62 protein-coding genes (1 of these 62 only partly in view) are annotated in these 55,208 nt (G+C 55.4%); 40 read left to right on the top strand and 22 right to left on the bottom strand.

Annotated elements, in window-relative coordinates:
- The 3 genes from AC3WOK_RS18760 to AC3WOK_RS18750 form a co-directional block, all read left to right on the top strand.
- Positions 1-434 carry the end of a hypothetical protein gene (locus AC3WOK_RS18760; protein ID WP_492354947.1) on the top strand. Its footprint begins 508 nt before the window's first position, so only the last 434 of its 942 coding nucleotides appear in the window; its start codon lies beyond the left edge, outside the window; its stop codon occupies positions 432-434.
- An 83-nt stretch (positions 435-517) separates the two neighbouring features.
- Positions 518-1,735: a CDP-glycerol glycerophosphotransferase family protein gene (locus AC3WOK_RS18755; protein WP_065366297.1), complete on the top strand. Its 1,218-nt coding sequence runs from the start codon at positions 518-520 to the stop codon at positions 1,733-1,735.
- Entirely contained in the window at positions 1,732-2,136 is a 405-nt protein-coding gene (locus AC3WOK_RS18750) for an FAD synthase family protein (protein WP_059310342.1), read from the top strand. The genes AC3WOK_RS18755 and AC3WOK_RS18750 overlap by 4 nt, the downstream gene beginning before the upstream one ends.
- A gap of 63 nt (positions 2,137-2,199) precedes the next feature.
- On the opposite strand, the gene AC3WOK_RS18745 is transcribed toward AC3WOK_RS18750, so the two are convergent.
- The 4 genes from AC3WOK_RS18745 to flgA all read right to left on the bottom strand — a co-directional run bounded on the left by AC3WOK_RS18745 (position 2,200) and on the right by flgA (position 4,923).
- Positions 2,200-3,258 (bottom strand): CDP-glycerol glycerophosphotransferase family protein, encoded by a 1,059-nt coding sequence (locus tag AC3WOK_RS18745; protein WP_492354946.1) that lies wholly within the window; start codon positions 3,256-3,258, stop codon positions 2,200-2,202.
- A gap of 10 nt (positions 3,259-3,268) precedes the next feature.
- Positions 3,269-3,730, bottom strand: a complete 462-nt coding sequence (locus tag AC3WOK_RS18740) for a flagellar protein FlgN (RefSeq protein ID WP_492354945.1) — start codon at positions 3,728-3,730, stop codon at positions 3,269-3,271.
- Between the two features lie 2 nt (positions 3,731-3,732).
- Positions 3,733-4,005 (bottom strand): flagellar biosynthesis anti-sigma factor FlgM, encoded by a 273-nt coding sequence (gene flgM / locus AC3WOK_RS18735; protein WP_047347537.1) that lies wholly within the window; start codon positions 4,003-4,005, stop codon positions 3,733-3,735.
- Positions 4,006-4,137: 132 nt separating this feature from the next.
- Entirely contained in the window at positions 4,138-4,923 is a 786-nt protein-coding gene (gene flgA, locus AC3WOK_RS18730) for a flagellar basal body P-ring formation chaperone FlgA (protein WP_059310345.1), read from the bottom strand.
- A 76-nt stretch (positions 4,924-4,999) separates the two neighbouring features.
- On the opposite strand from flgA, the gene flgB reads away from it, so the two are divergent.
- From flgB to AC3WOK_RS18670, 12 genes are read left to right on the top strand one after another with little or no spacing between them, the layout of a single operon-like run.
- Positions 5,000-5,350, top strand: coding sequence for a flagellar basal body rod protein FlgB (gene flgB, locus AC3WOK_RS18725; protein WP_059310346.1), 351 nt, complete (start codon positions 5,000-5,002; stop codon positions 5,348-5,350).
- A 23-nt stretch (positions 5,351-5,373) separates the two neighbouring features.
- On the top strand, positions 5,374-5,799 hold the full coding sequence (gene flgC, locus AC3WOK_RS18720; protein WP_059310347.1) for a flagellar basal body rod protein FlgC: 426 nt from the start codon (positions 5,374-5,376) through the stop codon (positions 5,797-5,799).
- Positions 5,800-5,801: 2 nt separating this feature from the next.
- On the top strand, positions 5,802-6,482 hold the full coding sequence (gene flgD / locus AC3WOK_RS18715; RefSeq protein WP_314747952.1) for a flagellar hook assembly protein FlgD: 681 nt from the start codon (positions 5,802-5,804) through the stop codon (positions 6,480-6,482).
- A gap of 34 nt (positions 6,483-6,516) precedes the next feature.
- A complete protein-coding gene (flgE, locus tag AC3WOK_RS18710; RefSeq protein WP_059310348.1) occupies positions 6,517-7,719 on the top strand; it encodes a flagellar hook protein FlgE in 1,203 nt (400 codons plus the stop codon).
- A gap of 3 nt (positions 7,720-7,722) precedes the next feature.
- Positions 7,723-8,454, top strand: coding sequence for a flagellar basal body rod protein FlgF (locus tag AC3WOK_RS18705; RefSeq protein ID WP_492354944.1), 732 nt, complete (start codon positions 7,723-7,725; stop codon positions 8,452-8,454).
- A 21-nt stretch (positions 8,455-8,475) separates the two neighbouring features.
- Complete coding sequence (gene flgG / locus AC3WOK_RS18700; RefSeq protein ID WP_492354943.1) at positions 8,476-9,261, top strand: flagellar basal-body rod protein FlgG; 786 nt, start codon at positions 8,476-8,478, stop codon at positions 9,259-9,261.
- Positions 9,262-9,285: 24 nt separating this feature from the next.
- Positions 9,286-9,951 (top strand): flagellar basal body L-ring protein FlgH, encoded by a 666-nt coding sequence (gene flgH, locus AC3WOK_RS18695; RefSeq protein ID WP_047348164.1) that lies wholly within the window; start codon positions 9,286-9,288, stop codon positions 9,949-9,951.
- 11 nt (positions 9,952-9,962) lie between these two features.
- A complete protein-coding gene (locus AC3WOK_RS18690) occupies positions 9,963-11,054 on the top strand; it encodes a flagellar basal body P-ring protein FlgI (RefSeq protein ID WP_063957930.1) in 1,092 nt (363 codons plus the stop codon).
- Positions 11,054-11,443, top strand: coding sequence for a rod-binding protein (locus AC3WOK_RS18685; RefSeq protein WP_059310352.1), 390 nt, complete (start codon positions 11,054-11,056; stop codon positions 11,441-11,443). Before AC3WOK_RS18690 ends, AC3WOK_RS18685 begins: the two co-directional genes overlap by 1 nt.
- A 3-nt stretch (positions 11,444-11,446) precedes the next feature.
- On the top strand, positions 11,447-12,814 hold the full coding sequence (gene flgK, locus AC3WOK_RS18680) for a flagellar hook-associated protein FlgK (RefSeq protein WP_059310353.1): 1,368 nt from the start codon (positions 11,447-11,449) through the stop codon (positions 12,812-12,814).
- 22 nt (positions 12,815-12,836) lie between these two features.
- Complete coding sequence (flgL, locus tag AC3WOK_RS18675; protein WP_072250561.1) at positions 12,837-13,751, top strand: flagellar hook-associated protein FlgL; 915 nt, start codon at positions 12,837-12,839, stop codon at positions 13,749-13,751.
- Between the two features lie 6 nt (positions 13,752-13,757).
- Entirely contained in the window at positions 13,758-14,768 is a 1,011-nt protein-coding gene (locus tag AC3WOK_RS18670) for a hypothetical protein (protein WP_063957929.1), read from the top strand.
- A gap of 18 nt (positions 14,769-14,786) precedes the next feature.
- On the opposite strand, the gene AC3WOK_RS18665 is transcribed toward AC3WOK_RS18670, so the two are convergent.
- Complete coding sequence (locus AC3WOK_RS18665) at positions 14,787-15,254, bottom strand: hypothetical protein (RefSeq protein ID WP_074170370.1); 468 nt, start codon at positions 15,252-15,254, stop codon at positions 14,787-14,789.
- The gene (locus AC3WOK_RS18660) at positions 15,226-16,167 is read right to left on the bottom strand and encodes a winged helix-turn-helix domain-containing protein (protein WP_059310356.1); all 942 of its coding nucleotides are present in this window, start codon (positions 16,165-16,167) and stop codon (positions 15,226-15,228) included. The genes AC3WOK_RS18665 and AC3WOK_RS18660 overlap by 29 nt, the downstream gene beginning before the upstream one ends.
- Positions 16,168-16,912: 745 nt before the next feature.
- Here AC3WOK_RS18660 and AC3WOK_RS18655 point away from each other — a divergent pair.
- The 12 genes from AC3WOK_RS18655 to AC3WOK_RS18600 all read left to right on the top strand — a co-directional run bounded on the left by AC3WOK_RS18655 (position 16,913) and on the right by AC3WOK_RS18600 (position 26,658).
- Positions 16,913-17,797 carry a flagellin N-terminal helical domain-containing protein gene (locus AC3WOK_RS18655; protein WP_059310357.1) on the top strand — a complete coding sequence of 295 codons (885 nt, stop codon included), beginning with the start codon at positions 16,913-16,915 and terminating at the stop codon, positions 17,795-17,797.
- 204 nt (positions 17,798-18,001) lie between these two features.
- Positions 18,002-19,336 (top strand): flagellar filament capping protein FliD, encoded by a 1,335-nt coding sequence (gene fliD / locus AC3WOK_RS18650; RefSeq protein ID WP_492354942.1) that lies wholly within the window; start codon positions 18,002-18,004, stop codon positions 19,334-19,336.
- A 21-nt stretch (positions 19,337-19,357) separates the two neighbouring features.
- Positions 19,358-19,750 (top strand): flagellar export chaperone FliS, encoded by a 393-nt coding sequence (gene fliS, locus AC3WOK_RS18645; RefSeq protein ID WP_047347551.1) that lies wholly within the window; start codon positions 19,358-19,360, stop codon positions 19,748-19,750.
- A gap of 2 nt (positions 19,751-19,752) precedes the next feature.
- Positions 19,753-20,052, top strand: a complete 300-nt coding sequence (gene fliT / locus AC3WOK_RS18640) for a flagellar protein FliT (RefSeq protein ID WP_242658883.1) — start codon at positions 19,753-19,755, stop codon at positions 20,050-20,052.
- Positions 20,052-21,119 carry a flagellar hook-length control protein FliK gene (locus AC3WOK_RS18635; RefSeq protein ID WP_447854900.1) on the top strand — a complete coding sequence of 356 codons (1,068 nt, stop codon included), beginning with the start codon at positions 20,052-20,054 and terminating at the stop codon, positions 21,117-21,119. Before fliT ends, AC3WOK_RS18635 begins: the two co-directional genes overlap by 1 nt.
- 10 nt (positions 21,120-21,129) lie before the next feature.
- Positions 21,130-21,600: a flagellar basal body-associated FliL family protein gene (locus tag AC3WOK_RS18630; RefSeq protein WP_059310361.1), complete on the top strand. Its 471-nt coding sequence runs from the start codon at positions 21,130-21,132 to the stop codon at positions 21,598-21,600.
- Between the two features lie 13 nt (positions 21,601-21,613).
- Entirely contained in the window at positions 21,614-22,315 is a 702-nt protein-coding gene (locus AC3WOK_RS18625; protein ID WP_059310362.1) for a FliA/WhiG family RNA polymerase sigma factor, read from the top strand.
- 7 nt (positions 22,316-22,322) lie between these two features.
- Positions 22,323-23,186, top strand: coding sequence for a flagellar motor stator protein MotA (gene motA, locus AC3WOK_RS18620; protein ID WP_059310363.1), 864 nt, complete (start codon positions 22,323-22,325; stop codon positions 23,184-23,186).
- Positions 23,186-24,115, top strand: coding sequence for a putative lateral flagellar export/assembly protein LafU (gene lafU / locus AC3WOK_RS18615; protein WP_063957926.1), 930 nt, complete (start codon positions 23,186-23,188; stop codon positions 24,113-24,115). The genes motA and lafU overlap by 1 nt, the downstream gene beginning before the upstream one ends.
- Positions 24,116-24,217: 102 nt before the next feature.
- Entirely contained in the window at positions 24,218-24,922 is a 705-nt protein-coding gene (locus AC3WOK_RS18610; RefSeq protein WP_063957998.1) for a C40 family peptidase, read from the top strand.
- Between the two features lie 43 nt (positions 24,923-24,965).
- Positions 24,966-26,015: a plasmid segregation protein ParM gene (locus AC3WOK_RS18605; RefSeq protein ID WP_264439707.1), complete on the top strand. Its 1,050-nt coding sequence runs from the start codon at positions 24,966-24,968 to the stop codon at positions 26,013-26,015.
- Positions 26,008-26,658 (top strand): hypothetical protein, encoded by a 651-nt coding sequence (locus AC3WOK_RS18600; RefSeq protein WP_492354941.1) that lies wholly within the window; start codon positions 26,008-26,010, stop codon positions 26,656-26,658. Before AC3WOK_RS18605 ends, AC3WOK_RS18600 begins: the two co-directional genes overlap by 8 nt.
- Positions 26,659-26,738: 80 nt before the next feature.
- Here the strand turns inward: AC3WOK_RS18600 and AC3WOK_RS18595 are convergent, their stop codons facing one another.
- Entirely contained in the window at positions 26,739-27,602 is an 864-nt protein-coding gene (locus AC3WOK_RS18595) for a YicC/YloC family endoribonuclease (protein WP_059310367.1), read from the bottom strand.
- Positions 27,603-27,727: 125 nt separating this feature from the next.
- Between AC3WOK_RS18595 and rph the strand changes: the two genes are divergently transcribed.
- The gene (gene rph / locus AC3WOK_RS18590) at positions 27,728-28,444 is read left to right on the top strand and encodes a ribonuclease PH (RefSeq protein WP_059310368.1); all 717 of its coding nucleotides are present in this window, start codon (positions 27,728-27,730) and stop codon (positions 28,442-28,444) included.
- Between the two features lie 67 nt (positions 28,445-28,511).
- Positions 28,512-29,153, top strand: a complete 642-nt coding sequence (pyrE, locus tag AC3WOK_RS18585; protein WP_010426430.1) for an orotate phosphoribosyltransferase — start codon at positions 28,512-28,514, stop codon at positions 29,151-29,153.
- Positions 29,154-29,235: 82 nt separating this feature from the next.
- Here pyrE and slmA read toward each other — a convergent pair whose 3' ends face one another.
- The 3 genes from slmA to coaBC all read right to left on the bottom strand — a co-directional run bounded on the left by slmA (position 29,236) and on the right by coaBC (position 31,600).
- Positions 29,236-29,832, bottom strand: a complete 597-nt coding sequence (gene slmA, locus AC3WOK_RS18580; RefSeq protein WP_063957923.1) for a nucleoid occlusion factor SlmA — start codon at positions 29,830-29,832, stop codon at positions 29,236-29,238.
- A 120-nt stretch (positions 29,833-29,952) separates the two neighbouring features.
- Positions 29,953-30,411 carry a dUTP diphosphatase gene (gene dut, locus AC3WOK_RS18575; protein ID WP_047347561.1) on the bottom strand — a complete coding sequence of 153 codons (459 nt, stop codon included), beginning with the start codon at positions 30,409-30,411 and terminating at the stop codon, positions 29,953-29,955.
- Positions 30,389-31,600, bottom strand: coding sequence for a bifunctional phosphopantothenoylcysteine decarboxylase/phosphopantothenate--cysteine ligase CoaBC (gene coaBC / locus AC3WOK_RS18570; RefSeq protein ID WP_123138578.1), 1,212 nt, complete (start codon positions 31,598-31,600; stop codon positions 30,389-30,391). The genes dut and coaBC overlap by 23 nt, the downstream gene beginning before the upstream one ends.
- Positions 31,601-31,770: 170 nt before the next feature.
- Between coaBC and radC the strand changes: the two genes are divergently transcribed.
- The 4 genes from radC to mutM all read left to right on the top strand — a co-directional run bounded on the left by radC (position 31,771) and on the right by mutM (position 33,966).
- Entirely contained in the window at positions 31,771-32,439 is a 669-nt protein-coding gene (radC, locus tag AC3WOK_RS18565) for a RadC family protein (RefSeq protein ID WP_059310370.1), read from the top strand.
- Between the two features lie 218 nt (positions 32,440-32,657).
- Complete coding sequence (gene rpmB, locus AC3WOK_RS18560; RefSeq protein WP_002436699.1) at positions 32,658-32,894, top strand: 50S ribosomal protein L28; 237 nt, start codon at positions 32,658-32,660, stop codon at positions 32,892-32,894.
- A gap of 22 nt (positions 32,895-32,916) precedes the next feature.
- Complete coding sequence (gene rpmG, locus AC3WOK_RS18555) at positions 32,917-33,084, top strand: 50S ribosomal protein L33 (protein ID WP_003024094.1); 168 nt, start codon at positions 32,917-32,919, stop codon at positions 33,082-33,084.
- A 72-nt stretch (positions 33,085-33,156) separates the two neighbouring features.
- Complete coding sequence (gene mutM, locus AC3WOK_RS18550; RefSeq protein WP_023309890.1) at positions 33,157-33,966, top strand: bifunctional DNA-formamidopyrimidine glycosylase/DNA-(apurinic or apyrimidinic site) lyase; 810 nt, start codon at positions 33,157-33,159, stop codon at positions 33,964-33,966.
- A gap of 2 nt (positions 33,967-33,968) precedes the next feature.
- Here mutM and coaD read toward each other — a convergent pair whose 3' ends face one another.
- From coaD to AC3WOK_RS18530, 4 genes are all read right to left on the bottom strand, one after another.
- A complete protein-coding gene (coaD, locus tag AC3WOK_RS18545; RefSeq protein ID WP_047347565.1) occupies positions 33,969-34,448 on the bottom strand; it encodes a pantetheine-phosphate adenylyltransferase in 480 nt (159 codons plus the stop codon).
- 3 nt (positions 34,449-34,451) lie between these two features.
- Positions 34,452-35,222 carry a glycosyltransferase family 2 protein gene (locus AC3WOK_RS18540; protein WP_059310372.1) on the bottom strand — a complete coding sequence of 257 codons (771 nt, stop codon included), beginning with the start codon at positions 35,220-35,222 and terminating at the stop codon, positions 34,452-34,454.
- Positions 35,222-36,496 (bottom strand): lipid IV(A) 3-deoxy-D-manno-octulosonic acid transferase, encoded by a 1,275-nt coding sequence (gene waaA / locus AC3WOK_RS18535; RefSeq protein ID WP_047347567.1) that lies wholly within the window; start codon positions 36,494-36,496, stop codon positions 35,222-35,224. The genes AC3WOK_RS18540 and waaA overlap by 1 nt, the downstream gene beginning before the upstream one ends.
- Positions 36,497-36,562: 66 nt before the next feature.
- Positions 36,563-37,546 carry a glycosyltransferase gene (locus AC3WOK_RS18530; RefSeq protein WP_492354940.1) on the bottom strand — a complete coding sequence of 328 codons (984 nt, stop codon included), beginning with the start codon at positions 37,544-37,546 and terminating at the stop codon, positions 36,563-36,565.
- 157 nt (positions 37,547-37,703) lie between these two features.
- Between AC3WOK_RS18530 and AC3WOK_RS18525 the strand changes: the two genes are divergently transcribed.
- Positions 37,704-38,807, top strand: a complete 1,104-nt coding sequence (locus AC3WOK_RS18525; RefSeq protein WP_492354939.1) for a glycosyltransferase family 4 protein — start codon at positions 37,704-37,706, stop codon at positions 38,805-38,807.
- On the opposite strand, the gene AC3WOK_RS18520 is transcribed toward AC3WOK_RS18525, so the two are convergent.
- Genes AC3WOK_RS18520 through rfaD form a run of 5 tightly spaced genes read right to left on the bottom strand, consistent with a single transcriptional unit; the run spans position 38,786 to position 43,965 of the window.
- Positions 38,786-39,895, bottom strand: coding sequence for a glycosyltransferase family 4 protein (locus AC3WOK_RS18520; RefSeq protein ID WP_492354938.1), 1,110 nt, complete (start codon positions 39,893-39,895; stop codon positions 38,786-38,788). The two genes, AC3WOK_RS18525 and AC3WOK_RS18520, sit on opposite strands and share 22 nt — an antisense overlap.
- Complete coding sequence (gene rfaQ / locus AC3WOK_RS18515; protein ID WP_059312388.1) at positions 39,892-41,001, bottom strand: putative lipopolysaccharide heptosyltransferase III; 1,110 nt, start codon at positions 40,999-41,001, stop codon at positions 39,892-39,894. The genes AC3WOK_RS18520 and rfaQ overlap by 4 nt, the downstream gene beginning before the upstream one ends.
- Positions 40,994-41,980: a lipopolysaccharide heptosyltransferase RfaC gene (rfaC, locus tag AC3WOK_RS18510; protein WP_063431739.1), complete on the bottom strand. Its 987-nt coding sequence runs from the start codon at positions 41,978-41,980 to the stop codon at positions 40,994-40,996. Before rfaC ends, rfaQ begins: the two co-directional genes overlap by 8 nt.
- A gap of 3 nt (positions 41,981-41,983) precedes the next feature.
- The gene (rfaF, locus tag AC3WOK_RS18505) at positions 41,984-43,030 is read right to left on the bottom strand and encodes an ADP-heptose--LPS heptosyltransferase RfaF (protein WP_492354937.1); all 1,047 of its coding nucleotides are present in this window, start codon (positions 43,028-43,030) and stop codon (positions 41,984-41,986) included.
- A gap of 2 nt (positions 43,031-43,032) precedes the next feature.
- The gene (gene rfaD / locus AC3WOK_RS18500; protein ID WP_008502707.1) at positions 43,033-43,965 is read right to left on the bottom strand and encodes an ADP-glyceromanno-heptose 6-epimerase; all 933 of its coding nucleotides are present in this window, start codon (positions 43,963-43,965) and stop codon (positions 43,033-43,035) included.
- A 215-nt stretch (positions 43,966-44,180) separates the two neighbouring features.
- Between rfaD and kbl the strand changes: the two genes are divergently transcribed.
- The 6 genes from kbl to AC3WOK_RS18470 all read left to right on the top strand — a co-directional run bounded on the left by kbl (position 44,181) and on the right by AC3WOK_RS18470 (position 51,340).
- The gene (kbl, locus tag AC3WOK_RS18495; RefSeq protein ID WP_492354936.1) at positions 44,181-45,377 is read left to right on the top strand and encodes a glycine C-acetyltransferase; all 1,197 of its coding nucleotides are present in this window, start codon (positions 44,181-44,183) and stop codon (positions 45,375-45,377) included.
- A 9-nt stretch (positions 45,378-45,386) separates the two neighbouring features.
- Entirely contained in the window at positions 45,387-46,412 is a 1,026-nt protein-coding gene (tdh, locus tag AC3WOK_RS18490; RefSeq protein ID WP_447854914.1) for an L-threonine 3-dehydrogenase, read from the top strand.
- Between the two features lie 177 nt (positions 46,413-46,589).
- Positions 46,590-48,170, top strand: coding sequence for a phosphoethanolamine transferase family protein (locus tag AC3WOK_RS18485; protein ID WP_492354935.1), 1,581 nt, complete (start codon positions 46,590-46,592; stop codon positions 48,168-48,170).
- Positions 48,171-48,230: 60 nt separating this feature from the next.
- Positions 48,231-49,493: an O-antigen ligase family protein gene (locus AC3WOK_RS18480; protein WP_492354934.1), complete on the top strand. Its 1,263-nt coding sequence runs from the start codon at positions 48,231-48,233 to the stop codon at positions 49,491-49,493.
- A gap of 71 nt (positions 49,494-49,564) precedes the next feature.
- The gene (locus AC3WOK_RS18475; RefSeq protein WP_492354933.1) at positions 49,565-50,413 is read left to right on the top strand and encodes a glycosyltransferase; all 849 of its coding nucleotides are present in this window, start codon (positions 49,565-49,567) and stop codon (positions 50,411-50,413) included.
- A 15-nt stretch (positions 50,414-50,428) separates the two neighbouring features.
- A complete protein-coding gene (locus tag AC3WOK_RS18470) occupies positions 50,429-51,340 on the top strand; it encodes a capsular polysaccharide synthesis protein (RefSeq protein WP_235836453.1) in 912 nt (303 codons plus the stop codon).
- Between the two features lie 37 nt (positions 51,341-51,377).
- Here AC3WOK_RS18470 and AC3WOK_RS18465 read toward each other — a convergent pair whose 3' ends face one another.
- Genes AC3WOK_RS18465 through gpmM form a run of 3 tightly spaced genes read right to left on the bottom strand, consistent with a single transcriptional unit; the run spans position 51,378 to position 55,151 of the window.
- The gene (locus tag AC3WOK_RS18465; protein WP_047347579.1) at positions 51,378-52,310 is read right to left on the bottom strand and encodes a divergent polysaccharide deacetylase family protein; all 933 of its coding nucleotides are present in this window, start codon (positions 52,308-52,310) and stop codon (positions 51,378-51,380) included.
- Positions 52,311-52,313: 3 nt separating this feature from the next.
- Positions 52,314-53,573, bottom strand: a complete 1,260-nt coding sequence (gene envC, locus AC3WOK_RS18460; protein ID WP_242658897.1) for a murein hydrolase activator EnvC — start codon at positions 53,571-53,573, stop codon at positions 52,314-52,316.
- A 33-nt stretch (positions 53,574-53,606) separates the two neighbouring features.
- Entirely contained in the window at positions 53,607-55,151 is a 1,545-nt protein-coding gene (gene gpmM, locus AC3WOK_RS18455; RefSeq protein ID WP_492354932.1) for a 2,3-bisphosphoglycerate-independent phosphoglycerate mutase, read from the bottom strand.
- Positions 55,152-55,208: the final 57 nt, after the last annotated feature.

Below are 55,208 nucleotides of genomic sequence, written 5' to 3'. Positions count from 1 at the left end.
GCACGATGCGCCTCAACCTGAACCTGCCAATGGTGGAGAAGATGGGGATGGCGCTTAAGCTGAGCGAGCTGTCGATCATGCAGCCTGCGCGCCTCGCGGAGCGTCTGCAGAAGCTGGAAGCCGAGTGGGCGAGTATCGCGCTGTTGCATGAGCATCCCTATATCCTGCGCAATATGTTGATTTATACGTTGTATAACGATGTTTTCCCTGGCGTGAACTGCGCCAACTGCGGCGAAGCGCTGCTGGGGCTGGCGCGGCAGTTCTTCCACATCAAAATGCTGTGCGCCATGCGCAGCGAGCAGGGCGCGTTAACCCAGGACGACGTGGCGCTGCTGATTAGCGCGCTTCGCGGCTGGCAGCAGGAGAATCCTTTTGCCGCCGACGAAGATAATACGGCGGATTACAGCCTGCTGTGCGGGCTGTCGCTGTTGTAACCTCACTGCGCTGGCGGCGTAAATCGTAACGAACGTCCATAACGTAATCCGAAAAAATGAATAATTTTGCAGAGCCTGAATAAATGAATATGGAATTGCCTTCTCGCTTACATCGACTCTCGGAAAAAGTGCCTAAAGAAAGAATAGTGCTTTTTTTTGGGCGTGAAGAGTTTAGTGACAATACTAAATATCTTTATTTAAAGGCTCTGGAACAGAAGGGAAACTTTCGTTGTATATGGTGTAGCTGTCAGGAAACATTAATTGCAGAGCTGCAGAAAAAAGGGTTGCCTTGCCAGTTGATTTCGCAGGATACGCTATCGGAAACGATTCGGTTATTCCTCTCTGCCGCGGTTGCCGTGTTTTCGGTTAACCCTTCGCAAAGCCTGAATGGCAGCGAAGAGCTATTTTCCTGCCTTCAGGGGGCCAGACAAATTCAGCTATGGCACGGCGTATCGGTGAAACACCTTCTTTTAGAATTGGTGCAGCATCTGGACGTCGGTGACTATGATTTCAGAAGGCCCCTGGATTTTGCAACCCGCGCCGATTGTGTCGTGAGTACATCCCCGCACCTGGACGCTTTTTTCCGCCGCGCCTTTGGCTGTAAGCGAATCATTCGAGCGGGGTATCCACGTAATGAGGTATTGGTTCGTCCTGCAACGGAAAATGAGTATATAGGCGCTGATATACCGGGCAGTATTCTTAGCGAATTATTGAATCCGCAGCGTAAGAAAGTGTTTTTCGCACCCACATGGCAGCGTAGTGAGAACACCCTGATCACCAATAGCATGGCATTCATCACGCAATTAGCAAAAGCCTGTAAGGTAAATAATGCATCGCTTTTTATTAAGAGCCATCCGCTCTATATAAACGATCAGGAATGTAAGGCGCTTAGTCAGAACTGCTTCTACATTAATCCAGGTCTCGATCTTTACCCGGTGATGCGTCACTTCGATGTGCTTGTTACAGATTATTCATCAATCATGTTTGACTTTCTTCTGACAGGAAAACCGGTGATGCGCTTAGACTTTAACGGTCAGACGCATCGCTCGTTTGAACCTGATTTTACGCTGATTCCTGAAGTTGATTTCGCCTGGTTGTTTACGGATGAAAACGTAGAAGACGTTCTCAATAACGCACTATATCGTGATGATAAACAGGCTCTGAGAAAGAAAATGGCGGATTTACTGTTTCCGGGAGATAATGCAGACGCGTGTTCCGGCCTAATTAATCTTCTTAACAGTGAGGTGGATTCAGTCATGGCAAATAACGCTTATTATAGCGTTGAGGAATATGATGGATGAAAAATATAATCACGTTTGGCACTTTTGACGTTTTTCACGTTGGCCATCTGAATATTCTCAGGCGAGCAAAGGCGCTGGGCGATCGTCTGATCGTTGGCGTTTCTTCAGATGCGTTAAATGTTAAAAAGAAAGGCCGCTTTCCAATTTATAGTGAAGGTGACAGGTTATCTATTATTCAGGGCATCAGATATGTTGACGATGTTTTCCTGGAGGAGTCACTGGAGCTAAAGGCTGAATACATTAAGGAACATTCTGCCGGCGTGCTGGTCATGGGCGACGACTGGGAGGGGAGATTTGATTATCTTTCCGACATCGTTAAGGTTGTGTATCTGGCACGAACGCCTTCCGTGTCGACAACGTCGGTCATTGAAATCATCCAGGACACCAGAGCCGCCTGTTGAAGGTAACCGACATCGATCAATATTGGCTCGACGTCGGCTTGTAATAAAAGGGGGCGTACCGCGCTAGCTATATATCGAATCGATAATCACCTGCGCGGCTCTCTGACCCGCCATCCCGTCATTAAAGGCGTCACAGTACTCTGTTTTAATATGCTGAAGTTGGCCGGCGTGCTCCTGCCAGGGGTAGTCATCGGCAAGGTAGCGACGAAGATCGACCATATCGCGAGCGACGGGCATAAACGCTCGTACCTGCTGTTCGGGGCTATCAACGGAGCTGAATGATTTTCCCTCCGCGAGCAGCGTCTCCATGCCTGGCCAGTCCAGCAGAATTATCTTTGTATCAGCATTGATAGCATCAAAGATAAAACCGCTATTATCGGTGATAACGTAATCGGCTTTTTCGAGCAGGGAAAAGGTCACATTGCTGTCGGTGACAATGTTCTTGATGTGTCGTCTGACGGTTTTAAGGGCGATTGCTTCAGATTTTTTATACAACGTACCATGATGTAATTTTGTAATTATATTATATTCATGGCTTAACCGGCTTAGCTTTTCGGCCCAGGGGATAATTGAGCTTAGCTCACCGTAAGTCGGTGCATAGAGAATAGTCTTCTTCTCAGGCTGAATGCTGATATTTTCCGGTAACGTGTTGGCGTAATTATTATTGTGCCAGTCATCAAACCTCGGATTACCAACAATATACGTTTTATCGTCCAGCGACAGTGATTTTTTTGTATAGTGGCTATAACATAATATAGCACTGTATTTTTCATTCCAGGGTGCATGGTTCCACTGGTTTTTCGCTAACCCATACAGCGTTCGTACATGAACATTCGCGATACCCTCCAGATATTGCAGATAGTAGGGAGTGACCATACAGCTGTAGGTTTTTGAGTGATTTAAGGCTGCCGACAATAGCGTACAGTCGAGTCCGGCAATCTTTATCTTCTCCAGCGATGTCAGCATTTCGCTAACAAATTCCGGCTCGATTACGTCATTAATGACAAGTTCACAGCGGATGTTTTGCTTCAGCAATGCGGCAATAATATTACGGTAAACTTCAAAGTGAAACGACGTTTCCATGAAGAAACCAATGCAAATATCTTTGCTAATAATAGGCATTTTTATCATGTTATTTAGCGGGGGCGGTCGGCGATAGTACATCCTGATACAACCAATTCTCCGGCGCGCTGCGGTTCAGCAAATTCCCCAGGATCTCCTGTTGCATACTCATCAGCGCACCGTTGTAGTCGTTGGCGCGCTGGCAGGCGGTGGCCTGCTGCTGGAGTCCATACCAGAGGGCCGACACGGTTGACCGGTGGGCGGCCGGCAGACGGGCGATCAGCAGCTTCATGCCTTCGGCATTCGGGCTGATACCCAGTTCGTTCAGCAGCGTGTGGCGCTGCCGGCTATTTTTTGAGAGTTGCTGGTACAGCGCCATCACCTGCGCGTTGAGCGTGTCCAGCGCCGCAGCGTCGTGGGCGACAATATGGCGGCGCTGTGTTTCAAGCAGGGCGGTCAGGGCATGGTAGTGCTTACGATCTTCAGCCATATCCTGAATCAGGGTTTTAACGCGCTGGGCGGCGTTAGTCATAATTACCTCTGGAAATACTTCTGCATTGCATCGGCCAGCGAATCAATATTGATGCTGATTTTGCCGCTGCTGATGGCGTCTTTCATTTCGGCGACACGCGCCATGTCCACGTCAGGCAGCGCGTTTAGCTGTTTTTGTGCGTCACCCAGTACCGGATCGATAGCGGCGCTGCGCGTCACGCGGGACCCTTCCTGCGCCACGGTGCGCGTCTGTTCTGCACTGCTGGCGTTATTGATCGCGGTGGCCAGGTTGTACTGTGTTGCTGCTACTTTCATCGCTTCGCCCTCATGCTCATAGTGTGGGTCAGGTTGTGTATGAACCTTGCCCTGCGGAAGTCCTGCTTCCTGTGCCGTTGTCTGTAAAGAGCGGCCAGGCAGGCGGTTAACTTAAACGTGGCGGCAAGATTTTTACCTGCCGCTGGCATACACCATCGTCACCACGCCACTGTCCGACACAATGGCGCTCACCACGCGTCCGCTAGCCTCATTTTTTACCTTAATGATTTCGCCTTTGCGCCCCTTCTTCATGGCTTCACCCATCGTTCGGGCCTCCACGCCGTTTTGCGCGGCGATCATCAGCACGCGCTGGCCGCGTTCAACCAGCAGCGGTGATTCCAGCTGTGAAAGCGTAATCGGCTGTCGGTCACGGATGCGGCGTTTGGCGGTCATGCCGATGATGTCGTTCGGCTCGGTCACATACTCCCCGCGCAGGCTGCTGACGTTGAGCTTTTTGATCGTGATGCTGTCGGCGTTGACCACCTGGCCGCGTTCGAGCGGGCTTTTAGCCACGAGCACCGGCAGATAAATATCCGGCTTCACGGTAACGGGAATATCCCAGCCGCCGGGGCCCTCACAGCGTACGTCAAAGCGCAGGCGGTTGATGTCAAGACGGTCGCCGGCAGGCAGAGAGACGGCCAGTTTTGCCGGGCATGCGGCGTACTGCGTGGCTTCAGAAGGGATAAACAGATTCATCTTCGCCTGGTAGTCAGGCCACCGACGGCGTTTGGCTTCCTGGCGAATGATGTCCGTCGCGTGCTGCTGGACGGTGGCAAAAATCTGCTTGCGTGCGCTGACGGGTTGAACCCCCTCGGCTGCGGCAAGGCCAGAAAACGACAGCAGGGAAAGCGCCACGAGGAAGCGGAAATACCTTTTCACCCTGAGGCTAAAAAAAAGAAGAATATCATTATAAATCATGTAATTAAAACCTTGGCATGGAAATTGCTATTAAATCGCAGAGCATGCAGGTTTTAGCATCACGAGGGTGTGAATTGTGAGTATTACTTTTGACAAAGCATTGGGCGTTCATCCACAGGCTGTAGCACTTCGACTTTCCCGAGCAGAGTTGCTTTCAGCCAATCTGGCGAACGTTGATACCCCCAACTTCCAGGCTAAAGATATTGATTTTGCCTCCGAGATGCAACGCTCACGGTCGAGTTTTTCCTTTCAGTCGACCCCGCATGAGATGTATCGGGTGCCTTATCAACCGGCGTCGGACGGCAACACCGTTTCGCTGAACGTCGAGCAGGCCGAGTTTGCGAAGAACACTCAGGACTATCAGATGAGCCTGGCTTTTTTAAACATGAAGTTCACTGGCCTCAAGAAGGCCATTGACGGCAAGTAATCCAACGCAGGTAACCACGGAATATGGCTTTTTCGGATATTTATCGCGTATCGGGATCGGCGATGACGGCGCAAACCGTTCGTCTTAACACCATCGCCAGTAATCTCGCCAACGCAGAAACCGCCTCTGCTACCGAAGACGGCACCTATAAGGCGCGTCGCCCGGTGTTTGCGGCGGTTTATAAAAATGACGAGTTAATGAATCACCAGGCGTTAACCGGTGCCCGCGTGCAGGTAATGGATGTCGTGGAAACCGGTAATGCGGTGCAGCGTTACGAACCGCACAACCCGATGGCCAACCCCGACGGCTATGTCTACTACCCGGACGTCAACGTGGTGGAAGAGATGGCGGACATGATGTCGGCATCGCGCGGTTTTGAAACCAACGTCGATGTTCTTAACAGCGTGAAAAGCATGCAGCAAAGCCTGCTGCGACTTGGAGAAGCATAAGCATGGACATGAACGTAGACAGCGCGTACGCCAGCAGCCGTTCCGGCAGCACGACGGACGGCATTGCCAGCAACAGCACCGCCTCCGGCATGAACACCATGTTTATGCAGCTGCTGGTCGCGCAGATCCAGAATCAGGACCCGCTCAACCCCACCGACGGCACCGAGTACGTCAGCCAGCTGGCGCAGCTGACCCAGGTGCAGTCAATGGAGACGATGTCGCAGCTGATGGCGAACAACTCCGTGCTGATGGACAACCTGCAAACCCTCACCACCGGCAATCTGGTTGGGCAGCACGTCATGGTGCAGACCGACTCGGTGAACAGCGATGGTGAAAGCACGCTGGACGGGCGCCTGACGCTGGAACATGCCGCTGGCGTGGTCACCGTGGTCGTGAAAGACGCCGCTGGCGTTGAACATAAAATCGAGCTGGGCAAGCAGGAAGCGGGCCAGGTGGATTTCACCTTCAATCCTGAAGAGCTGGGGCTGAGCGAAGGCAAATACACCCTGAGCGTGGTGACCGACACCGGTGAAGAGAAGGTACCGATCGAAATGGGCGGCGTAGTCAACAACGTGCGTATCCCGCTCGACGGCAGCCCGACCGTGCTGAATATCGACGGTCTTGGCGAGGTCGCCTACAACAACATTAGCCAGTTTGGCACTGCCTCTAAGAACAAAGCCTGAAGTGAATCAGGATATTAATTAAACAGGAACGATTATGAGCTTTAGTATTGCAACTACCGGTCTGAATGCCATTACCGAGCAGCTGAATGCCATCTCCAACAACATCGCGAACTCCGGCACCGTGGGGTTTAAGTCGGGTCGTGCGGAATTCTCCGCGCTGTACGCCGAAAGCCAGCCGCTGGGGGTTGGCGTCTCCGCCGTGACCCAGAGCATTACCAAAGGGGGAAGCATTACTTCCACCGGCACCGCGCTGGATCTGGCGATCAACGGCAATGGCTTCTTTATGGTTCGCGACAGCGCGGGCACCACCGCCTATACCCGCGCGGGCTACTTCGGGACCGACAGCAGCGGCCACCTGGTAAATAATAACGGAATGTATCTTCAGGGCTATCCCGTGGATGCCAGCGGAAAGCTCCAGGTGGGTACCATCGGTAACCTGACCATCAGCAGCGGCTCTATTCCGGCGAAGGCCACCGGGAGTATTGATTTCACGGCTAATATGGACGCGCGTGCGGAAATCCCGGAAACCACGCCGTTCAACCCGAAGGACAACACCTCCTACAACAACTCCTACACCACTCAGGTCTATGACTCGCTGGGCCGCGAGCACACTCTGAATCAGTACTTCGTCAAAACGGGCGAAAACGCCTGGGAAGTTCACTACTACATGGACGACGCGCCGGTGACCAGCGGCGGCGCGGAGCAGGTGCAGAAGCTGACCTTCAACAGCCAGGGCGTTCTGACCGACCCAAGCGGGGCGGTAGGGCTGACCGCAGATATTGCGGGCGCGAACGCCATCACTATCGACATGACCTACAGCGGCACCAGCCAGTACGGTTCCGACTTCTCCGTCAGCAAAAACAAAGGCGACGGTTATGCCTCCGGCGAGCGCACCGGCCAGGCTATCGATCAGGACGGCTGCGTGTATGCGACCTTCTCCAACGGCGAACGCCTGCTGCAGGGGCAGCTGGTGCTGGCGAACTTCGCTAACCCGAACGGCCTGGCCGCGCAGGACGGCACCACCTGGGCACAAACCGCCAGCTCCGGCGCGCCGCTGACCGGCACGCCGGGCACCGGCCTGCTGGGTTCTGTCGTTTCCGGGGCGCTGGAGTCGTCAAACGTGGATCTGACCTCCGAACTGGTCGGGCTGATGACGGCCCAGCGTAACTACCAGGCGAATACCAAGGTGATCAGCACCAACGACAACATGATGAATTCGCTCTTCCAGGCGGTGTAATCGATGGATCGTCTACTTTTCACCGCCGTCAGCGGCGCGTCGCGCAGCCTGACCCAGCAGGAAATCCACGCGAATAACCTGGCGAACGTGAACACCCAGGGGTTTCGCAGCGATCTCGACAACGCGCTCACGCAGCAGATTAACGGCGAGGGATATGCCTCGCGTTATCTGGTGCAGCCCACGCAGGGCGGCGTGGATATGACGCCGGGAGCGATGCGTGAAACCGGCCGCGATCTGGATATTGCCGTGAAGGGTGACGGCCTCATTGCGCTGCGCAGCGGCACCCGCGAGGTCTATACCCGCAACGGGCAAATTGACATTAACGCCGACGGCGAGCTGTCGGTGAACGGCCTGCCGCTGGAAGGCGATAACGGGCCGATCGTGCTGCCGCCTTACTCCTCCGTCTCTATCGCTGAGGACGGGGTGATCACCATCATGCCGGAGGATGGGGATATCGCCGCGCCGATGGATATTGACCGCGTGAAGCTGGTGAACATTCCGGCCAGCGAGCTCAGCAAAAACGAGGCCGGTTTTCTGGTCACCCGCGCGGCGTTTAACCCGCGCGATGAAGAGGTGACGGTTGCCGCCGGCCATCTTGAATCCGCTAACGTGTCGGCCATCAGCGAGATGGTCTCCAGCATCGCGCTCAACCGTCAGTTTGAAGCGCAGATCAAGATGATGAAAGCGGCGGAAGATCTCGCTAACGCCGGTAACCGCCTGATTCGCGGCACCTGACAACACTTTTGAGGAATACAGATGAATCCCGCTTTATGGATCAGTAAAACTGGGCTAGCGGCGCAGGACGCCAAAATGACCGCCATCTCCAACAACCTGGCGAACGTCAATACCACCGGTTTTAAACGCGATCGCGCCATGTTCGCCGATCTGTTTTACCAGAATCAGCGCACGCCGGGCGGCCAGCTTGACCAGGAAAATACCTCCCCAACCGGCATTCAGTTCGGGACCGGCGTCAAGATCGTGGGAACCCAGAAAGAGTTCACCGTCGGCAGCATCCAGAACACCGGGCAGAGCCTGGACGTGGCGATTACCGGGCAGGGCTTTTTCCAGGTGGAGACGGCCAATGGCGATATCGCCTATACCCGCGCCGGTAACCTGCAAAAATCGCCTGACGGCGTGCTGACCAACGCGCAGGGCCTGCCGCTGGTCCCGCAAATCGAACTGCCGGATAACGTGAAGGATCTCCAGATAGGCAAAGACGGCACCATCACCGCCACGGTGGCGGGCGAAACCGATCCGGTTGAGCTGGGCCAGCTGACGCTGGTGAATTTTGTGAATCCGGCCGGTCTCGAAGCCATGGGCGGCAACCTCTACCGTGAAACGGCCGCCAGCGGGCAGGCGGTGGAAGGCGTCCCCGGTGAAGAGGCCTTTGGCCAGCTGGAGCAGGGATCGCTGGAAGGCTCTAACGTGCAGGTCGTTGAGGAGATGGTCGACATGATCACCGTCCAGCGCGCCTATGAAATGAACGCCAAGATGGTTTCTGCCGCAGACGACATGCTGAAGTTTGTTACGCAGTCGATGTAACGGCAGAGCCGCAAAGTGAAAGAGATGAAAAAGCAGGTAGCGATCGGTTTACTGGCGCTGGTGCTGTCGGGCTGCGAAAGCCCGGCACTGCTGGTGCACAAAGACGATGCGGCGTACGCGCCGCCGGAAGATTTCGCCATGCCGGAGACGCACGTCCGCGGCGGTGGCGTCTATAACAGCGGCTATAACTGGTCGCTTATTCAGGATCGCCGCGCCTATCGCGTTGGCGACATCCTGACCGTTAAGCTGGACGAATCCACCCAGGCGAGCAAGCAGGCGCGCACCAACTTCGGCAAGAAGAACGACGTGTCTCTCGGCATCCCGGAGGCCTTTGGCCACTCGGTCGATAAGCTGTCAGGGTCGGTTGACGGTAGCCGCAACTTCAACGGCAACGCTACGTCGCAGCAGCAAAACAGCCTGCGCGGGGCGATCACGGTGGCGGTGTACAAAGTGCTGCCTAACGGCGTGCTGGCCATTCGCGGTGAAAAATGGCTCACCCTCAACCAGGGCGACGAGTACATGCGGGTGACCGGGCTGGTGCGGGCCGACGATATTGAGCGCGATAACTCCGTCTCATCACAGCGTATCGCCAACGCGCGTATCTCCTACGCCGGGCGCGGCGCGCTCAGCGATGCGAATGCGGCCGGCTGGCTGGTGCGCTTCTTTAACCATCCCCTGTTCCCTATCTGACGGAGTTGCGCGTGTTTAAACGAATTTTATTGCTCCTGAGCCTGTACAGCATCGGTGTCGCCGCGCAGCCGCTGCGCGACGTGGTGGACATTCAGGGCGTGCGTGGTAACCAGCTGATCGGCTACAGCCTGGTGGTGGGGCTGGACGGCACCGGGGATAAAAACCAGGTGAAGTTCACCAGCCAGTCGGTCACCAATATGCTGCGCCAGTTTGGCGTCCAGCTGCCGACCAAAATTGACCCGAAGGTAAAGAACGTGGCGGCCGTGGCCATTAGCGCGACGCTGCCGCCGGGCTACTCGCTCGGGCAAAGTATTGACGTTACCGTCTCGTCGATTGGCGATGCCAAAAGCCTGCGCGGCGGGACGCTGCTAATGACCCAGCTGCGGGGCGCCGACGGCGAAGTTTACGCCCTGGCGCAGGGCAACGTGGTGGTTGGCGGCGTGAAGGCACAGGGCAATAGCGGCTCCAGCGTCACCATCAACACGCCGACGGTGGGTCTCGTGCCGAACGGTGGCTCGGTGGAACGTGAAATTCCGAGCGATTTTCAGCAGGAGCCGATGGTGATGCTGAACCTCAAGCGGCCGAGCTTTAAAACCGCCAACGCCGTGGCGGTGGCGCTGAACAACGCGTTTGGCGCGGGAACCGCAACCGCCCAGAGCGCCACCAACGTTTCCGTTCGCGCGCCGATGGGCGCAGGCGAGCGGGTGGCGTTTATGTCATCGCTGGAAGATGTGCAGATTAACGCCGGGAAACAGCCGCCGCGGGTGGTGTTTAACGCCCGTACCGGTACGGTGGTGATCGGCGATGGCGTGATCGTCCGCGCGGCGGCGGTATCACACGGCAACCTGACGGTGACTATTCGTGAATCCGCTAACGTCAGCCAGCCAAACGCGTTTGGCCAGGGGCAGACGGTGGTCACGCCGCAGAGCGACGTTAGCGTCAATCGCGGTCGTGGACAGATGGTCACGATCTCCGCCGGCACCAGCCTGCGCAGCATCGTGAATACCCTTAACAGCCTGGGCGCCGCCCCGGATGACACGATGGCGATTCTGCAGGCGCTGCACGAGGCGGGCGCCCTGGATGCTGAGCTGGTGGTGATGTAATGCTGAATGCGATCAACCGACAAACCGCCATTCTGCCGGGTGATATCACCGGGCAGGCGAAGCCGCAAACCCTCGAGCAGGCCGCCGAGCAGTTCGAGGCGCTGATGCTGCGCGCCATGCTGTCGCAGATGCGTAAAGCCTCCGACGTGCTGGGGGAAGACAACCCGTTCAACAGCAAGCAGCAGCGCATGATGCGTGATTTCTATGATGACAAAATGGCCTCTGAACTGGCGTCCCAGCGCAGCACCGGCATTGCGCAGATGATCGTTAACCAGCTTTCTCCGCAGGCGAAGGCCCCGCTTAAGAATGAGGTGAAAGCGGCCGCTTTACATGGACAATCGCAGGAACGTCATACGGTGTCGTTCCGCAGAAACGAAGGACAGGAGTAAGCCATGAGTATGTTTGATATCGCCTACAGCGGACTGCAGGCGGCTAACATGGGGATGCTCGTCACGTCGATGAATACGAATAATTTGCTGACGCCGGGCTATACCCGTCAGGGAATTGTTCAGAGCGCCATCGGCCCGATGGGCGAAGCCGGGCTCTCGCCGGGCAACGGCGTACAGGTGAACAGCATCCGCCGTATCTCCAGCCAGTACCTGGTGAATCAGGTCTGGCAGACCAACACCAAAGCCAGCTACTTCAGCATGGGTAATGAGTACATCAGTTCTCTGGAGAAGGTGATCGGTACCGACTCGACGAGCCTCGGCAATGGTCTTGACGATTTTGTGAGTGCACTAAGCGCCCTGACGCAGGAGCCAGAATCTCCGGCGCTGCGCCAGCAGCTGTTGAACCAGGCGAAGACGCTGTCAACCCGCTTCAACAGCATGAACAATTTTATCTCCAGCCAGAAAGAGTCCATCAACACGCAGCGCGGGGCGATGGTTGATCAGATCAACACTCTGAGTAGCAACATTGCCGAGTACAACAAGAAGATTGTTGCGCTGGATTCCACGGGCGGTAACAGCAGCGTACTGCGCGATCAGCGTGACGAGCTGGTGAAGACGCTGAGCTCGATGGCGGACATCAAAGTGACTGACGACAGCAGCGGCTATACCGTCTCGTTAAGTAACGGTCAGCCGCTGGTGAGCGGTAAGACGGCGGGCACGCTGAGCACCGGTAAGGACAGCAACGGCAATACCACGCTGACGCTGAAATTTTCGACCAGCGAGTTTTCCCTGAACCCGTCAACTGGCGGTCAGCTGGGTGCGCTCTACGACTATGAAACCGGTACGCTGGGGCAGATGAGTGACGCCGTACAGGGTATGGCGCAGGCGGTGGCGGATCTTTTCAACAACCAGCTGGCGCAGGGATACGATCTCAATGGCCAGCAGGGGAAACCGCTGTTCACCTTCGATGCGACCAACCCGGCGGGCATCCTTCAGGTAAACGATTTGTCTCCCGACGAGCTGGCGCTCTCAGGCGATCCGAAAGAGCCGGGCAATGGCGACAACCTCAACGCCCTGCTTGAACTGAAAAATCAGAAAACCGATATCCCGGGCCTGGGCAATATGAGCCTGAACGAAGGGGCTGCGGCCATTATCTCGACCATCGGTATTGCCAGCAAACAGAGCAAAACGGAGATGGAGGCGGCCGTCGCGGTAAGGGATGATGCACAAACGCAGCGCGATAACATAAGTGGCGTGAATCAGGATCAGGAGGCGATGAACCTGTCGACCTACATGCAGGCGTATCAGGCGAGCATGAAGGTGATTTCCACCGGCAACCAGGTGTTTAGCGATCTGTTAAGCATGTTTTAAGCGCAACCACGGAATCTGATATATGCGAGTAAGCAGCCTTTATCTCTATAACGCCATGGCGTCGCAGATGGGTATTAATAGCACCCAGATGGGTAAGCTGATGGAACAGCTGTCGACGCAAAAGCGCGTTAACGTGCCGTCTGACGACCCGGTAACCGCCAGCCGCCTGGTGCAGCTTAACCGCGAGCAGTCGGCCATTAAGCAGTACCAGAGCAATATCACCCGCCTGAGCGGTGCGCTGTCGGTGCAGGAATCCCATATTACCGCCCTCAGCAACCAGGTGCTGTCCGTCAGCGACAAGCTGAAGCTGGCGAACAACAGTTCCCTGAGCCAGAAAGATCTGGCGGGCTACGGCGCGGAGCTGGGCTCCATGCTGGACTCGCTGGTGGCGACGATGAACAGTAAAAACGAGAACGGCAGCTACCTGTTCTCCGGGACCATGACCGACAGCAAAACCGTGACGCTGGACGACAACGGCCAGTATGTGTTTGGCGGCAATGAGAAGACCCGTGAAACTACGGTGGCCAACGGCGTGAGCATTACCGAAAACACCAATATTTCGCACGCCTTTTCCAGCGCGGGTAACGATCTGGATATGCTGAACAAGCTCAAAGCGTTGAGCGAAAAGATGCAGGATCCAAACGCCAGCTATGCAGATTACAAGGACGATTTATCCGCGATGATCGACATGACCCAGTCGACCAGCGATAGCCTGGGCGCGCTGTTTACCGATCTCGGGGGCCGTCAGAACCGCCTGACGCTGATTAACGATGCCCATACCGACGTCAGCCTGTCTAACGGCCAGCTAGAGACTGACCTTAATGAGGCTCCTGTGGCGGAGTCATACACGAAACTACAGCTGTATAACACCTCGATTCAGATCTCATATAAGGCCTACAGCATGGTCAGCAATCTCAATCTTTTCAGTATGTTGTAAAATGATATGCAAGTCGGTTTAAAAACATCCTCATCGATTGCGACCACTCCGGGCACCACCGGGCGCGGGAGTATTGATGCTCCGCAGACCGTCGGGCGGGTCAATGCGCCCGACGCCGGGTTAACCCGTCATTCGTTCCCCGAGTCCGCGCTGCTGTCGCGCCGTCCGATGCGCTATAACGTGCAGCTGAATCAGCAGCTTACCGCTGTTCAGCAGGCCGATAGCTATCTGGCAAAAACGGAAACGCAGCTGCTTCAGCTGCGCCACGCGTCCGGACGCAGCGGGGATGCCGGCGCGCAGACAGCGGCGCTGCAAAAACACCTTTCGCGCCGTACGCAGCTTTCCGGCGGCACGGTGGATCGCCACCTTAACGTGTCGCTGGAGCAGAAGAACACGGTTAATTTCACCCTGCCGGGCAGCGAGAAGCTCCTGTATGCGTCAGGCGGGGAAACGCTGATTTTCTCCCTGGGAGGCGGTCCGAGGGAAATGGCAGCCGTCGCGCTGCCGGAAGAGGCGACGCCGCGACAGACGTTAATAAAGCTGAACGTCGGGCTGGGGCGCTTAGGGATCCATGCCAGCCAGACGGGCAGCGGCCAGCTGCTTTTCAGCGTTGATGAAAGCCAGTGGGAGCGGGTGAAGCAACACTTTACCGTACGCGGTGAAGGCAATCTCTACCCGGCGGACGCCTTTACCGTGCTGGCGCCTCAGGCGGAAAACGCCAGCAGCGACGAGGTGATGACGCTGTCCACGCGCCGGGAGCGAGAGGGGCAAATAAAGCTGCAGGAGACTCTTAACCACATCACCGGCCAGCGCGGAAAATTGCGCCAGCAGCAGGATCGCGTCAGCGCCCGCATCAACGATATGGCGACGGTATTCAGTTCCCAGCAGGCGCTGGAAGCCTCGCGTAACCTGGGGGCGGGGCTGGCCGGCAGCGCCAGCAGTTTTAGCAAGATGTCGCAGGCGCTGGGCGCTCAGGCCAACGTGCGGCTGGCGACGGTGAAAAACCTGCTGGGATAACGCGCCCAAAAGCCCGGTTTACCGGGAGACAGGGTAGAGGAAGATCGCGCCGTTTTGCCCGACAACCAGAGACTGTTGATTAAAAGAGATGGGCTCCATCCAGTAGTTGGAGTACATCAGCTGGTCGACAAGGCCGTCTATCATCAGCCCCTTCTGCTCGGTGCTGTAATAAATGGGGGTGAGGGTAAAGTAGATCCGGCCGTTTTTTTTCTGCGTCGGCGTAAACTTCCCCTTGAGCACAAAGCGGTTATCATCCGGGCTGGTGATGTTCGTCATCAGCACGCCGCGCGTGGTTTTAAGGCTCACGTCGTAGATCTCTTTTTGCTGCGACATCAGGTCGTAGAACCCCATCTGAAAGTCATCCTTCACGTTGCCGTACTGCAGCGTCGACGTCGTGGTGAAATAGTTAAATGCCATAGCGACGAGTGCCGCCAGAACGGCGATGGCGATCGCCTGATTACGGCGTTTTGCATGTAGCCAGTTCATGAAGCTTCCTTCGGGTTTCTCGCAGGATCAGGTTATTCAGCTGCACCGTATCGGTACGCCAGTGATAAATGGCCATCGCCAGCTGCTTGCTGTCGCATTTATTGGCCAGCGTGAAGCTGTAGTTCAGCGTCGCATTGGTGCTATGAAAGAAGATCTGCATCGTGGCGGACTGCATCTGGATCTGCTGGTTGATGGCATACAGCGAGTCCTTTAACTTGCCGTACAGATTCACGGAAATATAGGGCGGATCGCCTGCCGTCTCGACGGCATAAATATGAATGTTGCTGTAAACGCCGGCCTGGATCTCCCGGGAAACCAGGTGCTCGCTGTATCCGCCAAGCAGATGCCAGCAGGCCCCAGCCGTAACGATGGCGGTGACGAACATCACCAGCAGAAAGCTGAAAATGCTGTGACGGCGTTTTTCAGGTGCCGCCACCGCCACCGGCTCGGCGCTAACCGCAGGCGCGGGTTCCTCGCCTGCGTCAGGCTGCTCCGGTTCAACCAGAGAGGCAGCATTGAGCGGCGCTTCGGCAGGTGCTGTTTCAGCCTCCGTCTCGTCTTCCTTAACGGTGGCATCGTCTTTTTCGACAAAGCAGCAATACTCGGCTTCGATCAGATAGCCTTTGCGCGGGATCGTTTTGATGATGCGCTGGTTTTTACCATCATCTTCTAATGCGGTACGCAATGCGTGAATGGCATTTGGCAAACTATTATTGCCGATGACCCGGCGTTCCCAGACCAGAGTGGTTAACTCTTCGCGGGTAAATATTTTACCGGGTTCCTGAACCAAAATATCCAGCAGCTTGAGCTGATATTCCCCCAGGCGCTTTCGTTCCCCGGTGGTTAAATGGAGAATCGATCCTGAGGTGACGTCAACCAGCCAGTTGTTTACGGAGCAATAACGTTTATTCATTTATATAGTATGGATTCTTCCACCTCAGCAGCATGGCGATAATCTGTTGGGCACCTGAAGGTATCAGAGATTATCCGATTGAGTTGTTAACTCCATTTAGAATTCTTAATGAATGCCGCCTGCCTGCGGGAGAGTATTCGTGGGCGCTGAGGTTTTCCGTTGTCGTTCAATTTTATGCGGCACTGGAAAGGGTTTCACCTGCTTTACGCCCCTAAGGGAAGGAATAATCTTTTCCTGCCCTCTTTTTACGCGATAAAAATGTGATGCGCAACACCATTTTTAACAATATGAGAGGGAGTAAATGAACGCTATTGCCTGAACGTTAATAATAATAATTAAATAAAACTTATGTTATTTCGATGATCATAAAGTGAATATGTTGTGTTGATGGCGTGATCTGTTTGATAACGATCATGGTTTCAGTATGGGGCTTAAAAAAATAATAAACTGCGTTTAATTTATTTGTTTTTTGGTCGCTATTTTAATGGTTTTATATTTTATCGTCTCGCATAAGTTAAATGAGAACGGTACTTTTTATATTAAGTATTATTAATAAAATATGAAATGGCCTGTGTCGGTAGTTAAATCACGACATAAGAATTTTAAACGCTTTTAAATCAAGCTGATAAATTCCTTTTTGTTCAAATAATGAACGCTCAGATATTTTCGATTTAATCTTCGGGAGTGCCGTGTCGTCTTTACTCAGTACAACATCTGAATCACCAGGACAAAAAAAGGAATCATTATGTCATTCTCTATCTTCACCAGCGCTTCCTCCATGTCATCCATCAATGCGATGAACAAATCCAACAACATGCTGTCCACCGCAATGGAACGTCTGGGTACCGGTAAACGCATTAACTCTGCTGCTGACGATGCGGCAGGTCTGCAGATCGCAACCCGCCTGCAGGGCCAGAGCAACGGCATGAACGTGGCAAAACGTAACATCTCTGATGCGACCGCCCTGCTGCAAACCTCTGAAGGCGCGTTCGATGAAGTGAGCAACATCATGTACCGCATGAAAGACCTCGCCACGCAGGCAGCGAACGACACCAACACCCAGAAAGACCGCGATGCCATCAACTCCGAGCTGAACGACCTGAACTCTGAGCTGGGCAACATCATGAACAACACCTCTTACGCGGGTGACAAACTGTTCGGCGCCTCCGGCAAATTCGCGAAAGCGCTGAACTTCCAGATCGGTTCTTCTACTGATGAAACCATGAAGGTTGACCTGTCTAAAGAGCTGAGCGGCGGCACAGGCGCGCTGACTAACGCCAGCGGCCAGTTCAGCAAAATTCAGGCGCTGGCTACCGGTAGCGGCGGCAAGCTGAACCTGACTTCCGCCAGCGATGCAAAAGCGTTGATGACCGCGCTGGAAGGTTCTCTGGATGACGTGGGTTCAGTACGTTCCAAAATGGGTGCAAGCATTAACCGCCTGAGCCACACCGCGGCGAACCTGGCGAACATGAAAGACAACACCGATCTGGCGCTGAGCAACATCCAGGATGCGGACTACGCCACCGAAGCGTCAAGCATGACCCGTAACCAGATGCTGGCACAAACCGGTATGTCCATGCTGAAGCAGTCCAACAGCATGTCCGGCATGGTTATGAACCTGCTGGGCTAATCCATCCCGGATTAAAGATGAAAAAAACACCGCTGCATGGCGGTGTTTTTGTATCTGCTCCTTCCTTTCCCTGTGACGGAAAAAGCGGAAGCATACATTCCTTCTCATATCTAATTCATTGAAAGTAAACAATTTAAAAATTGGCACGATAGTTGCTATGTCTAATGCATACCGTTCATAACTTGCGTGTCAGGAGAACCGACTATGTCTGATTTCGATCCCTCTCAGATGGCTACAACATTAGCAGGCTACGATATCCTTGCACTGCAAAACGCAATCAAAACGCAGAAAACGACCTATGACGCGCAGACGAAAGCGCTCGCGTCACTGCGTACGGCCCTGACAACCTTCCGTAGCTCGATTACCGCCCTGAACTCCAGCAGCGCCAGCGTTCTGAAAAATATCGCCACCATGAACCAGGAAGGCATTGCGACGATCAGCGCCAGCGCCAGCGCGCGTAAAGGGACCTACAGCCTGAACGTCACACAGCTGGCGACCGCCCAGCAAAAAAGCTTCGCAGGGCTGGACGATGACGCCATCAAAAACGCGAGCGGTACGCTGAAGATCAACCTCAACGGTGAAAGCATTGAGGTTGATATGGACGGCCTGAACAGCCTCGCTGATTTTGCCGATGCGATTAATAAAACCGACTTCCCGAGTGCGTCGGATAATTCCTCTACCACGGCGACCAGCGCGCAGAATGGCGTCACTGCCTCGCTGATGCGCATCGACGGCAACGTTTCGCTGATGCTAAGCAGCGACCAGAGCGGCGCGAAGTACGATATCCAGCTGGACACCAGCGGGATGACGGCCGGGCAGAACATTTTCGATAGCCCCCGGACGATCACCAACGGGAAAGATGCGCTGTTTACGCTGGGGGATTCGCCGACACAATATTCCAGCAGCTCCAATACGCTGGACGATCTGGTTGACGGCGTCTCCATTAAGCTGACCGGCACCACGGAGGCGAATAAGCCGCTGGTGATCTCTATCGATACCGATACCACCGAAACAAAGAATCAGATCCAGGCGTTTCTCGACGCCTACAACGCCCTGCGCGACACCCTCACGGACATGACGAAAAGCGGTACCAGCGCGGATACGCGCGGCGCGTTCGCGGGCGATGCCAGCATGTCCTCGCTTAGCAGCAGCCTGGGTAATTTGCTGCGCGGCACGTTTGGCGACCAGAACATGAGTAAGTTCGGCATAGCCGCAGATAAAGACGGCAAGCTCACCCTCGATTCTGACGTGCTGGAAAAGCAGCTCAAAAATGACCCGCAGACGGTCGCGCAGTTCTTTAACGGCAACGACGGCCTGATTAAGGCGATGGACAAGTCGCTGGATAAATACCTCAGCACCAGCAGCGGCCTGCTGAAAAGTCGTCAGGACACCCTGGACCGCCAGAAGACGGAAATCGATAACAAAACCGAAAAAATGAATACGCGTTATGAATCCTCCTACAACCGCTATCTCAAGCAGTTTACGCAGCTGCAGAAGATCATGACGCAGATGAACAACACCATGAGCATGTTTGTTTAATTCTAAGGGAACCGACGTTCAATGTACGGAAATGATCAGGAAGGCTACGGCCTGTATCAACAATCCGATCTGGCCATTCAGGCCTCGGCGGCGAATCCGCACCAGCTGGTGCTGATGCTGTTTAACGGCCTGATGGATGAGCTGGTCCGGGCCAAAAGCCATATTGTTGCCCGTCGCTACGAGCGCAAGGCGCAGAGCATCAACAAGTGCATCGACATTCTCAATGCGTTGACCAGCTCGCTGGATTTTGAAAAGGGCGGCGAGCTGGCGCTGAGCCTGGCGAACCTGTACGACTACTGCGTTTATCGTCTGTATGACGCCAGCCATAAGCTCTCGGTCGAGATTATTGACGAGGTGGAAGTGATCCTCGGCAATATCCAGGACGGCTGGCAGCGAATGGGCCAGACGGCATGAGCATGCAACACGTCATTCAGGTCTTAACGCGCGGGTTACGCCAGGCGACGGAAGATCACAACTGGTCCGCCGTGATGAACGTGGATGCCAAAATCGCCGAGCTGCTGACCGCGATCCGGGGAAAAACGCTGACAGCAGACGAGCGTCAGGCGCTGGACGAGCTGAAAAAGGTTCACCAGCAGGCGCGCGAGTATTGCCAGGGCGAGAGCGATAAGGTTGAGGCCAAACTTAACCTCGCGATGCGCAATCGTGAAGGGGCGGCGGCCTACGCTCTGTTTTCTAACGATGGAGGCGCGCGCTGATGGATATCCTCAACCTGGCGCAGGGAATGGTCAACGGTTCCGGCCTGCCCATGCAGGCAGAACCGATTGCCGGCCCGAAAGCGGTGGAGACCTCCGCGCAGACGCCGGCGGCGTTTAACGACGCGCTGCTGAACGTGATTAATTCTCTCATGGTCGGGCAGACCAAAACGACGCGCGACACCACCGTGAGTGCGGTGCCGCTTCCACAACGCAGCGACGATGATGACGATGAGACCGCCGACGCGCCGGCGCCGGGCGATTCCCTGCTGAAAGCCGATGCCCCGCAGCAGCTGCTGGAAGCGCTGCTGATGACCAGCCAGATGCCGGTGCAGCCTTCTTCCGGCTACCTTGCGAAGGCGCAGCCCGCCGCTGACGCCGTGATGCAAAACCTGCAGCCGCAGCTGGCGGCGCAGGTGCTGCCGATAGGCATTTCTCCCTCGCTTTCACCATCACATCAGGCAACGCCGGTGAGCCCTGTCGACCCCGCGGCGAGCCCGCTGCCTGCCGTGCAGTCCGTCGCCCCGACGCTGATGGCGGCGATGGCACCGGTAGCCCAGACGACCCTCATTACCCCGCAGCCGGGAAGCGACATTGCCGCCGCTCAGGCATCCGCACCGTCGCCGGTACCGACCACAACATTGAAAATGGATCCCGAGCCCGGGCGCTGGGGAGAACAGCTGCAGCGCGCGCTGGGCGAACGTTTGCAGGTGCAGGTGAAGCAGCAAATCCAGCATGCCACTATCCGCCTTGACCCGCCGGATATGGGGAAAATCGATATTTCTATGCAGGTCGATAACGGGCGCGTGCAGGTGCAGATCAACGCCAGCCATGCCGAGGTGTATCGCGCCCTGCAGCAGACGAGCAACGACCTTCGTCAGAGTCTGACGGAGCAGAATTTTGTCCAGGTTAACGTGCAGGTGTCATCCCAGTCCGGGGGGCAGCAGCAGGGCCGAGGACAATCATTCACCGGGCAGCACAACGCCATCCTGGCGGGAGCGGAAATCGCGGCCAATACAGCGGATTCGCCGGACCTCCGACGCGATGACTCGGTACTACTAACGGTTTAAACAAAACGATATGAATGTAAAAACACTCTCTTTCGGCCTCGTTATCGCCCTCTTCACCGCCATGCTGGCGGCGGGGATGACGGTAGTGGGTACTCATTTGCTGCGCATGGATGAAGCGACGGGCAGCAGTTTCTTATCCGGGATATTCAGCAGCTCTGGCAAGGGAACCGTGGAGTTTGTGGAGATTAAAAACGTCGTGATTACCCTGAAGGGAAACGGGGAGACGGAGCGCTACCTGCTGCTGGAGCTGAACCTGGCGACCAATGGCCCGGAAGAGGCAGCGAAAGCGAAGGATATGATCCCGGCGGTGCGTGGCGCAACGGTAAGCCTGCTCTCCGATCTCGACTATGACGAAGTGCGCGCCATGAGCGTGAACCAGCTGCACGATAAGCTGCAGGCCGCCTACCGCGAGCGGTTCAAGAGCCTGAAGATGGACGTCCCTTTTAACGACGTCATCATCAGCAAAATGGTCTTCCAGTGACGGTTAAGCCGTAATGGACATGATGGATTTTATTGCGAGTGACACCCTGACGGCCGCAGATGAAGCGCGCTACGTCAGCGCCTATTTGCCGCTGGTGAACAAGGTGGTGAAGCAGCTCGCCTATCAGACCAGCAGCGTGATCGATCGCGAAGATATGGAGCAGATCGCCCTGATGGGGCTACTGACCTCTTTGCGCCGCTATGGGCACCCGGACGCGCAGTTTGCCGCCTACGCCGTGCAGCGTATCCGCGGGGCGGTGCTGGATGAACTGCGTCTGCTGGACTGGCGCCCTCGCCGCTTGCGGCAAAAGACCCACAAGCTGAACGACAGTATCCGCGACATGGCGCGCCAGCTCGGGCGGACGCCCACGTTTGAGGATCTTAACCGCCATCTGTCCATCTCGGCGGAGGAGTATCAGGAATATTTATTGCTGGACTGCGCCAAAACGATAGAGAGCCTGGATGAACTACTGGGCAATGACGCCCACACCGGGGCGCTGAATAGCCGACAGCTGGAAGACGAAGTCGTCACCAGCCGGACGCTGCGCAGCGCGCTGGCCTCGCTGGACGAGCGTGAGCAACTGATCGTGACGCTCTATTACCAGCATGAGATGAGCCTGAAAGAGATCGCTCTGGTACTTGATTTAACGGAAGCCAGGGTGTGTCAGCTCAATAAAAAAATCGCTCAAAAAATTCAGTCTTTTTTCCAGAAGTGAAAGGTGTATGCAGAAATTCTTCGGTATCGTAATCATCATGGGCTGCGTGGTTGGCGGCTTTCTCATGTCCGGCGGCCATCTCGCCTCATTCTGGCAGCCCGGTGAAATTATCATCATCCTCGGCGCCGGCTTCGGCGCCATGGTGCTGGCTAACCCTCGCGCCGTTCTGGCGGAAATGTACCGCCAGTTTCGCGGCATCATGCGCAAAAACGAATACACCAGTGAGTACCAGCGCCAGCTTCTGATGCTGCTCTATGAACTGCTGGAGCTGGTGCAGGACGGCGGCCTGAAGGTGCTGGACGAGCACATCGAGTCGCCGGAAAACAGCCCGCTGTTCCAGCGGTATCCGCTGATGCTGCACGATAAGGCGCTGGTGACCTTTATCTCCGATAACTTCCGCCTGATGGCGATGGGCAAGATTAACGAGCACGAGCTGGAAGGGATCCTCGAGCAGGAGCTGGTGGCGATGGAGGAAAACCTGCTGCAACCGTCCCGCTCCCTGCAGCGTACGGCGGAGGCGATGCCGGGCTTCGGGATCTGCGCCGCGGTGCTTGGGATCATCATCACCATGCAGTCTATCGACGGTTCCATTGCGGTGATTGGGGTGAAAGTGGCCGCCGCGCTGGTGGGTACCTTCCTCGGGGTCTTCTTCTGCTACTGCTTAATGGATCCGGTGGCGAACGCCATGGAACAGCGCACCAAAAAACAGCTGGCCGTGCTGGAGTGCGTGCGTACGGTGCTGGTTAACCACGTGGCCGGTAAGCCGACGCTGCTGGCGGTGGATGCGGGTCGCAAAATGCTGCCGATGGATTCCAAACCAACCTTCGCGACGCTGGACGGCTGGGTGGAACAGATGACGGGTGAAGCCTGATGCGCAGCCGCAACAAAGAACATACCACCATCATCAAACGCTCCTCGCGCAAAAGCCATGACACCTTTCATGGCGGCGCGTGGAAAGTCGCCTTCGCCGATTTTACGCTGGCGATGATGGCGTTGTTTATGGTGCTGTGGATTATGGGCGCGGTAACGGAAGAGGAACGTAAAGAGATTGTCTCGCTGCTGAACGGCGAGTCTATTTTTGAAGGCAATTCGATGACGCCTGTTACCCACAAAGAGGGGAACGGCGGCCAGCTCGCGCTGCTTGATACGCGTCACGCCAGGAAAAAAGAGCACCTTAAAGAGCAGGCGAAGAAAGAGGCCGCGCTTGCTGGTCAGAATAAAAAGACGGAGAGCCTGGAAGAGGTCAGCGCGCGTTCTCAAAACGAGATTGAAGACCTGGCGCGCATCATCATGAAGATCACGTCAGCCTACGACGCGCAGGCCAACCTGAAGATGGAAATCGTGCCGCAGGGGCTGCGTATTCTGATCACCGACGATCGGAAACGGGAGATGTTCCAGCGCAGCAGCGCGATCCTGACGCCGTTCTTCAAGCGCCTGCTCACCGAGTTTGCCCCCGAGCTGAACAAAATCAATAACAAAATCATCATCACGGGCCATACCGATGCCACCCGCTTTCGCGATCAGGAGCTTTACAACAACTGGAACCTCTCCGGCGAGCGCGCAATGCAGGCGCGTTCGGTGCTGACCCGCAGCGGCCTGGATCCCAACAAAGTTCTGCAGGTTAGCGGTATGGCCGATCAGATGCTGCTTGACCCGGAGCACCCGCTCAGTTCGGCCAACCGCCGGATTGAAATCATGGTGCTGACGCATTCGGCCAGCGATTCGCTGTATCAGTTTTTTGGCCAGCACGGGGAGAAGGTGATTAAGCCGCTGACCGATAAACTCGCTCAAAACCCTTAATTCGACCGTCGCGCTGTGAACCTGTTCCTCCTCATCATCACCTTTGTACCTGTCCGGACTGTCACCCGGCAGGTACGCTTTTTTTTCCTCTTCCTGATGCTGATGGTAACGACAGGCTACGTCAGCGCAGCGCCAGTACCGGTAAAAACACCGGAGGCCAAAACCGTCAGCGATGCGAAAAAGCGCGAACAGAACCGCCAGCGTCTGCTGGCGAAGGCAAAAAAGCGGGTTGCCGCGGCGCCACCCGCGCCGGAGCAGAAGCGCCAGGAAATGGCGCAACGGCTGGCCGAACGCGCCAGAAATCGGGAAAGGCTGGCGATGCATTCCCGCTGGTCACCCGGTAGCCTGGGCCGCTCTGAAGCATTGTGGCGCGACGTGCAGGATGACGCCGCTATCGCGACGCGCCGTACACAAAAGTCCGTCAGCAAGCTCCGAACCGTGATCCATCGCCTGGAGAGCCAGCTCGGCAAGCCCTATCTGTGGGGAGGAAACAGCCCCAGCGACGGCTTCGACTGTAGCGGGCTGGTGTTCTACGCCTTTAATGATGTGCTGGACCGCAAGCTGCCGCGCACGGCCAACGGAATGTTTCAGGACAACGCCCTGAAGCCCGTTCACCAGGAAAAACTGCGGCGGGGCGATCTGGTCTTTTTCAATATCAACCAGCGCCCTGGCGCGGACCACGTGGGCGTTTATCTCGGCGATGGACGCTTTATTGAGGCACCGCGAACCGGACTGACGATCCGTATCAGCCAACTTTCTGACAATTTCTGGCAATCACATTATCTGGGTGCCCGGCGCGTGCTTTAGGCCCGCGTAACGCCCGTTAACCCCCTTTTGGACTGAAAAAATCATGACCGTAACCCGAATGAAATTCGCCATTGATGATGGCTCAACTAACGTAAAAATTAGCTGGATTGAGAACGGCACGCTGAAGACAGTGGTATCGCCGAACTCCTTCCGCAAAGACTGGAAAAGCGCGGCGCTGCTGCGCGGGCAGTCGGTGTACAACTACACCATCGGCACGACCAAATATACCTATGATGCGACGTCCGATAAGGCGCTATCCACGACCCACATTGACTATCAGTATGACGATCTCAACCTGCTGGCCGTTCACCACGCCCTGCTGCTGACCGGCATCGCGCCGTGCGACGTAGAGGTGATCGTCACGCTGCCGATCACCCAGTTCTACAACCCGGATGACTGCCAGCGCAACGAAAGCCGCATCGAGGCCAAGCGTCGTAACCTGATGCGCGACATCACCCTGAATAAAGGCGAGCTGTTCCGGATTGTTGATGTACAGGTGATGCCGGAAAGCCTGCCTGCCGCGCTTTCCCATCTTCTGAACTCCAGCGTCACCGAATTCACCCGGTCGCTGGTCATCGACTGCGGCGGGACCACGCTGGATATGGGGGTGATTGTCGGCGAATTTGACGATGTTTCCGCGATTTACGGTAACAACGAAATCGGCGTCGCGATGGTCACGGATGCAACCCGCAAGCTGCTGGCCGCCGCTGACAGCGACTCCAGCTATCTGGTGGCGAACGAGCTGATTAAACGCCGCCACGACAGGGATTTTGTCAGAAGCGTCATTAACGATGAATCGCGTATCGAAGAGATCCTCGAGCGGGTGGAGATTAAGATTCAGGAGCTGGGCGACCAGGTGGCTTACGAAGCGAAGAAGTTCGCCAAGAACCCCAACCGCGTCTATCTGGTTGGCGGCGGTGCGCACCTGGTTGAATCCGCCGTCCGCGAGGCCTACGCCACGCTTGGCGACCGGGTGATTGCGATTGATAACCCGCAGAGCGCGCTGTCCCGCGAAATTTGCCTCTACCATGCCGACGCCGGGGTGGAGACGATAGCCGCGCCGCGCATGGCCGAGGTGGGCGACGATGAGTAACAGGCGCATTCGCCGCGTTGATCTATCGCTGCATTTGTCGCCGGAGCAAACGCGCGCGGATCTGCGCGCGATGCTGGAGCTTAAAAAGTGGCATCAGGCGCTGAGCCAGGCGGGCAGCAATCCGGGTGATGTGAGTATGGAAATGCGTCGCTTCCATCGCAACGTTTACCTTGCCGGATTACAGCTCCAGCTGATGAGCCCGCCGCTGTGCAGCCATATTGCCGAGTCTCTGGGGCGCGACGCGTTGACCCTTGATGAGCTGTGCGGCGAGCTGGCGAGTGCCGGGCTGCTGCCGGTAGCCACTGCCCCGTCAACGCCGCCTGTGCCAGAACAGCCCGCGACGGGCGGGGATTTTAGCAAGCAGCAGTTAAGACAGATGCGCGCGCTAATGTCGGATGCGCTACAGCGACAGGCCACGCCGGACGACACCTCCCGCCAGGCGTTGAATGAGCTGCAAAGCGAGGTGGCGAAGCTTAAGGTCCTGCTTGAACAGCAAAACCTGCAGCTGCTGCAGCTGCGCACGTCTGGCCGTGCCGTCGAGCCCGAAAGTACCAAAAAAGGGCAGGCGGAAGCGCTGGACGTGAGCGCGCTTAATGCGCCAACGGAGAAAATGAAGGAAATTCGTAAGAAGGGGATTTTTTAGAACAGGGCGTGGCTGACGAAGCGCAAAAAAAAGACCATCATTTCAATGGTCTTTTATTCTGATAAGTCACGCGTGAAACGTTACTCGATATTCTGGATCTGCTCGCGCATCTGCTCAATCAGCACTTTCAGCTCAATCGCTGAGTTGGTGACTTCCGCATTGATCGACTTAGACGCCAGGGTGTTCGACTCGCGGTTGAACTCCTGCATCATAAAGTCGAGGCGGCGGCCCACGGCTTCTTTCTTCTTCAGAATGTTGTAGGTCTCTTTAACGTGCGCTTCCAGACGGTCCAGCTCTTCAGCGACGTCAACGCGCTGCGCCATCAGCACCAGCTCTTGTTCCAGACGGGTGTTTTCCAGCTGAACTTCCGCTTCTTCCAGCTTGGCGACCAGGCGCTCGCGCTGCCACTGCAGCACTTCTGGCATATGGGTGCGTACTTTGGCGACTTCAGCGCTTACGCCTTCAAGGCGCTGCTCAATCATCCCTTTCAGTGCCTGGCCTTCGGTTTCACGGGCAACGATAAAGTCGTCCAGGGTACCGTCGAGGGCTGCAAGGATTTCGGCGGCAATGGCATCAAGATCCTGCTCACCGGCGGCCATAACGCCAGGCCAGCGCAGAATATCAACCGGGTTGATTTCGCCTTCATCGCTCTGCATTTTGACCCAGTTCGCCGCATTGACGAGCTGTTTCGCCAGTTTTTCGTTGAGGATCAGTTCGCCCTGCGCGCTGGCATCAGGCTCGAAACGCAGGTTACATTCCACTTTACCGCGCGTCAGACGATTACGGATACGCTCGCGTACAACAGGCTCAAGGCTGCGGAACTGCTCCGGCATACGGAAATACGTTTCCAGGTAACGCTGATTTACCGAGCGCATTTCCCATGTGGCGCTACCCCAGCTACCCTTGATTTCACGCCGGGCGTAGGCGGTCATACTGCGGATCATAGACATTCCCGTTTTTAAAGGAGAGATGGGGGGATTATAGCTTTCGGGGGCTTCTCAGGATAGGAATAAGCGTCCTTTATCCGTATAATGCGCAGCCACATTCGTTTCAAGCCGGAGAATCCATCATGCGTCCATCAGGCCGTAGCGCCAATCAGGTGCGTCCCGTCACCCTGACCCGTAACTATACAAAACACGCTGAAGGCTCCGTGCTGGTTGAGTTTGGTGACACGAAGGTTCTGTGCACCGCGTCCATCGAAGAAGGCGTTCCGCGCTTTCTGAAAGGTCAGGGCCAGGGCTGGATCACCGCAGAGTACGGCATGCTGCCGCGTGCGACCCATACCCGTAATGCCCGCGAAGCGGCAAAAGGCAAGCAGGGCGGTCGTACCATGGAAATTCAGCGTCTGATCGCGCGTGCGCTGCGCGCCGCCGTTGACCTGAAAATCCTCGGCGAATTTACCATCACGCTGGACTGCGACGTGATTCAGGCAGACGGCGGCACGCGTACCGCCTCCATTACCGGCGCATGCGTGGCGCTGGCGGATGCCCTGAATAAACTGGTCGCGGCCGGTAAGCTGAAAACCAACCCAATGAAAGGCATGGTTGCGGCGGTCTCCGTGGGCATCGTTAACGGTGAAGCGCTTTGCGATCTGGAATACGTTGAAGATTCCGCTGCCGAGACGGACATGAACGTGGTGATGACCGAAGATGGTCGCATCATCGAAGTGCAGGGCACGGCAGAAGGCGAGCCGTTCACCCATGAGGAACTTCTTGCCCTGCTGGCTCTGGCCCGAGGGGGAATCGAATCTATTGTAACGACGCAGAAAGCGGCGTTAGAAAATTGATTTTAAAGGCGACCAATGAGTCGCCTTTTTTTTGCCTGTAAGACAGAAAAACCAAAGGAGCAAATCCATGAAATCGTATCAGCGCCAGTTTATTGAGTTTGCGCTTAACAAGCAGGTACTTAAGTTTGGCGAGTTTACGCTGAAATCCGGGCGTAAGAGTCCCTATTTCTTCAACGCCGGGCTGTTTAATACCGGGCGCGATCTGGCACTGTTAGGCCGTTTCTATGCCGAAGCGCTGGTGGATTCCGGGATTGATTTTGACCTGCTGTTTGGCCCGGCCTACAAAGGCATTCCGATTGCGACCACCACCGCGGTTGCGCTGGCGGAACACCATGACCGCGACGTGCCGTACTGCTTTAACCGCAAAGAGGCCAAAACCCACGGTGAGGGCGGTAATCTGGTCGGCAGCGCGCTGCAGGGCCGCGTCATGCTGGTCGACGATGTGATCACCGCGGGCACGGCGATCCGTGAATCAATGGAGATTATCCAGGCCAACGGCGCGACGCTGGCTGGCGTGCTGATTTCTCTGGATCGTCAGGAGCGCGGTCGCGGTGAGATTTCCGCCATTCAGGAAGTGGAGCGCGATTACAGCTGCAAAGTGACGTCGATTATCACCCTGAAAGACCTGATTGCGTATCTGGAAGAGAAGCCGGAGATGGCAGACCATCTGGCCGCGGTGCGTGCTTACCGGGAAGAGTTCGGGGTTTAATTGCATTGCCCGGTGGCGCTACGCTTACCGGGCCTACCAATTCGTAGGCCGGATAAGGCGAAGCCGCCGTCCGGCAACGCTGTTACCGCAGCTGAGCAGCCACTAACGGCCAGCGGGCGTCAAAATCGTCCGTTGGACGGTATTTAAATTCGCTGCGCACAAAACGTGAGAGCATGCCTTCGCAAAACGCCAGTATCTGGCTTGCCAACAGCGTTTCATCAATGCTGTATCCTTCGCCTTCACGCATTTTCTTCTCGCGCAGTACCTGACGCAGCTGGGCTTCAATACGTTCGAAAAGCTGGTTAATGCGGCCCTGCAGTCTGTCCTGCTCGAACATCAGCGCGTGACCGGTCAGGATACGGGTTAAACCCGGATTGCGTTCACCAAAGCCCAGGATTAACAGCACAATCAGACGCAGACGCGCGGTGGTGTCTTTTTCGTCTTTCAAAATCAGGTTGATGCGCGTGATCAGGCTATCTTCAATAAATTCGATCAGGCTGTCGAACATCCGGGTCTTGCTCGGAAAATGACGGTACAGCGCCGCCTCAGACACGCCAACAGAGGCGGCCAGTTTAGCGGTGGTGATGCGTTGACTGCCATCGCTGGATTCAAGCATCAGCGCCAGAGATTGAAGTATTTCTTCGCGACGATTCCTTTTCGCGGTTTGTTTTTCTGCCATGTTACAAAATACCCCTGAAAATAAGCACTTGCCAGGCTGGCATCCACACAGCGACCGCAAACTGACGTTTGCGGTTTGTTATTGCATTATGGCGCTGTGGGATACGTCTCTGTCGGGCGGTTATTTGCGCCCGGAATGGCCGAAGCCGCCTTCGCCACGGTCGGTGGCGTCAAAGTCTGCCACCAGGTTAAATTCTGCCTGTACCACCGGTACAAAGACCATCTGCGCGATACGTTCGCCGGGCTCAATGGTGAAGCTGTCCTGACCTCGGTTCCAGACGGAGACCATCAGCTGACCCTGGTAGTCAGAGTCAATCAGGCCAACCAGGTTACCCAGCACAACGCCATGCTTATGGCCCAGGCCAGAACGCGGCAGGATCACCGCCGCCAGAGACGGGTCAGCAATGTGAATGGCCAGGCCAGTCGGCACCAGGGTAGTGACACCCGGCGCCAGTTCTACGGCGTCATCGAGACAGGCGCGCAGGTCAAGTCCGGCGGAGCCGGAGGTGGCATAGGTTGGCAGCGGGAATTGCTCGCCAACACGCGGGTCCAGAATCTTAACGTCGATTTTTTTCATCATAACGGGTAACGATCTCGTCGAGTAATTGTTGGCCCAGGAGTTCCTTGCGCTCAAGCGGTAAGACTTTATCTCCATCCTGCCAGAAAAGGTGCAGTGCGTTGCTGTCGCTGTTAAATCCTTGTGTGGCCAGCGATACGTCGTTCGCGCAAATCAAATCGAGGTTTTTGCGGGTACGTTTTTGCCGGGCATATTCTTCCACATTATTTGTTTCTGCGGCAAACCCAACAACGTAAGGACGATGGCTTTTTAGTGCGGCGACACCGGCGACAATGTCCGGGTTTTTCACCATTTTTAGTGTTAATTCATCGCCTTGCTTTTTAATTTTAGCCTCGGCTATGGTCTCGGCGCGATAGTCCGCGACGGCCGCACAGCCGATAAATATTTGCTGGCTTTGCGCGTGCGCCTGAACTGCGGCTTCCATCTCAAGCGCGGTGGTGACGTCAATTCGCGTTACACGTGCGGGCGTAGGCAGCGATACCGGGCCGCTCACCAGCGTGACGTTTGCGCCGCGCTTTGCCGCTGCGGCGGCAATGGCAAAGCCCATCTTGCCGGAGCTGTGGTTAGTGATATAGCGCACCGGATCCAGCGGCTCGCGCGTGGGGCCCGCGGTAATCATGATGTTGAGATGTTGCAGATCGTTGACAGGCGAAAAATGGGCGGCGGCCAGCTCGACGATAGTCAGCGGGTCAAGCATACGCCCTGGGCCAACGTCGCCACAGGCCTGGCTGCCGCTGTCCGGTCCCCAGATAAGCAGGCCGCGTGAGGCCAGCGTCTCCAGATTGTGCTGGGTGGCCGCGTTGCGGTACATCTGCTGGTTCATGGCAGGCACGACGGCAACGGGCGCAGGCGTGGCCAGACAAATGGTGGAGACCAGGTCGTTTGCCATACCGGCTGCCACCCGGGCGATTAAATCCGCTGTGGCGGGAGCAAGGATGACCAGGTCTGCCCATTTCCCTAGCTCAATATGGCCCATCGCGGCTTCGGCGGCCGGATCGAGCAGGCTGTCGGATACCGGGTACCCTGAAACCGCCTGCAGACTCAGGGGCGTGATAAAGGCTTTACCGCCTTCGGTGATCGCGACCCGCACATCTGCCCCGCGCTCGCGCAGACGACGCACCAGCTCCGGCGCTTTATAGGCAGCAATACCGCCGCTCACGCCAAGAACGATTTTTTTACCGGCCAGGCTCATCATGATTCTTTCCTGTTGGGTTTCACCAGAGAGCGGGCATTTTATCACAATCCCTAAAACGAGGTGATTTTGTCCTTCGGTCGCTTTGCGAGGCGCTACGCAAGAACGCAACGCGGTCGTCGAGCCGCTGACTGGCCTGTGGCAGCATGCGGTAAAAAAGGAGAAAGAGCATGGACGAAGAGGATGAGCAGCTGCTGCCGCGCGAAAAACTGCTGCGCTATGGCGTCACCCTTTTAAAAGACGATGAGCTGCTGGCGCTTTTTTTACGAACCGGAACGTCCGGGAAGACGGTGTTTACGCTGGCAAAAGAGCTGATAGCGCATTTCGGCTCACTGCACGGGTTGCTGACCGCAGAACTGGCGCAGTTTAAGCACGTCGAGGGCATCGGCGTGGCAAAATATGCCCAGTTGAGAGGCATTGCTGAACTGGCCCGGCGTTTTTACAGGGTTCGCATGGAGGAGGAAGATCCGATCCTGACGCCCGCGATGACGCGCGAATTTCTGCAAAGCCAGTTAACCGATGCCGAGCGTGAGATCTTCATGGTGATCTTTCTCGACAACAGAAACCGGGTGCTGAAACACAGCTGCCTTTTTGCGGGTACGTTAAGCCACGTCGAGGTCCATCCGCGTGAAATTGTGCGGGAAGCGATAAAAGTGAATGCAGCGGGCGTGATCCTCGCGCATAATCACCCCTCTGGCTGTGCAGAACCGAGCAGAGCTGACAAAGAAATCACCGAACGCATTATCAAATGCTGTCAATTCATGGACATTCGTGTGCTGGACCATTTGATAATTGGCCGCGGAGAGTACATTTCTTTTGCAGAACATGGCTGGATTTAGGCTATTTCTCGCGATCCATCGGGATCTTTGTCTGTTCGGGACTTGAGCACACCGCCGAGTCAGCGTATACTACGCCACCTTTGAGAATCTCGGGTTTGGCATTTGGGCCTGGCAATCGAGAGTTCACTTAGAACTATGCGATGACCGGGCTGTAAAGCCTGACGAGGCGCCGATACCCCATACGAAGCTCGAGCTAATTTGATTTTTGGAGAATAGACATGTCCCGAGTCTGCCAAGTTACTGGCAAGCGTCCGGTGACCGGTAACAACCGTTCCCACGCACTGAACGCGACTAAACGCCGTTTCCTGCCGAACCTGCACTCTCACCGTTTCTGGGTTGAGAGCGAGAAGCGTTTTGTCACCCTGCGCGTATCTGCTAAAGGTATGCGTGTAATCGATAAGAAAGGCATCGATACAGTTCTGTCTGAACTGCGTGCCCGTGGCGAAAAGTACTAAGTACTTAAAGAGGAAATAAATCATGGCTAAAGGTATTCGCGAGAAAATCAAGCTGGTTTCTTCTGCTGGTACAGGTCACTTCTACACCACCACGAAGAACAAACGTACTAAGCCGGAAAAACTGGAACTGAAAAAATTCGATCCAGTTGTACGCCAGCACGTACTGTACAAAGAAGCTAAAATCAAATAATTTTAGTCTCCTTGTATAGAAAAACCCCGCAACTGCGGGGTTTTTTGCATTCTGCATCTCAACGGAGGAACCATGCCTGAATTACCTGAGGTAGAGACCAGCCGCCGCGGCATTGAGCCCCATCTGGTCGGTGCGACTATTCTTCACGCGGTTGTCCGTAATGGGCGTTTGCGTTGGCCGGTGTCCGATGAGATCCATGCCCTGAGCGATAAACCCGTCCTTAGCGTGCAGCGCCGCGCTAAATACCTGCTTCTGGAACTGCCCGACGGCTGGATTATTATCCATCTGGGAATGTCCGGGAGCCTGCGCATTCTGACCGAAGAACTGCCTGCGGAAAAACACGACCACGTCGATCTGGTGATGAGCAACGGCAAAGTGCTCCGCTACACCGACCCACGGCGCTTTGGCGCGTGGCTGTGGACGAAGGAGCTGGAAGGGCATAACGTACTGGCGCATCTGGGCCCGGAGCCGCTCTCAGACGCGTTTAACGCGGAATACCTGAAAGCGAAGTGCGCAAAGAAAAAGAGCCCGATTAAGCCCTGGCTGATGGACAATAAGCTGGTGGTCGGCGTGGGGAATATCTATGCCAGCGAATCGCTGTTTGCGGCCGGGATCCATCCCGATCGGCTGGCCTCTTCGCTGTCGGCGCAAGAGTGCGAATTGCTGGTCAGAGTGATTAAAGCGGTACTGCTGCGCTCGATTGAGCAGGGCGGGACAACGCTGAAGGACTTCCTGCAAAGTGACGGCAAGCCGGGCTATTTTGCCCAGGAGCTGCAGGTGTACGGCCGTAAAGGCGAACCGTGCAGAGTCTGCGGCACGCCAGTTATTGCCACGAAGCACGCCCAGCGCGCGACGTTTTACTGCCGGCAGTGCCAGAAATAGCGCTACTTTAGCTTTTCCATCAACGCCTGGTGGACGTTAGCCGGCAGGAAATGGGTAACATCCCCGTGATGGCGCGCCACCTCTTTTACCAGCGTGGAAGAGATAAACGACCACTCTTTAGAGGGCATCAGGAATACGCTCTCCAGCTCCGGCATCAGGTGGCGGTTCATGTGCGCCAGCTGCATCTCATATTCGAAGTCTGCCACCGCGCGTAAACCGCGGATCAGAATGTTTGCCTGCTGAGCGCGGGCGAAGTTAGCCATCAGATCGCTAAACCCGACAACCTCAACGTTCGGCAGGTGCGAAATGGCATCGGTGGCGAGCTGTACGCGCTCGTGCAAATCGAACATCGGTTTTTTGCTGGGGCTGGCGGCAATCGCCAGGATCACCTTGTCGAACATGCACGCCGCACGGGTGATGATATCAAGATGACCGTTTGTGATCGGATCGAAGGTACCCGGATAAATCGCTTTTGTGCTCATGGCTCACGTTTTCTCTGAGTAGCCGCGGCAGAGCGCCCACAGCTCGGTGTATTTGTTGAAAGTATACTGGGCATTCACCACCGCCAGTAACCACCCCTGTTTACCGTCCAGTACGCCACCGCGCAGCAGGAGCGTTTTCAGAAACGCGCCCAGCGTATGGGTGAAGATACCGCTCAGCGTGGCCTTCTTGCCGCGCTGGTGGCGCTCCTGCGCCCATGCGGTGGCATAGTTAAGCTGCTTACGCTGGAAGCTGGCGAAATCCCGACAGGTCAGGTGCAGCAGGTCGCCCGTCAGGGGAATCACCTGGGCGCTGTCGCAGGCCAGGGATTCATGGACCAGGCTGTCGTTGTACTGATACCGCTCGCGCTCGTAGAGACGCATCACGCGGTCTGGATACCAGCCGCTGTGGCGCATAAAACGGCCAAGGAAGTAGTTGCGGCGCGCAATGCTGTATACCGCGCCAGGCTGGGGCAAGGATAGCACTGCCTGAATAGCCTGCTGAAGTTCTGGCGTGACGCGCTCGTCGGTGTCGAGCATCAGGACATAATCGCCTGTGGCGTATCCCTGCGCGCGCTGGCGCTGGATGCCATAGCCTTGCCAGTCGGTGTTGATAAAGACCTTTGCACCCGCTGCGCGGGCAACGTCCACCGTATTGTCCGTGCTGCCGGAATCGAGCACGACGATTTCGTCAGCCCAGGCGATGGAGGCCAGGCAGTCCGGAAGCAGGTCGGCGGCGTTTTTGGCGATCATTACGACCGACAGACGCGTTGACATTAGTGGCTCCGCTGAGGCAGATAAGGTTGCAGAAGTTGCAGCAGACGGGTCAGTGCGCCCTGGTTCTGATGCAGCACTTCGACGGCATGACGCCCGTACCACAGGCGATAATCTTCGTCAGTCAGAAGGGTCGAGACCTCTTTGACCACCGAATCCGCATCGGTCACGGTAATTAAGCCATCGGCCTGCTGCAATTTCGCGCAGATATCTTTGAAGTTAAACGTGTGTGGCCCCATCAGCACCGGAATGGCGTGGGCTGCCGGCTCCAGCGGGTTATGACCGCCGCGTTCGACCAGGCTACCACCGACAAACGCGAGGTCAGCAATGCCGTACAGCAGCATCAGTTCGCCCATCGTATCGCCAATCACCACCTGGGTGCTGCCGGAAGGGATCTCACCGCTGCTGCGCAGGGTGTAGCTGAAACCGCCTTTTTGCACCATGTCGCGGGCATCTTTAAAACGCTCCGGATGGCGAGGCACGAGGATCAGCAGTAAATCAGGGAATTTTTCCAGCAACTGACGGTGAGCCTGCAGGATAATCGCTTCTTCGCCATCGTGGGTACTGGTCGCAATCCAGACCTGACGACGCGGAGCCCACTGGCGACGCAGCGTGATCGCGCGGGCGGCGAGTTCAGGGGTAACCGAAATATCAAATTTCAGGCTGCCCGTTACCGCAAGCTGGTTACGTTTGAGACCGAGAGAGACAAAGCGCGCTGCGTCTTCTTCGTTTTGCGCGGCAATCAGCGTGATTTTGCTGAGCAGGCGGCGCATAAATTTACCCAGCTTGCCGTAACCTTTCGCCGAGCGCTCTGAAAGGCGCGCGTTGGCAATCACCAGCGGAATTTTACGGGCATGCAGGGCGGAAATCATGTTCGGCCACAGTTCGGTTTCCATCACAATCACCAGTTTCGGGCGAACGGTATTCAGGAAACGATTCATGGCGCAGGGCAGATCGTAAGGGAGATAGACGTGTTGCACGTCTTTGCCAAAAGCGGATAACGCGCGCTCCGAGCCGGTCGGCGTCATCGTCGTGACGGTGATCGGCAGCGACGGATAGCGGTGACGCAGGGCGCGAACCAGCGGGATCGCCGCCAGTGTTTCACCAACAGAAACGGAATGCAGCAAAATACCGTCCGGTACGACTTTATTGCGGCAGAAGCCATAGCGCTCAGCCCAGCGTTTACGATACGCAGGCGCTTTACGGCTACGAAGCAACAGTCTCAGCCACACCAGTGGCTGAATGATGTAGAGCAGAGCGGTATACAACAATTCCAAGCGATTATCCGTTTTTTTAGTTTCGGCGGGCAAATTCTAAGCATTTAAGCCAGGTAAAGCTATCTCTTATGCCAGATACCGCTTTAAGCGGAAGTAACGGCGGCCCAGTCGCCAGTGCTGGCGCAGGCCACGGGCATTTTTCCATATGAGTGCCCAGATACCGCGGTCGAACAGTTCGCGAATGATTTCACGTTTTTTGCTGAGATCGCCGATGTTGTTAATGGCGTGCAGAATGCCCAGTCCCTCTTTTGCAATCTGCCACCGGCAGGCTGGCACCCGGCGTACGGCTTCCGGGTAACGCTGGTTGATAACATCCAGCATTTCCAGGATTTTCATGTAATGACGCGCGTTACGCATGCGCGTGTCATCCGTCCCTGGCGTGTGCGATACGGAGGCGGAATGAATAAGGTAGTCATAGAAGGTTTCGTCAGTGTACTGTACGCGTTTGGCCGTCAGCAGCACTTCGGTAGTCCACGGGATATCCTGGTGGCGCAGGCCATGTTCAAAGGTGAAACCCTGCTCTTTAATGAACGCGTGGCGATAAATATTCAGCCAGGTCACGTGCAGGAATTTACGCGACGCCAGCGCGCGCTGTAGCCACGTTGGGCCATCCAGCACGTCTGTGGTCTGCAGTTTGTCGGACGGAAAGATTTTCTTCGACGGCCTGCCATCATCGTAGATATACGTGCCGTTGCAGGTCGCTACATCGAGATCGTTCTTTTTGGCCATCTCAAGCAGGCGCGGATACATACCCGGGTAAATGACGTCATCAATATCCGGGAAGGCAACGTATTCGCCGGTTGCTTGCGCGAGGCCCGTATTACGGGCTGCTGAGACGCCCTGATTAGCCTGGTCAATAACCTTGAAGAACGGGAATTCATCGGCGTACTGCGCAATGATGGCGGAGGAGCTGTCGCTTGACCCGTCGTTCACAACGACCAGTTCCAGACTGTCCAGATGTTGAGCTTTGATGCTGTCGAAAAATGCACTGAGGAATTTTTCACCGTTATAGACGGCGACTACAAGGCTCAATAAAGGTTTGTCGGACATGCTTTCTCCGTTGTGTTCAGGGCAGGCCACCCAATATGGTGATACCATTCGTGCTGTATTATATCTGGTGGATACTAAAAACATATGCCTGGCGGGACAAAGATCCTTTCAGGCGGAAAATTAGCGTCACGCGGGCGAGATTCTTAACGGGAAATGTATGCATATTGTTCACACTGAAGCAGACGGCGGCAAAGGCGGACAGCCTCTGCGCATTATCAACGAATCGCTAGGGATGATTCAGCGTGGCCATCAGGTAACTATCCTTTGCCCGGAAACGGCGCCGCTGCACGCGCTGGCGCGCAATGCGGGGTTGACGGTTGTCAAGATGCCGTTGAAGCGTAAAAACCTTAAAAACTTGCAGCTGCTGCGCCGCTGGTTAAAGGATAACCGCCGGTCGATTGACGTCATCAATAGTCATAACTCCGCCGATACCTGGCTGGTGGCGCTGGCGAATCTGACACTCGCTAACCCCGTGCCGCTGGTCCGCACCCGTCATGCGTCAGGCGTACCGCGCAACAACTGGACGACCCGCTGGCTGTTTCGCACGGCCTGCACGCATATTGTGACTACGGGAGAGGCGCTACGTCATCAGGTGGCAAATATTGGCGTGCCGATGTCCCAGAGTACGTCGGTGCCAAGCGGTGTCGATACGCAGCGATTTCACCCGGGAGATAAGCACGAAGCCCGCGCGCATTGTGGCTTATCGGAGTCAGATTTCTGGCTGGGCGTGGTGTCGCATTTGCGCCCGAACAAAGGTCACAGCGTACTGCTGCGAGCCCTGGCGAAAATCGACAATCCGCAGATCAAGCTGGCGATTGTCGGCGAAGGCCCGCACAAAGCGACGCTGGAACAGGAAATTACCGCGCTGGGGTTACAGCAGCGGGTGGTTATGGCGGGACATCAAACCGATCCGGAACGCTGGTTCCCGGCGTTTGATATTGCGCTGAGCCCTTCGCACGATATGGAAGGTGTTCCGCAGGGCGTGCTGCAATCGTTAGCCTCCCGGATTGCAACCATTGCAACGGATGCTGGTGGAACGGGAGACGCGGTGATTAACGGCCAGACGGGGTTGTTAATCGCGCAGCGCGATGAAAACGCACTGCACGATGCCATAATGAAGCTCTATGACGACTCAGCCCTTCGCGAGACGCTCGCGCAACAGGGGTATGACTACCTGAGCACGCACTTTACCCGTGAATGTATGCTGGACGCGATGGAGAAGGTCTTCTCCGATGCCGCTCAGCGCAGCAAGTCGCGATAAAGCGCTTGTAGCTCGCGCGCCATTTTGTCCAGGGTGAAAGGCTCCGCAGTTGCACGTGCAGCAGCGGAGTAATCGACCCCCTGTTCTCGGCCTTTTAGCCACAGAGAGATGGCCCGCTGGTAACCTTCGCTGTCCAGCGCATCGCGTACCCAGCCGTTTTGACCCTCTGTTATCCACTCCGCCGCGCCGCAGCCGTGGCTGGTGAGCAGCGGCAAACCGCAGGCCAGCGCTTCCACGCAGACGTTCGGGAAGGGATCGTAGAGCGTCGGCAGGATAAGTGCATCAGCCGTGCCATACACTTCGCGGACGTTGGCAACGGGTCCAAGGAACTTCACGCGTGAGGAAACCCCCAGCGCTTGCGCCAGTTTTTCGAACTTCCGCGCATGTTTATCGCGCCCGGCAATCAACAGCCAGACGTCAGGATGCGCCACAATGGCGCGCAGCGCGGTGGCAACACCTTTACGGCTGAAACCTGACCCAACGTACGCCAGCACCGGCGCGGCAGGGGGAATTCCCAGCGCTTCACGCTGCGAAAGGGAGCGCACGTCAGGGCTGAACTGGTCCGTGTCGACGCCGTTATAGATCACCGTCAGCTTGTCATCCGACAGCCCGAAGCGACGGGCGATATCGTCGCGCACCATCTTCGAATTGCATATCACCTTGCGCAGCTGCGGATGGGTAAACATCTGCGTCTCAGCCTGCAGAATGTAGCGGTGATAGCGGCTCAGAGGTTGCGCCCAGCGCGCCAGCGGCGACAGAATACGACCATATTGCTCAAGCCAGGTGGCGTGAACCCCGTCGCCCGCCCGGAAAATGGTGGCTCCCGGTATGCGCTCGTGGCTTTGCACAATATCGAACTGCGCAAAATGCGCGGCGGCTTCGGCGGCAAAACCGGATTCACGAGCGATGCGATTGCGAAACGGCGGATTGACCGTCAGCGTTTTCCAGCCAGCGGCATCTTCCCACTGGCGGGCAATCAGCGTGACGTCAAGCGAGGTATCCTGTGCCAGCACGTTAAGCGCTCGTGAGACAAAACGCTCAGCGCCACCGTTGGAGTTGTAGGTCTGTCGAACAATCGCCAGCTTCATGCAGGGGTTTCCGTTTCCAGAAGCATTGTATCAATGGCGCTCAGCACCTGCTGCGGCGTGATAGCGGTGATGCAGTCTGAGACACCGCTGTCTCCGCAGCCCGCTTTCCCGCACGGCTGGCAGGTAAACCCGGCCACAATCACACGGTAATTTACCCCCCACGGCGCCCATTTGATGGCGCCAGTAGGACCAAATATGGCGACAGTCGGCGTACCGACGGCGCTTGCAAGGTGCATCGGCATGGAGTCCACACCGAAGTACACCCGCGCGTGCTTCATGAGCGCGCCCAGCTCTTTCAGGTTCAACTGACCGCTTAAATCAAAGACCGGCTGGGTGAGGGCAGCGCGCAGCTCATCCATGTAGGCCTTCTCTTCTTTTGACGGTGCGGCGGAGAGGATAATCGGCAGGCCGCGCGCCGCCAGGTTATCAATGGTCGCTGCCAGCTTTTTTATATCCCAGGCCTTAAACATCCAGCGTGAGGTCGGGTGAACCAGGATATAGGATTTACTCGTGAGCCCAAACCCGGCCAGTTTTTCGGCAACAGAGGCTTCTGCCGCATCGCCAGGTACAAAGAGGGTATGTTTGTCTTCGTCGGACTGCGGATGAATCCCGATCCGGCGCAGGGCGTCCAGATTGACCTCCACCATATGGCGGCTGTTGTCCTGAATCGCCGGGTAGAGCGTGGTGAACGATTTCACCCAGCGACGACGCGCCAGGCCCCCGCGTTTATCCGGCTTAAAGCCGACGGAGACGCGGGGCTTCAGGCGACGCGCCAGACGCGCGCCGTGCCAGTGTTCGGTCAGGTTAATCAGCACGTCATACTGACGGCCTTTCAGGATATTGAGCAGCGCGCGGTAGAGGCGGAATTGTTCAAACCACCCTTTTTTACGCCAGTTGCGCCCGATGGTATGGACCTGGTCGATATGAGGGTGGCTGGTCAGCATCGCCTGCGTGTCGTCATAGACCAGCGCGTCGACCTCCACGTTCGGCCAGTTCTTCTTGAGCACGGTGAACACCGGCGAAGTAAGCAGAACATCACCGTGGTGACGCAGCTTAACGATCAGCACGCGCTTTGGTGGACGCTCCGCTGAGAAAAAATCAGACATAGGCTCTCTCTGCTGCCAGCAAAGGCTCTAATTGCGCAAATACCGCAGCGGCACTGAGATCGCTCAGCTGCGATGAGTATTCCGGGCGGCAGATATATTGATTTTTTCCATAGCCGCCGATAAGACCCGGGTCCGTTGGGCCGTAAAGCGTAATATTAGGTCGATCCAGCGCCGCCGTCAGGTGGCTGAGGCCCGTATCCACGGAGACCACTGCTGCAGCGCCGGCCAACTCCTGGGCTACGCCATCAAGTTTCATGCGCGGCAGAACGTCAACGTAATCAAACCCTGCCGCCAGACGCCTGGCGCGTGCTTCTTCATGTGGTGCGCCCCACGGAAGTTTAATACGTAGCCCCGCATTTCCCAGCAGGCCGATCAGTTCGCGCCAGTGCGCCTCCGGCCAGTGTTTGTCATCGCGGGTCGTCGCATGAAGAAAAATCAGATAAGGCGCGCCTTTCTGTTGCGAACTGTGCAAAAAATGCTGCGAAATGGCGTAATCGCCCTGCGTTTCGGGCTTGGCATAGCCAAGACTCTTTGCAAACAGCTCGCGGGTACGTTCCACCGCGTGCTGTTGCTTCGCGATGTGGTGTCGGCGGTTATAGAACAGGCTCGCCAGCGGTTCGCGGGCGGTTTGCCAGTCCATGCCGTGCTTTACGCCATGCGCCAGACGCGTCACCAGCGCGGCGCTTTTGACCAGCCCCTGCGCGTCGATGATGGCATCGTAGCGTTGCGCCTGCACCGCCTCGCGGAAGGCTTTGCGTTCGGCTTTAATCGGAGCAGAGAACCACGCTTTGCGCCAGCGGCGAATCGCCACCGGGATCGCGCGGTCGACCGCTTCATGCCAGGTGGGGATTTGCGCGAAGCCCTCTTCCACTACCCAGTCAAAACGGATGCCGGGAATGGCCTGCATGGCGTCCGTTAGCGACGGCAGCGTATGCAGAACATCGCCCATTGACGAGGTTTTAACGATCAATACCCGCATCCGTTATCCTTCTTCGCTCAACAGCAGTTCGTTAAGCTCTTCCAGAACGCGCTGCGGGGTAATGTCGATCAGGCTCTGGTGATAGCCTTCTGCGGCATCGCCTTTGCGCACTTTGTGGTAACCGGTGATGAGGCGAATGACGCGCGCTTTATGGGAAAGCGGAGGCGTGAAGTCCGGGCTGCTTGGGCCATACAGCGCAACCAGCGGGCGGTCGAGCGCAGCGGCGACGTGCATCAGGCCTGAGTCGTTGGTAACCACGGCTTTACAGGCGGCAATCAGGATAACCGCCTGCTCAAGCTGGGTTTCTCCCGCCAGGTTGCGGCACCATGCCTGCTGTTCGTTACTGAGCGTCGCGAGGATTTCATTGCCTGCCTCGTGGTCTTTTGCCGAACCGAACAGAACTATCTGGTAGCCTTCGTCAATCAGCTGTTTCGCCAGCTCCGCATAGTGATAGTGCGGCCAGCGTTTTGCCGGGCCGAACTCGGCGCCAGGGCAGAAGCCAATCATCGGGCGTTCAGACGATAGTCCAAACGCGTTGCAGGTGTGGGATTTTTCACCCTCGTTAACCTGAAGCTGTGGCCAGAGCAGCGGCTGCGGCAGGTCTTTCGCGCTGCGCATCACGCCTTTGTCATAGGCCAGCGCCACGTAACGCTCCACCATCAGCGGCCAGGCTTCTTTATCCAGCACGCGCGCATCGTTCAGCAGGCCGTAGCGCATTTCACCGCGCCAGCCAGTACGGTGTGGGATGCCGGCAAAGAAGGGCACCAGGGCAGATTTAAAGGAGTTTGGCAGGACATACGCGCGGTCATAGCGCTTCTCGCGCAGGCTATGGCCGAGCTTGCGGCGTTCGCCAATTTCCAGCGCCCCGTGGCCAAGCGGCATCGGGAAAGCTTCATTCACTTCCGGCATACGCGATAACAGCGGACGGCACCAGGCGGGTGCCATCACGTCGATTATCGCCTGGGGATAGCGCGCCTTGAGCGTGCGATAGAGACTTTGCGACATCATCATGTCGCCCACCCATGACGGGCCGATCACCAGAATTCTCATACTTACGCGTCGCGGTTCAGCCAGGCCATATACTCCGTTACGCCTTCGGCAACGGTCTTGAACGGCTTGTCATAACCCGCTGCGCGCAGGTTGGTCAGATCGGCCTGAGTGAACGCCTGGTAGCGGCCTTTCAGCTTGTCCGGGAACGGAATGTACTCGATGCTGCCTTTTTTGTGATACGCCAGCGTAGCATCAGCCACCGCCTGGAAGGATTCTGCGCGGCCGGTACCCAGGTTGAAAATGCCGGAAACACCGTTTTCCCAGAACCACAGGTTTACTGCGGCAACGTCGCCCACATAAACGAAGTCGCGCTTAAAGCCGTCGCTGCCTTCGAACAGTTTCGGGCTTTCGCCATTATTCAACTGAGTATTCAGGTGGAATGCCACGCTTGCCATGCTGCCTTTGTGACCTTCGCGCGGCCCGTAAACGTTGAAGTAGCGGAAGCCCACAATCTGGGAGTTCGCTTCTGGCAGAACCTGACGCACGTACTCGTCGAACAGGAATTTGGAGTAACCGTAGACGTTCAGCGGCTGCTCATATTCGCGGGACTCGATAAAGTCCGAGGTGCGCCCGCCGTAGGTTGCCGCGGAGGAAGCGTACAGGAAGGGGATTTCACGCTCCAGGCAGTAGTGCAGGATCTCTTTGGAGTACTGATAGTTGTTGTCCATCATGTACTTGCCGTCCCACTCTGTGGTGGAAGAGCAGGCACCTTCATGGAAGATAGCTTCGATCTCGCCGAACTCCTCGCCTGCCATAATCTGGATAAGAAAGTCTTCTTTATCCATGTAGTCAGCGATGTTCAGATCCACCAGGTTGACGAACTTGGTGCCGTCTTTCAGGTTGTCAACCACCAGGATGTCGGTGATGCCTTTGTCATTAAGAGCCTTAACAATATTGCTGCCGATAAAGCCCGCGCCGCCGGTAACGATGATCATAACTGTAACCTTTGAAGTGTTGAGCCCGGGGACAATCCCGGACGCTAATGTCTTTATCATATCATTACAATGCCCGGTCTTCAGCCATTCACCGATATGCAGCAGGGGTACACGTGATTTATGCTGCAAAAACGACAAGAGATAATGTGTCATCTCGTCATGAACTATAGGTTTGGGTAATATGTCCCGAAATTTGCCGAGTCTGGAGAATTGCAATGCGTGGTGATTTTTACAAACAGTTAAACAGCGACCTCGACACCGCACGTGCGGAAGGGTTGTTCAAGGAAGAGCGTATTATCACGTCTGCTCAGCAGGCGGACATCACCGTTGCCGACGGCAGCCACGTGATCAACTTTTGTGCGAACAACTATTTAGGTCTTGCGAATCACCCTGAGCTGATTGCCGCGGCGAAAAACGGCATGGACACCCACGGTTTCGGTATGGCCTCCGTGCGCTTTATCTGCGGTACCCAGGACAGCCACAAGCAGCTTGAGAAAAAGCTGGCGAACTTCTTAGGAATGGAAGACGCCATTCTGTACTCCTCCTGCTTCGATGCCAACGGCGGTCTGTTTGAGACCCTGCTTGGAGCCGAAGACGCAATTATCTCCGACGCCCTGAACCACGCTTCCATCATTGACGGCGTGCGCCTGTGTAAAGCAAAGCGTTTCCGCTACGCCAACAACGACATGGTTGAGCTGGAAGCGCGTCTGAAAGAGGCGCGTGAAGCGGGGGCTCGCCACGTGCTGATCGCCACCGACGGCGTGTTCTCCATGGACGGCGTGATCGCTAACCTGAAGGGCGTGTGCGACCTGGCAGACAAGTACGACGCGCTGGTGATGGTCGATGACTCTCACGCGGTCGGCTTTGTCGGCGAAAACGGCCGCGGCTCGCACGAATACTGCGACGTGATGGGCCGCGTGGACATCATCACCGGTACGCTGGGCAAAGCGCTCGGCGGCGCGTCCGGCGGCTATACCGCCGCGCGTAAAGAGGTGGTTGAGTGGCTACGTCAGCGCTCCCGTCCGTACCTGTTCTCCAACTCCCTGGCGCCAGCCATTGTGTCTGCCTCCATCAAAGTGCTGGAGATGGTGGAGTCCGGCGCTGAGCTGCGCGACCGCCTGTGGTCCAACGCGCGCCTGTTCCGCGAAAAAATGAGCGCAGCAGGGTTCACACTTGCCGGTGCTGACCACGCCATTATTCCGGTGATGCTGGGCGATGCGGTTATCGCGCAGAACTTTGCCCGCGAACTGCAAAAAGAAGGTATTTACGTCACCGGGTTCTTCTTCCCGGTGGTGCCAAAAGGTCAGGCGCGTATCCGCACCCAGATGTCTGCGGCGCATACGCCTGAACAAATTGAACGTGCGGTGGAAGCCTTTACCCGCATCGGCAAACAGCTGGGCGTCATTGCCTGAGGACGTGTGATGAAAGCGTTATCCAAACTGAAAGCGGAAGAAGGGATTTGGATGACCGACGTGCCGGAACCGGAAGTCGGTCATAACGATCTGCTGATCAAAATTCGTAAAACGGCTATCTGCGGTACTGACGTTCACATCTATAACTGGGACCAGTGGTCGCAGAAAACCATTCCGGTACCGATGGTTGTCGGTCACGAGTACGTCGGCGAAGTGGTCGGTATCGGCCAGGAAGTGAAAGGCTTCAAAATTGGCGACCGCGTCTCCGGTGAAGGTCATATCACCTGCGGCCACTGCCGTAACTGCCGCGGCGGGCGTACCCACCTGTGCCGTAACACCGTTGGCGTGGGCGTGAACCGTCCGGGCTGCTTCGCAGAATACCTGGTGATCCCCGCGTTTAACGCGTTCAAAATTCCGGACAACATTTCTGACGATCTGGCCTCCATCTTCGACCCGTTCGGCAACGCGGTACACACGGCGCTCTCTTTCGATCTGGTCGGCGAAGACGTGCTGGTCTCCGGCGCGGGCCCCATCGGCATTATGGCCGCAGCGGTGGCAAAGCACGTGGGTGCGCGTAACGTCGTGATCACCGATGTGAATGAGTATCGCCTGTCGCTGGCGCGCAAAATGGGCGTGACCCGCGCGGTGGATGTATCGAAAGAGAGCCTGACCGACGTGATGGAAGAGCTGGGCATGACCGAAGGTTTTGACGTGGGTCTGGAGATGTCCGGTGCGCCGCCGGCGTTCCGCACGATGCTGGATACCATGAACCACGGTGGCCGCATCGCAATGCTGGGTATTCCGCCGTCGGATATGTCTATCGACTGGAACAAAGTCATCTTTAAAGGACTGTTCATCAAAGGCATCTATGGCCGTGAGATGTTTGAAACCTGGTACAAGATGGCAGCGTTGATTCAGTCTGGTCTGGATCTGTCCCCCATTATCACCCATCGTTTCTCCATTGATGAGTTCCAGAAAGGCTTTGACGCAATGCGTTCAGGGCAGTCCGGGAAAGTAATTTTGAGCTGGGATTAAATCTGCCTGCTGGCACCGCTTTTACGGGTGCCAGCACTTTCCCTTAGCGGTTTGACTTTCCAGAAGTTACTTGTTAACTTTTGGCGAAATTTTCTCCATTCTGTCTTCTCCGCACGTTCATTCTGGCAGTCAAAATGATTACGTCAGGAAAGATATTGCCAGGCTAATCAGGTCATTATGTCCACACTGTTTTCACAGAAGTTGGTTGACACTCCTTCGCGATTTACCGCTTTCTTTACAGTGGTTATTTCTCTGCTAATAGTCATTGGCGTTAATATTATTCATGCTAAATATAATGCTGTGATTAATCGTACGCTGGTCTTCGCGCTGATATTGCTGACGTTAAAATGTATAAACAATAAATTAATCAGGAATGTACTGGCGATTATTTTATTAATTCCGGTTGCGGCAGATATTACTTTGCAGTTATATGCATGGAGTAATTTCAATTCTGCGTTTAGTTATGGGTTTGCGCTTAGCGTACTGAATACGACACCGGGTGAAGCAAGTTCAATGCTTGGTTTGTACTGGCGCGATTGCCTGATTTTTATCACCCTGTCTGCGTTGTTCATTTATACCGCCAATACCGGCATGTGGCCTGTCGCGCCGCGTTATCGTCGCTGGCCCGCCATTGCGCTTGCCGTCACGCTGCTGGCTTTTTATGGCCAGGCTTTGCAGCATCAGCTCAGGAAAAGCAGCGTCGAAAGCCTGGCGCAGCGCGTAGTTCAGGCGACACCTGTCAGTACGTCAAAAGTCTTTATGCAGGCCATCGAAGATAATGCCGTGGTGGCCAACATTGGCAACAACATTCCTGATTATAAAATCACACTATCTGATACCGGTATCGAGAACTATGTTCTGATTGTTGGCGAGTCCGAGCGTACGGTAAATATGGGTATCTATGGTTATCAACGAGATACGACTCCAGAGCTGGAGAAGCAAAAATCGCAACTCTTACTGTTCCGCAATGCCGTTACACCTGCACCTGTCACGATTATGGCGGTACCGCTGGCGTTGACTGCGGATAGCGTGAATGCCCGCGATCCGCGCAAATATGGCGATAACGTCGTCAATATCGCGAACAAAGCAGGATATGATACTTACTGGTTTAGCCGCCAGGGCAAAGGAGGGGCGCATAATAACGTGATTACCGGAATTGCCCTGAACACGAAACAGCATGAATGGATTGATGGGGGCTACGACGAAGACCTTCTGCCGCTGTTGCAGAGTGCGCTAAAAACGCCGGGCAAAAAATTGATTGTTCTGCATTTGTACGGAAGCCACGAGCCTTCCTGCCGACGTTTCCCGGCCAGCCAGGCGGTGTTGCACGGTGATAATGAAGCCGATGATTGTTATGACAACTCTGTGCGATATACGGATACGTTGATGGGCAAGATTTTTAACCTGCTGGAAAACTCGCGTTCATCAGTCATGTATTTCTCCGATCATGGCCTGATCCGCGATCCGAAGCGTGCTGTAGCATACTCCCACGGTAACGTTAATCCTTCACGGGAGGCCCTGCAAATCCCAGTGTTTATCTGGTATGGACATCAGGTAGATTCCGATAAAAAGTACACCGGAGACTACAATACCGTCTGGTCTGCGGATGATATTAATACGCTAGCTGAGCTTTGGCTTGGAATCCATCGTCAGGGAGAACCTGTCCAGTCTGTACACTCCTGGCTTGCCGGTTACAATAAGAACGTCACCGTGCTGGACACGACCGGAAAGTCCTATGAATGGCGTAATATTCGTTAACGCAGGTGCGATAAATTTGTTTGATCAGGTTGCTAGCCTGCTTTGTTTTTTAGAAATGGAATGATGATGATTAATATAGAGCGAAATAAGGTCCAGTTTGTTTTGATGCAATTACTCTTCGGAGTGTGTGCTATTGGTTTTGGGTGTGTAGTCGTTTCACCTAATTTATCCGCCAAAGTTTTGGGTCTGGCGGGTATTATCGCATTCATTGCTATCCTGTTGGATATTAGAAATTTCAAAAAGAACGATGTATTCTGGCTTTGTTTGATCATGCTGGTCATAGGGATTTGCGATCTGGTCTGGTACCGGATGTATAAGATAGACAGTGAAGCGATAAACTCATATCGTGCCTATCTGGAAGCAGGGAAAATCTGCCTGTTCGGGGCATTCTCTATCTTCGTGCTTGTTAGCAGAGAACAATTTAAAATCGGCAGCAATAAGATTCACATGTTGCTGGTTATTGCACTTCAGGTGATGATTGTTGTTTATGCGGGGTACCAGCATCTGTTTCTTGAAAACCAAAGGGTAACGCTCTCCCTGGCCGGTGGGACGGATGCAACGGGGGCCGCTTACACCATTACCTTTATCTCGTTCTACACAATACTGGTGCTTCAGCACGGTTCAGGAAAATGGAAAGATCTGTTTATACTTGGACACTTCTTTATCACCTTCCTGGTATTGGTGGCGACAGAAACGCGCGCAGCTATTTTGACATATCCGATTATTTTCTTCGCCTTGCTGGTGGTGAAACTTTATAAGGAAAAACATATCCCGTGGAAGGGCGTTGCTGTTTTTCTGATTGCTTTGCTAGCTGGCGCATTTATGATGAAAGATAGCCTTGTTAAGCGTTATAACGACTTTAACAATGATATCATTTCTTATGATAAAGCAAACAGTGCAACTTCGGTTGGTGCCCGTTTTGCCATGTGGAAGGTGGGACTGATTGCATCTAAAAATAATTATTTATGGCAATCTACTGATGAGCGAAATGTAAAGATAATCGCAGCGGTTAATAAAGACCCTAGCTTATCAGGCGCGCTGGATCACATTCGCGGCCATCTTCATAATGAAATCGTTGAAACGCTTTCTGTAAAAGGTCCTTCAGGCGTTATTCTTTATATTCTTTTTGTAATATCACTTGGTTGGTATGCATTGCGTAAACGAAAAAGTATTATTCTGTTCGCTTTCCTGGTCTCGATTGTTATGTTCGGCGTGGGTGGCGTGATGTTCTATTCAAAAACAACGCCTGTTGCCTGGATGTTAACGCTGATAATGTCGGTTGTTTTCCTGGAACAGAACAAACATCGTACGGTCATTAAGTAATCGTTTTGATTCTCCATCGGGAAAAAGGTATTCTCCCGATGGAGAAATACCTTTTACCAGACGAGCCCGCCATGAACGAACTGATTTCAGTCATCATCACAACCTTCAACAGAGAGGCGTTGCTGGAACGCGCAATTCGTTCAGTTATTGCTCAGACATATCCTGCGGTAGAATTGGTTATTGTTGATGATTGCTCTAATGAGAAAACAGCTCAACTGATAGAGCGCATGCGCGCAGAGTGTGAAGCGCGTTTTGAGCATTTCATCTACGAACGTAACGAAAAGAACAGCGGTTCTAACTTCAGCCGTAACCGGGGCTATGCGCTTTCACACGGTGTGTTTGTCACGGGACTGGATGACGACGATTATTTCCTGCCAGAACGTCTGACGAAACTTGCTGAGCGGTACGATGATAAGTATGCCTTTGTGACGGATACCCCCGCCAGGCTGGACAAAACCCACCGCACCTATCCGGATACTGATGATAAAAGGCTCATTGAGCTACAGGATATTTTGTGCGAGAACGTGGTGGGCAATCAGGTATTGACCACTAAAGAAAAACTGTTAGGCGTAGGCGGGTTTTCTCCTGAAATTAAACAGCAACAAGATCGCGATGTCTGGATTAAATTAATTCTGAAATATGGCCCAGGTATCAAATACAGTTTCAGTACGGCGATGGTGGATGCTGAACACGGGAGCGATCGGATTACGTCACAAGTTAAAAAATACAATGCGTACCGTAAGCTCTATTTTAAATATCGTCAGCATATGTCTGAAGTGACTCGCAGCAATAATTTATTCCAGCTTATGTCGTTTCGTGGTTTTAAATCAACGCGCATGAATTGCCTTTTACGTGGGCGTAAAAAAGATGCTAAGTTAAAAATGAAACTGTTTCGCCGTACTCTAAAAGAGCTATTCTGAAATGAATAAGGTGAAATGATGAATCTCAATGTAACGAATAAGCTCATCAAGAAAACCCGACGCTGGCACAAAAAAACGGGTTTCTCTCTCTTCCAGCGTGCGGCCAGCCATTTTGAGCGGAAGAAAAAAGAGACGATTTTTAGCGTTATTGATGACCTGAAGGTTCAGCCTGACGATTCGTACGCAACGGAACCGATGCAATCACGCATTATCTGGATCTGCTGGTTCCAGGGGCTGGATAGCGCACCTGAGTTGGTGAAACGCTGCATTGCCTCCGTACAACGTAACACGCCTGATGCGCAGGTCATCATCCTGACGGATGAGAATATCCCGGACTACCTTATTCTCCCTGAACACATCAAAACGAAATACCACGCCGGGCTTATCAGTAAGGCGCAATACTCGGATATTGTTCGCTGTTCGCTGCTGTATCAATACGGCGGGATCTGGATGGACGCGACGGTGTTCATGACGAAGCCGGTACCGGAAACATTTTTTGAGAATAGTTTTTCATCGCTGCGTTTTGATTCGTCTGAAAACGCATTGAGCCAGGGCTACTGGACGGCCTATTTTCTAGCCGCCCAAAAGGGAAGCTCACTGGTGAAGATGATACGGGATATTCTGTATTGCTACTGGCAGCACCACGATACTCTAATTGAGTACTTCCTGATCGATTACAGTTTCTTATATGCGCGCGAGCGCTATCCGCAGTTTCGTCAGGTCATGGATCAACAACCGGTCACCGGGAATAATCGTTTTTTGATTCGCCAGTTCATCTCAGAAAAACCTGATTTGGCGGCATTGATGACGCTAAATAATGATCCCGTGGGCATTTATAAGCTCTCACACAAAGAGCAATATCGAACTACAGATAACGGCCTGCCGACGATATACAGCCAGATCCTCGAGGGTTCTTTCCACCTTTAGTAATAAAAAAGCCACCGTCATGGTGGCTTTTTTCTCATCACGCTTTCTTACCCCATCCCTGCCACTGCTGCTGGACGTATTTCACCAGCGTACTGTTGCTGATGCTGTCGCCAATGACAGAGAAGAAGCGGGTCGCGTAGACCGGCTCAAGCGGTTGCTTCGGTACGCAGTGCTTCACGCCGCGGAACGGATTACGCGGCGCTGTCGGTGCAGGCTGTGCAGAATTCGGTGTAGAGGTATCCACCTGCGGCTCGTTCAGCAGATCGCTCGGCCGTACCAGGGTGATATCGGAAGGCAAGGTCGGCAGCATTTGCTGCAGGACGCGAACGGTAGACGGGTGCGGGTGACCGATGGCAATGGCCGAACCATTGCGGCGGGCCAGCTGTACCGCGCGATTAAACTGCACGCGAATATCGGCGTCGTTCTGGGTATCATCCAGGAACACCTTGCGCTTAATCACCTTTACGCCCGTTCCCTGAGCGGCACGCATCGCCTGGCTGTTGCCGATGGTCATGCTGTCGAGGAAATAGAGGTTGTAGCGCTCCAGCGCCTGCATCACCTTCAGCATCCCGTACAGGCTCGACGTCATCGCGCTGCCCATATGGTTGTTCAGCCCCACGGCATACGGCACTTTGTTGTATGCGTCGCGGATGATGCGCTCGATCTCGTCGCTGCTCATATCCGGGCGGAGGGTATCTTTTTCCAGCGGCTGCTTGCTGAGCGGTGCCATTGGCAGATGGATAAGAACCTGATGCCCGGTATTGTGGGCTTTGGTCGCCATCTCACGCGCGTGGGGGGCATTCGGAAGGACGGCGACCGAGATGGCTGACGGCATCGCCAGCACCTGGTTTTCATAGTGTGGACGATAACCGAAGTCATCAATCACGATAGCGAGCTTACCTGCGTATACCGGAGCAGCCAGCGCCAGCGCGCTGACGACGGAGAGAACTATTCGACGAAACTGAAGCAAAACTTATCTTCCCAACCACGGCTGTGGATTGACCGCCTGACCCTGGCGACGAATTTCGAAATAGAGTGACGGGCGGCCCTGACCGCCACTGCTGCCCACAAGGGCGATGGGTTGGCCCGCGCGCACCTGCGTGCCGACGCTGACCAGCGCGCTCTGGTTGTAGCCGTAAAGGCTCATATCACCTTTACCGTGTTCGACCACCACCACCAGTCCGTAGCCCTGCAGCCAGTCGGCCAGAATTACGCGGCCATCGGCGATGGCTTTCACTTCGCTACCTTCAGACGCACCGATAACTATCCCTTTCCAACGTAGCTCACCCTGCAGCTGTTCGCCATAGCGATGCAGAATTGAGCCGCGAACGGGCCAGAAAGCCTGACCGCGAGGAGAGCCTAAGCCACCGGTACGCGACATCAGGGAACGTTCGCTTTCGCTTGGCTTGTAGGTGGTCCCTTTGCGGGACGCTTCCTGCTGCTTGTCGCGAACGACCTGCGCCTCGCGCGCCTCTTTTTCGGCACGCGCTTTCGCCGCGGCTTCCGCACGGGCGATGCTGTTACGCAGTTTGGATTCGTTGGCGCGCATTTCGCCAAGCTGGCTCTGACCTTCCTGAATGGAGGACTCAAGGCGGGAAAGGGTTTTCTTACGCTCGTTGCGCGCCTGCTCAAGCTTCGCCTGCTGGGCCTGCTGATCGTAGAGCAGCGTCTGCTGCTGGCTCTGCTTCTCTTCAAGCTCGGCTTTTTGCGTGGTGACCTCTTCGCGCGTCTGCTTCAGCTGCGCGATCGTTTCCTGACGCGCCTGGTTCAGATAGCCAAAGTAGGCCTGCAGGCGCTGGCCGCGCTGGCTCTCTTCACCGCTGAGGATCAGCTGCAGTCCGGTATGTTCACCCTGGCGGAATGCGGCATCAAGCTGAGCCGCAAGATTGCGCTCCTGTGCATCACGCTGGCGTTCCAGTTTGGCAATCGACGCGTTCATCTCGTCAATCTGTTTATTCAACTGGGTGAGGGTGTTTTGCGTTTCACGTAATTGACGTGCGGCGGCGGAGATGGCCTCTTCCTGCTGCTTAAGCTGGGCGAGCAGAGTGGCGCGCTGCTGCTGCTGCTGGCGAACCGCACGCTCTTTAGCGGCGATATCGGCCTGAATGGATTTCAGCTGGTCGCGGTCATCCGCGTGGGCGGATGCGGCGCACAGCAATACGCCAGCGCTGAGTGCGCTGGCGCAAAGCAAAGGTCTGACTGATAACCTAAGCGGCTTCACGACCCATGTGATTGAAAAAATCGCCTTTCCCCTCATGGGGAGCGATTATTCCACGATGAACAGCGGCTTACCAGTCATCTCTTCAGGGATCGGCATACCCATCAGCGACAACATGGTTGGCGCGATGTCAGAAAGCTTGCCGCCTTCCACTGCTTTCAGTGATTTATCGCCAACATAAATCAGCGGAACAGGCAGGTTGGTATGGGCCGTGTGCGCCTGGCCGGTCGCCGGGTCGCGCATCTGTTCAGCGTTGCCGTGGTCAGCGGTGATCAGCAGCTGGCCGCCAACGGATTCCACCGCTTTCGCGACCTGCTCAACGCAGTTATCCAGCGCTTCAACCGCTTTCACCGCCGCTTCCATCACCCCGGTATGACCGACCATGTCGCCATTCGGGTAGTTACAGATGATGGTGTCGTATTTGCCACTCTCGATGGCCGCAACCAGTTTTTCAGTCAGCTCGGCAGAACTCATTTCTGGCTGCAGATCGTAAGTGGCGACTTTCGGCGAGTTAATCAGAATACGGTCTTCGCCTTTGAACGGCTCTTCAACGCCGCCGTTAAAGAAGAAGGTCACGTGCGCATATTTCTCGGTTTCAGAGATGCGCAGCTGTGTCTTATCATTCTTCGCCATCCACTCACCGAAAGTGTTTGCCAGCGAGGCCGGCGGGTAAGCGCATGGGGCTTTGATATCGGCGGCGTATTCGGTCAACTGGATGAAGTCGAGATTCACCACTTTCTTACGGGCGAAGCCGTCGAAGTCGCTGTTGACGAACGCGCGGGTAATTTCGCGCGCGCGGTCAGCGCGGAAGTTCATGAAGATCAGCGCGTCGCCATCTTCCATCGCGGCATCCGCCTGGCCTTCAGCGCGAATCACGGACGCTTTCACGAATTCGTCGTTTTCATCACGCGCGTATGCGGCTTCCAGCGCTTCCACGGCTGTCGCGAACTGGAATTCACCTTTTGCCAGGGTCATCAGGTCATAGGCCTGTTCTACGCGATCCCAGCGGTTGTCGCGGTCCATGGCGTAATAACGGCCAATGATGGACGCAACGCGGCCTTTACCCAGCGCGGCGAATTTGTCTTCGAAGGCTTTCAGGGAGCCTTTTGCGCTGCGCGGTGGCGTATCGCGACCGTCCAGGAAGGCGTGCAGATAGATTTTTTCCGCACCGCGCTCAGCGGCCAGCTCAACCATCGCCATGATGTGATCTTCGTGGCTGTGAACGCCGCCTGCAGAGAGCAGGCCCATGATGTGTACGGCCTTGCCAGCGGCAACGGCTTTATCAACCGCGCCAGACAGCGTTGGGTTGGAGAAGAAGGTACGTTCTTTAATTTCAACGTCCAGACGCGTCAGATCCTGATACACGATACGCCCGGCGCCCAGGTTAACGTGACCCACTTCGGAGTTGCCCATCTGGCGGTCCGGCAGGCCCACTTCCAGGCCAGACGCGTCAATCAGCGTATGCGGACGTTTTGCCCACAGCGCATCCATGACCGGGGTTTTGGCGTTGAAAATAGCGTTATCCTGGCTGTCTTCACGGTAGCCATAGCCATCCAGAATCACCAGTACCATAGGTTTTTTAGAAACCGACATTGCGACAACCTCATGCTCAAGAGTCAAAATTTGCGTAATTTTACTACAGCTGAATCG

This window comes from Enterobacter sp. FW301-JW81 (assembly GCF_058788735.1).
This window is presented reverse-complemented; position numbering and strand designations above follow the sequence as displayed.

Coding starts and splice junctions, on each gene's coding strand:
- AC3WOK_RS18665 (WP_074170370.1), bottom strand. CDS start 15,254: ATGAACTGGCTACATGCAAAACGCCGTAATCAGGCGATCGCCATCGCC.
- mutM (WP_023309890.1), top strand. CDS start 33,157: ATGCCTGAATTACCTGAGGTAGAGACCAGCCGCCGCGGCATTGAGCCC.
- AC3WOK_RS18540 (WP_059310372.1), bottom strand. CDS start 35,222: ATGTCAACGCGTCTGTCGGTCGTAATGATCGCCAAAAACGCCGCCGAC.
- AC3WOK_RS18625 (WP_059310362.1), top strand. CDS start 21,614: ATGGACATGATGGATTTTATTGCGAGTGACACCCTGACGGCCGCAGAT.
- rfaC (WP_063431739.1), bottom strand. CDS start 41,980: ATGCGGGTATTGATCGTTAAAACCTCGTCAATGGGCGATGTTCTGCAT.
- fliS (WP_047347551.1), top strand. CDS start 19,358: ATGTACGGAAATGATCAGGAAGGCTACGGCCTGTATCAACAATCCGAT.
- kbl (WP_492354936.1), top strand. CDS start 44,181: ATGCGTGGTGATTTTTACAAACAGTTAAACAGCGACCTCGACACCGCA.
- AC3WOK_RS18635 (WP_447854900.1), top strand. CDS start 20,052: ATGGATATCCTCAACCTGGCGCAGGGAATGGTCAACGGTTCCGGCCTG.
- AC3WOK_RS18755 (WP_065366297.1), top strand. CDS start 518: ATGAATATGGAATTGCCTTCTCGCTTACATCGACTCTCGGAAAAAGTG.
- AC3WOK_RS18750 (WP_059310342.1), top strand. CDS start 1,732: ATGAAAAATATAATCACGTTTGGCACTTTTGACGTTTTTCACGTTGGC.
- flgE (WP_059310348.1), top strand. CDS start 6,517: ATGAGCTTTAGTATTGCAACTACCGGTCTGAATGCCATTACCGAGCAG.
- AC3WOK_RS18600 (WP_492354941.1), top strand. CDS start 26,008: ATGAGTAACAGGCGCATTCGCCGCGTTGATCTATCGCTGCATTTGTCG.
- AC3WOK_RS18470 (WP_235836453.1), top strand. CDS start 50,429: ATGATGAATCTCAATGTAACGAATAAGCTCATCAAGAAAACCCGACGC.
- AC3WOK_RS18530 (WP_492354940.1), bottom strand. CDS start 37,546: ATGTCCGACAAACCTTTATTGAGCCTTGTAGTCGCCGTCTATAACGGT.
- dut (WP_047347561.1), bottom strand. CDS start 30,411: ATGATGAAAAAAATCGACGTTAAGATTCTGGACCCGCGTGTTGGCGAG.
- coaD (WP_047347565.1), bottom strand. CDS start 34,448: ATGAGCACAAAAGCGATTTATCCGGGTACCTTCGATCCGATCACAAAC.
- coaBC (WP_123138578.1), bottom strand. CDS start 31,600: ATGAGCCTGGCCGGTAAAAAAATCGTTCTTGGCGTGAGCGGCGGTATT.
- AC3WOK_RS18670 (WP_063957929.1), top strand. CDS start 13,758: ATGCAAGTCGGTTTAAAAACATCCTCATCGATTGCGACCACTCCGGGC.
- flgK (WP_059310353.1), top strand. CDS start 11,447: ATGAGTATGTTTGATATCGCCTACAGCGGACTGCAGGCGGCTAACATG.
- slmA (WP_063957923.1), bottom strand. CDS start 29,832: ATGGCAGAAAAACAAACCGCGAAAAGGAATCGTCGCGAAGAAATACTT.
- lafU (WP_063957926.1), top strand. CDS start 23,186: ATGCGCAGCCGCAACAAAGAACATACCACCATCATCAAACGCTCCTCG.
- fliT (WP_242658883.1), top strand. CDS start 19,753: ATGCAACACGTCATTCAGGTCTTAACGCGCGGGTTACGCCAGGCGACG.
- flgC (WP_059310347.1), top strand. CDS start 5,374: ATGGCTTTTTCGGATATTTATCGCGTATCGGGATCGGCGATGACGGCG.
- AC3WOK_RS18740 (WP_492354945.1), bottom strand. CDS start 3,730: ATGACTAACGCCGCCCAGCGCGTTAAAACCCTGATTCAGGATATGGCT.
- AC3WOK_RS18525 (WP_492354939.1), top strand. CDS start 37,704: ATGCATATTGTTCACACTGAAGCAGACGGCGGCAAAGGCGGACAGCCT.
- AC3WOK_RS18610 (WP_063957998.1), top strand. CDS start 24,218: ATGGTAACGACAGGCTACGTCAGCGCAGCGCCAGTACCGGTAAAAACA.
- flgH (WP_047348164.1), top strand. CDS start 9,286: ATGAAAAAGCAGGTAGCGATCGGTTTACTGGCGCTGGTGCTGTCGGGC.
- AC3WOK_RS18475 (WP_492354933.1), top strand. CDS start 49,565: ATGAACGAACTGATTTCAGTCATCATCACAACCTTCAACAGAGAGGCG.
- AC3WOK_RS18655 (WP_059310357.1), top strand. CDS start 16,913: ATGTCATTCTCTATCTTCACCAGCGCTTCCTCCATGTCATCCATCAAT.
- rph (WP_059310368.1), top strand. CDS start 27,728: ATGCGTCCATCAGGCCGTAGCGCCAATCAGGTGCGTCCCGTCACCCTG.
- fliD (WP_492354942.1), top strand. CDS start 18,002: ATGTCTGATTTCGATCCCTCTCAGATGGCTACAACATTAGCAGGCTAC.
- AC3WOK_RS18605 (WP_264439707.1), top strand. CDS start 24,966: ATGACCGTAACCCGAATGAAATTCGCCATTGATGATGGCTCAACTAAC.
- AC3WOK_RS18595 (WP_059310367.1), bottom strand. CDS start 27,602: ATGATCCGCAGTATGACCGCCTACGCCCGGCGTGAAATCAAGGGTAGC.
- rfaD (WP_008502707.1), bottom strand. CDS start 43,965: ATGATCATCGTTACCGGCGGCGCGGGCTTTATCGGCAGCAATATTGTT.
- AC3WOK_RS18705 (WP_492354944.1), top strand. CDS start 7,723: ATGGATCGTCTACTTTTCACCGCCGTCAGCGGCGCGTCGCGCAGCCTG.
- AC3WOK_RS18630 (WP_059310361.1), top strand. CDS start 21,130: ATGAATGTAAAAACACTCTCTTTCGGCCTCGTTATCGCCCTCTTCACC.
- flgM (WP_047347537.1), bottom strand. CDS start 4,005: ATGAAAGTAGCAGCAACACAGTACAACCTGGCCACCGCGATCAATAAC.
- gpmM (WP_492354932.1), bottom strand. CDS start 55,151: ATGTCGGTTTCTAAAAAACCTATGGTACTGGTGATTCTGGATGGCTAT.
- tdh (WP_447854914.1), top strand. CDS start 45,387: ATGAAAGCGTTATCCAAACTGAAAGCGGAAGAAGGGATTTGGATGACC.
- AC3WOK_RS18480 (WP_492354934.1), top strand. CDS start 48,231: ATGATGATGATTAATATAGAGCGAAATAAGGTCCAGTTTGTTTTGATG.
- rpmG (WP_003024094.1), top strand. CDS start 32,917: ATGGCTAAAGGTATTCGCGAGAAAATCAAGCTGGTTTCTTCTGCTGGT.
- pyrE (WP_010426430.1), top strand. CDS start 28,512: ATGAAATCGTATCAGCGCCAGTTTATTGAGTTTGCGCTTAACAAGCAG.
- AC3WOK_RS18745 (WP_492354946.1), bottom strand. CDS start 3,258: ATGCCTATTATTAGCAAAGATATTTGCATTGGTTTCTTCATGGAAACG.
- flgG (WP_492354943.1), top strand. CDS start 8,476: ATGAATCCCGCTTTATGGATCAGTAAAACTGGGCTAGCGGCGCAGGAC.
- AC3WOK_RS18520 (WP_492354938.1), bottom strand. CDS start 39,895: ATGAAGCTGGCGATTGTTCGACAGACCTACAACTCCAACGGTGGCGCT.
- rfaF (WP_492354937.1), bottom strand. CDS start 43,030: ATGAGAATTCTGGTGATCGGCCCGTCATGGGTGGGCGACATGATGATG.
- flgA (WP_059310345.1), bottom strand. CDS start 4,923: ATGATTTATAATGATATTCTTCTTTTTTTTAGCCTCAGGGTGAAAAGG.
- AC3WOK_RS18485 (WP_492354935.1), top strand. CDS start 46,590: ATGTCCACACTGTTTTCACAGAAGTTGGTTGACACTCCTTCGCGATTT.
- radC (WP_059310370.1), top strand. CDS start 31,771: ATGGACGAAGAGGATGAGCAGCTGCTGCCGCGCGAAAAACTGCTGCGC.
- rpmB (WP_002436699.1), top strand. CDS start 32,658: ATGTCCCGAGTCTGCCAAGTTACTGGCAAGCGTCCGGTGACCGGTAAC.
- rfaQ (WP_059312388.1), bottom strand. CDS start 41,001: ATGTCTGATTTTTTCTCAGCGGAGCGTCCACCAAAGCGCGTGCTGATC.
- AC3WOK_RS18660 (WP_059310356.1), bottom strand. CDS start 16,167: ATGAATAAACGTTATTGCTCCGTAAACAACTGGCTGGTTGACGTCACC.
- flgD (WP_314747952.1), top strand. CDS start 5,802: ATGGACATGAACGTAGACAGCGCGTACGCCAGCAGCCGTTCCGGCAGC.
- flgL (WP_072250561.1), top strand. CDS start 12,837: ATGCGAGTAAGCAGCCTTTATCTCTATAACGCCATGGCGTCGCAGATG.
- AC3WOK_RS18685 (WP_059310352.1), top strand. CDS start 11,054: ATGCTGAATGCGATCAACCGACAAACCGCCATTCTGCCGGGTGATATC.
- motA (WP_059310363.1), top strand. CDS start 22,323: ATGCAGAAATTCTTCGGTATCGTAATCATCATGGGCTGCGTGGTTGGC.